Origin of the sequence: Acidobacterium sp. S8 (genome assembly GCF_009765985.1) — a bacterium.
GTDB lineage: Bacteria > Acidobacteriota > Terriglobia > Terriglobales > Acidobacteriaceae > Alloacidobacterium.
Genome location: NZ_LMUM01000016.1, coordinates 57,672 through 115,342, shown reverse-complemented (window position 1 = coordinate 115,342; position 57,671 = coordinate 57,672). Strand labels below are relative to the sequence as shown.

The following is a 57,671-nucleotide window of genomic DNA, read 5'->3' as shown; positions in this document are numbered from 1 at the left end:
GGCCAAGCGCTCCACCGATGAGGCAGATCAGCAGGCTTTCCGTTACCTGTTCTCGGCACAAGCGCAGACGGCTGCTGCCTAGCGCTGCACGAATTGCCATTTCCTTACGGCGTACGGCGGCTCGCGCCACCATCAGGTTTGAAATATTGAGACATGCAATCAGCAACAGGCAGCCGACGGCAGCAAGCAGAATATATAGAGGTGTCCTGACATCTCCCACCATGTCATCGAGCAGAGAACGCGAACTCACTCCGTCGTGAACGACACCGGTCGCATATAAATTCTGATGAATCTGATATTGAACCGCATTTAGCTCTTCAGTAGCACGCTCCGCGCTGGCGCCTGGTTTCAGGAGTGCAATGACATTGCTCGTATGGTTGAAATGGCTCTGCAAGCTGTCGGCAGGATTATCGAGATGGTATGGCACCCATAGCTGAATCAACGGGTCAGGATAGCTGAATGACCTAGGAAGCACGCCGATCACGGTGTAGAGTTGCTCGTTGAGCCGGATGCTTTTCCCCACGATCGATGGGTCGCCATGAAAACGGCGATGAAAAAAATTCCAGGCAATGATCGCGGTCTTAGGCGCTCCGATGCGGTCATCATCCGGTGAAAAATCTCTGCCAAGCACCGGCTGGACGCCGAATGCAGAAAAGATATTCCATGAGCCGGTCGCGGTATTTAGAAATTCGGGAAGTTCGCCCTTATTTCCGGTCATGTTAAATCCGGACCAGCGCCAGATCGCCATCTGCTCAAAACTATGGGATTGACGCTGCCAGTCATAGAAATCGCCCGCTGCAACCGGCTCAAATTTAAACCTGCCGTTGACCCCGTGGAGCATCAGCAAACGATCAGGATGATTGAAGGGCAGCGGCTTGAGCAGAACGGACTGGACCATGGTAAACAGCGCCACGTTCGCGCCGATGCCAATTGCAATCACCAATATAGAGACAATCGCAAAGCCCGGCGTTCTGGCCAGGGTGCGCATGCCGATACGCACGTCGCGCATCATCTGTTCAAGCGAGTTCCAGCTCCAGGTCGCGCGTGCCTGATCGCGCAGCGCGGCTGGATTTCCGAAACTTCTCATCGCTGCGTGCTTCGCTTCTTCCGCGCTCATGCCGCGCGCGATGTTCTCGTCGATTAGTTGCTCAAGATGAAACTGCAACTCATCATCAAGGCGTTCTGCCGCGGTGCGGCGGAGAATGAGCATGCGAAGTTGCATGACGAGTTTATGAAACGCGCGCATATGTTATTCAGCTCTCAATGCTTCAATAGGATCGAGCTGTGAGGCTCTCCACGCAGGCACCGCACAGGCAATGGAAGCCACCACAAGCAACAGGCAGCAGACCACAAGAAGCACCAGTGGATCGAAAGGGTGAACGCCATAAAGCAGCGATTCGATATAGCGTGCGAGACCAAAGCTGGCAGCCACACCGAAGATAAGCCCGAAGAGTGCGGGCTTGAGACCGCGGACGAGCATGAGCTTCATCACCTGTTCGCGCGGCGCGCCAAGCGCTATGCGAATGCCGATTTCCGTCGTGCGCTGCGCGACAATGTATGACAGTACGCCGAAGAGTCCTACACCGGCGAGGACAAGTGAGAGAACCGCGAAAGCCAGCAGCAGAGTCGCATCGAAGCTCTGGTTCTGAGTCGATTGGCCGAGGATTTGATCCATGGTGAGAATGTTGGCTACAGGCAGATCGCGGTCGAGATCAGCAACGATCTTCTGGATAGGTATTGCGACCGCATCGGGATTGGATGCGGTGCGCACGGCGAGCACCGTGGAGCGTTCAGACCCCGCGTAGAGCGGGTAGTAGATCATGGCAACCGCGGCATGGTCGAGGTCTTCCAGTGAATCGCCGGCCACGCCGACAATTTCGTAACTCTCATCATTGCCTATGACGGATGCGACGATGTGCTTCCCAATCGGATTTTCCGCCGGAAAATACTGGCGGACAAAAGCCTGATTCACAACGACGGATTGTGCTCTTTCCATGCGCTCGTCAGGCTGCAGGAATCTTCCCTGAAGAAGTGGGATCTGCATAGCGTGAAAGTATTCAGGATCGACAAAGCTGGTAGAGGCAACCAGAACCTGTCCCTGCGGCAAAGGAGGACGCTCCGGAATGTTGAAGGTATCGTTTCTCCTCATTCCCTGCCCGGGCAACACCGTGGACACGCCCACGCCGCGCACGCCTGGAAGCTGCCGCACACGCTCTACCAGCTGCTCATAGAACAAAACGCGTTTCTCCGCCGTGTTGTAGTTGATCTTCGGCAGATTGATATCCACAGAGAGCACGTTACGCGTGGCGCAGCCGAGATTGACAGAGCGAAGCTGGCGATAGCTCTTGATGAGCAGACCCGCGCCAACCAGTAGCACAACGGTGAGGCCGACTTCCAAAGCGAGCAGCACCTGGCGAAGGCGGGCGCTCTTCTGTCCTCCGCTGTGAGAACGCGAAGATTCATTCAGCGACGTGAGGATCTTCCTGTGACCGGAGGAGATCGCCGGCACGATGCCGGAGAAGAGGCCGCATACGAGCACGACTCCGAGCGCCGCAAGCAGAACCATCCAATCCATGTGGATGGCATCGGCGCGCGGAATATCATCTCTCGCTGAAACAAGCCACTGGAGGATGAACTCTGCGAAAAGCAGGCCGACGCCGCCACCGGCGATAGAAAGCAGCAGGCTCTCAATCACTTGTTCGCGTACCAGGCGAGCCATGCTTCCACCAAGTGCCGCCCGTATGGCAGTCTCTCTGCGTCGCGCCGCCGCGCGCGCCACCAGTAAATTCGTAATGTTGAGGCATGCAATCAGCAACAGGCATCCGGTAGCGGCAAACACTACATAGAGTCCAGTTTTTACGTCGCGGACCTCGGCATCGAGCATGGGGCGAATGTTGACCGCGTCATTCACCGCGCCTTCCGGATTCTGCACGCGAATCTGCCGTTGAACCGAATTCAAATCCGCCGTTGCCTGTGCAATAGAAATGCCGGGCTTCAGCCGCGCCACTACATCGAAGTTGTGGGCGGCGAACATCTGCATCATTTCGGGAGATTTTTCGTGATAGAGCGCCGTCCACAACTGCACCTTGGGGTCAGGATAAGAGAACCAGGCAGGGAGCACGCCGATCACGGTGTATGGTTTGGAGTCGAGCAGGATGGTCTTGCCGAGAATGCCCGGGCTTCCGCCGAAGCGACGCTTCCACAAACCCCATGCCAACACCACGGTCGCAGAGCCTTCCGGACGGTCCTCGGCGCGGGTAAACGACCGCCCGATAACGGGCTGCACGCCGAGCATCGCGAAGAAACTCGACGAGGTAAAGTATGCATCCATCAATTCAGGGAGCTGGCCGCTCGTTCCCGAAAGGTTATAAACAGTGCGCTTCACCACTGCCATGTCTTCGAAGCTGTGCGAATCCTGCTTCCAGCGCCCAAAGGTGCCACCGGCGACGATATTGTCTTGGAATCGCCCTTTTGAATCAGCTTCAAAGAGCCGTACCAGTCGATCGGCATCTTTGAATGGCAGCGGCTTCATCAGGACCGAGCGGATGACTGTAAGCAGTGCAACGTTCGCGCCAATTCCCAGCGCCATGACAAGAACTGCGAGAGCTGCGAAACCCGGAGTTCGCGTCAAAGTTCTTATACCCTGGCGAAGATCGTGAGCCAGGCGGTCGAGCCAGTTCCAGCTCCATGTTTCGCGCGCCTGCTCGCGCAGCAACGTAGGATTGCCGAAGATACGCAGGGCTGCGTGGCGCGCCTCTTCGGCGCTCATTCCCGCGGCCACGTTCTCGGCGATTTGCTGCTCGATGTGGAACTCAAGCTCATCTGCGAGGCGTGTGTCTTCCTGGGTCCGGCCAAACAGCATTTTTATCTGCATGGACAACTTGCTTAGCCAGCGCATGATCGCTCTCCTCAGGCTTCCTGAACGACGATATTGATGGCTTCCGAGAGGCGGTTCCAGTTTGCCGTCTCGGATTCGAGCTGCTTACGGCCTGCGGCTGTAAGCGAATAAAACTTCGCCTGACGGCCCGTCTCGCTCTCTGCCCATTTCGCCTTGATCCAGCCTTGCTGCTCCAGCCGGTGAAGCGCCGGGTACAGCGATCCCTGCTGGACCTGCAAGACCTCACCGGAGACCTGTTGAATGCGCTTGGCGATGGCCCATCCATGCTTGGCCTCAAGCGAAAGAGTTTTCAGAATTAGAAGGTCGAGAGTTCCCTGGACGAGATCGCTTGGTTTTCCCATACCATGATTATCTACACATACCATTGTAGATCGTCAAGGTATTATTTAGATTTGTTTGATATGTCACTCCTTGACGTTCTAGGAGAGTTTCTGTATTCTCCTAGTTAATCTAGGAGGAAGACTTGGCTCCAAAGCAGAACGATCTTTTGCAAGGCACGCTGGACATCATGGTGCTGAAGGCTGTCTCTCTTGGTCCCCTCCATGGGTATGGAGTGCTGTTGCGCATCCAGCAGATCTCCGGCAATCGGCTTGAGATCCAGCAGGGGTCACTGTACCCGGCGCTCTATCGCCTGGAACATGAAGGCTCGATCGATAGCGAATGGGGGCAGAGCGAGAACAATCGCAAGGCCAAGTATTATCGCCTCACCGCTGCAGGCCGCAAGCGTTTGCGCACCGAAACAGAAAAGTGGCATGACATGGCGGATGCCATTGGCGCGATCCTGAGCGCCACTCCGGAGGAAGTATGAGCCTCGCAAGCCGCGTCCGCACATGGTGGAAGGCTGTTACCCGCTCAGAGCAGCTCAATGGCGAGATTGAAGACGAGCTTGCCTTCCACATCGAGAGCTATGCCAACGACTTGATGCGCAGCGGCCTTCCACATGATGAGGCTTTTCGGCGCGCGCGCATCGAACTGGGTGGAGTTACTGCGCAGAAAGAAAATATGCGCGCAGCATGGGGAACGCGTGCGTGGGACGAACTTCGCGGCGATCTTCGTTATGCCATGCGCATGCTGGCAAAGAGTCCTGGCTTCGCGGCTATTGCCATTGGATCATTAGCCCTGGGTATCGGCGCTAATACGGTCATCTTTACGGTTACGAAGGCGATCCTGCTCGACAAGCTCGCCGTTTCACATCCAGACGAATTGCGGTTGTTCGCGATGACGCAAGGCGGTAAAGGAGTTGTCCATGGCATGTGGGGCTACTTCGATAACACGCCGTCCGGAAAGACGTTGAGCACGTCCTTTTCCTATCCGGTTTATCAGCTGCTTCGTCAGCAGAATCGCGTTTTTCAAGATGTCTTCGGATTCAAGGATTACGGACGGATGACCGCGACCATCGACAACAAGGCAGAAGTTGTCACATCCGAAATGGTTTCGGGGAATTACTATCGCGTTCTTGGTGTTCATCCGGCCCTTGGCCGCGTGATTACAGATTCGGATGATGCGGCGGTGGGTAGTGGGCCGGTGATGCTGATCAGCGATGGTTTCTGGGCGCGACGCTTTGGGCGAACGCCAGATGTGATCGGCAAGAAGATTGAAATCAATGGGACACCGATGACCATTATCGGGGTCAATCCGCCGGACTTTACCGGTGCCTATGGCGCACAAAGTTCGCCTGATATTTTTCTTCCCTTCAGCATGCAGCCGATCGCTGCGCCCAAATTCAAATCTTCGCTGCTTACGGACAAAGATCTCTGGTGGGTCATGATCATGGGACGCATGAAGCCTGGCATCTCTACCGAGACCGCCCGGGCAGCCGTCGATCTTGATCTGAACGCTGCGGTGCGGGCAACGATGATTGTCGGCAAAGATGACGAGGTGCCACGCCTGGACCTGGAAGACGGCAGCCGGGGACAGAATGCGGCTGCCGGCGACTTTGCCAAACCTATCTACGTGCTGATGTCGTTGGCAGGTTTTGTGCTGATGCTGGCGTGCGCAAATCTCGCCAACCTGCTGCTGGCCCGCGCCAGCAGCCGCCAGCGGGAGATGAGCGTGCGTCTTGCGCTGGGCGCCGGACGCGCACGCATCCTGCGCCAGATGTTTACCGAGAGCCTACTGCTTTCCATTGCAGGCGGCGCAGCTGGGCTGCTGCTTGGATATCTGGGACGCAATGCCATTCCGCATCTGCTTTCGTCTTCGTGGGAGCCGACGGTGATGAGCAGCAAATTCGACTGGATGATCTTCGGATTTACTGCTGCGATTTCCATCTTTACCGGATTGCTCTTCGGACTTGCGCCGGCATGGCAGGCGACTCGTACCCAGGTCAGCTCCGGATTAAAAGATAATGCGCAAACTGCGACGCAGCGGAGGCATAACTTCGCGGGAAAAACTCTTGTCGTAATTCAGGTAGTGCTTTCGATGCTGCTGCTGGTGGGCGCTGGATTGTTTGTACGCACGCTGATGAATCTTAATCATGAGCACCTCGGCTTCGATCCAAACAACATTCTGCTCTTCGAGCTGAATCCACCGGGAACGCAATACTCGCCGGCAAAAAGTACGCAGCTCTACCATCAGCTTGAAGAGAAGTTCAGCGCGATACCCGGAGTCGATTCGGTTACGCCTATAGAAATTCCATTAATCTCCGGCAATGTATCGAATACTGGTGTAATTCTTCCGGGTGAACAGCAATCATCCAAGAAGAGTCGTAACACAGCTTTCATGGACCTTGTCGGAGAGCATTTCTTCGACACCTTCAGCATCCCAGTGATTGCAGGCCGTGGCTTCCGGCCAACAGATACGGAAACATCGCGCATGGTGGCCGTCATAAGTCAGGAGATGGCTAAACAGTTTTTCCCAGACACCAACCCCATCGGTAAAACATTCAAAGCGAGCGAACAGAGCACCGATTCGATCGAGATCGTTGGTATATCGAAAGACGCCAAATATTACACTCTGCGAAAGGATCCGAGCCCGACGTACTATATGCCCTACCGGCAGAACGCGGACGGCGAAGAGAGCATGACGTTCGCAGTCCATACCCGCATGAAGCCGGAGGCGATCGTGCCTGTTCTGCGCGATGCTGTAGCTTCGATAGACAAAAACCTCCCTCTGCTCGATATTCGCACTCAGAATGAACAGATCGAGGATAGGACGAAACAGGAGCGTATCTTCGCTTCTCTTACCGGCGGATTCGGTCTGCTGGCGCTCGTACTTGCCTGTATCGGCATTTACGGCATCATGGCCTACACTGTTTCCCGCCGCACCAATGAGATCGGCATCCGCATGGCGCTGGGGGCGCAGTCCGGGCGCGTGCTGCGCATGGTCCTGCGCGAAGCGTCGTGGCTGGCGGCGATTGGCGTCGTCGTCGGGCTGGGCGCGGCGGCAGCAATGGCCCGGCTGATCGACAGCATGCTGTATGGGCTAAAACCGTATGATCCGCTTACGCTGGGTGGCGCGGCGTTGTTGCTATTTTTTGTTGCTTTGGCTGCGAGCTGGATTCCGGCGCGGCGCGCCGCCAGCGTCGACCCGATCAAGGCGCTTCGCCACGAGTGAACGTGACATACTGTTCAGGGACCTGAACAGTATGTCAGTACATGAAGAGTTCATGCGGCGGGCGATTGCGCTGGCCACGGAAAATGTTCGCAGCAATGCAGGCGGTCCGTTCGGCGCCGTCATCGTAAAAGATGAAAAAGTCGTCGGCGAAGGCGCAAACACCGTTACCGCAACGAACGACTCAACCGCGCATGCGGAGGTCACTGCGATTCGCGATGCCTGCCGCAACCTGAATACCTTCGACCTGAGCGGCTGCGTGCTCTACACCAGCTGCGAGCCTTGCCCGATGTGCTGGGCTGCAAGTTACTGGGCTCATATCGGCACTATCTACTATGGCAACCGCGCGGAAGATGCTGCGCGTATCAATTTTGCTGATGCGTTTTTGTATGAGCAGCTTGCTCTACCGCGGGAGAAACGCGTGATCCCCGAGCGTGAGCTACTGCGCACGGAAGCATGGGAGAGCTTTCAGGCTTGGCAGGAGAGCACGACTAAGATGGAGTATTAGCCACCTGCCGATTCGCGCCAGATCAGTCGCTAGTTCTGTACCAACGCGTCGGCAATCGCCAGGGCTTCGTCCATGGCAGCGATTCCGATGTCGATCTCTTCTTTTTCGATGATCAGCGGCGGGGCGATGACGAAGTGGCTTACCCAAGCCTGTTGCGTGACGCCGTTCTTCATCATGTGCGCCGCGACCTGATCAACGACCAGAGGCTTGCCGCTTACCTTATCCTGCATGGTGTTGAAGGGCTGCTTTGTGGCGCGGTCCTTTACCAGCTCCACGCCCCAAAAAAGGCCCATGCCTCGCACATCGCCGATGGAAGGATGCTTCTCTTTCAGAGCTTCGAGTTTGGAACGCATGTATGGCTCAAGCTGCGCTGCGCGATCGATGAGATTCAGACGCTTCATCTCCGCAATGGTAGCGACGGCCGGCTTGAGCGTCATGGGATGAGCTTCGTAGGTGTGTCCATGCGCGAAGTAGTGATCGTCAAAAAACGCGGCGATTTTTTCGGTCGTGGCGCAGAGGCCGAGCGGCACATAGGCCGAGGTGATTCCCTTTGCCGTCGTGAGCATGTCGGGCAGAGCGCCCCAATGATCCATGGCAAACCATTTGCCGGTGCGGCCCCAGCCAGTCATCACTTCGTCGGCGATCAGCAGCACGTTGTGGCGGTCACAGATGGCACGCAGCCGCGGCATGTATTCCGGTGGCGGAACGAGGACACCATTTGTGCCTACGATGGGCTCGACGATGACGGCGGCGACGTTCTGTTCATTCTCGATCATGTGTTCGAGATAATCGACGCAGGCCACGCCGCATTGCGGATAGGTGTGTTTGATGGGACAGTCGTAGCAATTGACTTCAGGAGCGAAGACAAAATCACGGCCTTTGCTCGAAGGTTCGGCGGCCCAGCGGCGCGGGTCGCCGGTTGCTGAAATGGAGCCTGCGGTAGAACCGTGATACGAACGATAGCGAGAGATAATTTTTGGCTTGCCCGTGTACATACGCGCGATTTTGAAGGCGGCTTCGTTGGCTTCAGTACCGGAGGTGGTGAAAAAATATTTTGTCAGCCCCTGCGGAAGAACTTCCTTGAGCGCTTCGCTCAGCTCAGCGCGAGCGGTCGTGGCATAGCCTGGCATGACATAGGGCAGCGTGTGCGCCTGCTCCGCGATAGCATCCATAACGGCGCGGTTCTTATGGCCGAGGTTGACGCACATGAGCTGCGAGGAGAAATCGAGGTAGCGCTTCCCTGCCGCGTCGATGATGTAACAACCTTCCGCGTCGACAATATGCAGTGGCGTCCAGTTCTTCTGGAAGCGCCAGGTGCCGTAGTTGAACTCCTTTGTCGCCTGAACAACGTCGGTGGTTGTGAGTGGGTTGGCCATGGCTATACCTCGGTTCCGGTTTTGTTTCATCCCTATTGGGAATTCTTAAAATTCAACTATCTCAGCGGCTAAAGCATTTCTCTTATGATGTATCGCAAAAGAGCGGGGAGCGTCATTCTGAACGTCTCGAAGAATCCCCCCATCCTGGTTTGAGATTCTTCCTCCCGTTGGTCGTCAGAATGACGAGTCTTCTATTCGCGTTATTCCTGATTCTGTTTTTCCCCTGCCTTGAATGTCGTCCACGGACCCGACTTCATATCGCGCAGGATGGGCTTCATCCAGAGATATTCCGGGTGCGCGGTGAGAAAAGGAGCGGCGAGAAAATCTTCACCGCAGGGATGGCCTGCGTGCGCGATGAGGCTCATCTGCTCGGCCATGTCGCTGGTAGTGACTTTGCCCTGCACTGCGCCGCCGGGATAGTACGGAGCCCAGTCCCATTGCGGAATGCCTTCCTTCACGGTATCGACGTGGCCGCAGAGGCTGTGCTGGTCGGCCTGTTGTTTTTTCAGGAAGCTGTCTTCGTGGTCGGCGAGGAACTGCTCGGCTGTTGTGGCGTCGATGTTCCCCTTATGTGAGGCCATTTCCTGCTCCCAGCGCACGCGCCTTGCGTTTGGCGATGTAGAGAGGTCGTCGTATTTGAAGCCGTCCGTCTCTTCTTTAATCAACTTGGGATCGCGGGCGAAGTTGGAGCTCACGAAGTAGCCGTCTTTCGTGCGCCAGAGCGGGGTGTTTTTGAGGCCGAGCTCAAGGTAGGCGACTTCGCCGGTTTTGCGGTCGCCGATGAGCCAGTCGTTGGCATAGCCGCCGTTGTTACCCGTGCGCATCGTCGCTACTACGTCGTCAATCGAATCGGCATACTGCAACGCCTTGCGCGAACGCATAAAGGTAGGTGAGCCGTCGGAGTTCCATCCTTCAAACTGGCTGATGGTGGTTTCGCTAAGCATGATGCCGGCGTCACTGACGCCGAAGTCGTCGTTACTGGTGATCATGCCGGGAACGCCATCCATGATGATGCGGTGGCCCTTTGCAGGCTGGATGTCGAACATAATGGTCCAGCGCGAGCCTTCGGCATAGGAGGTCCAGTTATTGTGGGCGATGACGATTTTGCCGTCTTTGGTGTAGCTTCCGGTGGCGACGAAGGCGCTGCAATTGCCGGGCGCGTTGAGTTTGGGAGGATTCTGCGCGTGTTGCTGCTTGTTGAGCCAGGGAACGTAGTAATCCGATAACTCCATCGTTCCGTTGACAGCGACTATGTCCCACACGTCAAGATGAATGCCTTTGGCCTGCACGCCTTCGGCTATACCCGAGAGCTCCTGCTGATATTCAGGATCGATGTGAGGCCAGAGAATGGTTTTGGCAGCGTTGCGGTAGAAAGCCCAGTCGCGCTGCGTGCTGTGCTCGTCCTGCAATTTGAAGACATGGTAGGCGTCTTCAATCTGTGAGGCCAATAAATAACCGTGCTGGTAGCCGATCTGGTCGGGAGTGCCTTGGAGGTGGACGTAGGTCCAGCCATTGCGCTCGAAGGTGTACGCTCCTTCGAGGCGGTCGTCCTGATGAATCGATGGTTGCGCGAAAGCGCAGATTGCGCTGAAGGTCAAACAGAGTACTGCTACACGTATCCAGGTGCCGCCTGCCATGCGTCGTGCTCCAAGTAGGAAGTTGGATACGACGATAGCACGGCGGCAAGGCAGGATGAGATTCGTTTAGCGCTTCTTTTTTGCTGCTGACTTTGCGGATTTCGCGGGTTTGGCAACGGCTTTTTTTGCGGCCGGTTTGACGGTCTTCTTGGCGGGTGCCCTCTTTGCAGGCTTCGGCGCGGGCTTCTTTGCTGCCTTCTTCGGCGGAGCAGCCTTCTTTGCCGGAGCCGCATGGGTAGCCTTCGCAGCCGTCTTCTTGGCCGGAACAGCTTTTACGGGTGCGGCCTTCGCTGCAGGCTTTGGTGCTTCCTTCTTTACGGCTTTGACTGGCTTCTCTGGCTGTTTAGGCGGAGCCGCAGGTTTAGTCTGCGCTGGCTGTACCTTGGCGGCAGCAGCACTTTTGGCAGCCGGCGCGGAAACGGACTTCGCAGGTTTCAGTCTTTCTTCGTGTGAATCTTCGTCGTCTGTGTCGTCGAGATCGTCTGAATCGAGATCCAGATCATGAGCATGGGGATGCTCGTCATCGATCTCGTCATCCGTAATCTTTTCTGTCTTGATCTTTGGCTCGGCCGCTTTCTTTCGCGAGCGACGGATCGTGACCGGCGGCGGCGGCGCGGGCGGAGAATAGGGTTCAAGGAACGCACGCATCTCCTCGTCAGTCTGGAGCTTTCCATCCATGAGCTGAAAGAACAACTCGTTCAGCAGCTCGTCGTAACGCTCGAGTTCCGGCGTAATGCGCATCTCGAGCATGAGCGCGAGAGGAATTTTCTGCTTCGCTGCCGGCCAGACAGTGAAGAAATTCTTGAACTTACCCTGGATGGCTGCACCCTTACCGGTATGTGCCAGCCATAAAACTGACTCCGGCTGATAGGAGGCGAAGAGCTTCCAGGCCGCAGAAGGCGTGTTGGCTTCTTTGCCCGTGAGGACCTTTGCGAACTCTTTGGCTCCCGCTTCGAGATGATTCCACTGGTCGACAAACCCGGGGCGGATAAAGGTCTTCTTGAGCGATGCGATATCTTTGGGCTGCATTTTCGCGGTGAGCAGCTCCATCTGGCCAGCAGAGAGATCGGGATGCACACCCTGCATGATTAACTGGTAATAGTTTTCCTGAAGATTCTCGAGCCCATGGACATCGACTTTGGATGCCGTCCAAGCCGGACAGATATGCTTCATCCAGCCTTCGGCTTCGAGCGCCTTCAGGGCGCGCAGGCCGTCTTCTTCATGGCCGATCTCTTCCAGCTCATATCCTTTAAGGTGGACTGGAATTGAATCGATCATGTTTTCGTTCTTGGCGTTTTCGTAGCGCGTCTGGGTTCGCTCGTCGAGCTCCCAGCTCAGGCGGCTTTTCAGGCGCGTGGCGCGGAGCAGACGGGAGGGATCTTCAATAAAGCCATAAGGACTGACCAGCCGCAGATGACGGGTCTCCAGATCGGCCATGCCGTTCAGAGGATCCAATAGAAGGCCAAACGATCCCTCGTTGAGGGAGATGGCCATGGCGTTCGCAGTGAAATCGCGGCGACGGAGATCTTCCTGAATGGTGGCCCAGTGGTATACAGGCTTGCCGGGCTTAGGAAATTCCTCGCGGCGGGCGCTTGAGATTTCGACCCTTACGCTGCCTGGAAACCAGAAGAAAAGCGTGCGCGAGGGCTCATATTCGCCCCACAGCGTGGCACCGCTTTTCTCTAATGGTTTCTTCAGTTTAGTAACATTTCCTTGAACCGTGAAATCAAGGTCGCGGACGGATGATCCGGTGGATAAATCACGGATCGCGCCGCCGGTCAGAAATACCGTCATCCCTGCAGCCTTGGCGGCTTGACGAACCTGTTCGATTGCATTCTGTTGGGCGGGTGAAAGACGATTTTCTAAGAGATAAATGTAGTCAGGCATGCCTTAACAATCTATGCGGATTCTGAAAACTCAGCGGCCCCGACAGCAATCATTCCCATGTCACATTAAGATACTCATTTACAATAACTTATGGGCAAATTGCAGCGGGATACAAAGGAACACTGTAACATATGGGAATCCGCTTGGCTACCAGTTTGCACAATTTTCGCTGCGCTTCGCTTTTAACATGCGACAATGACGAGCGTCTGAAGAAACTATGGGTTCGAGCCGGAAAAAAGTCATTCTTCGTCGATTTTCACGGGATTGGGTAGCGGGATATCTGCCTGCAAGCGACTTCGCACACGACGGGTCGCTCGAAGTACTCGACCTAGCGGGGAAAGTATTGCCCTTTTCCATTCAGGAGCTTAAATGGGCCTGCTTTGTTCGCGACTTTAATTCCGGAGAAATCGATAACCCAGAGCGGCTGATTCGCAAGAACTTTGCCGGGCGGCCACGCGGCGAAGGCTTATGGCTCCGGGCCCAACTACGGGATGGGGATGTTCTGGAAGGCCTGGCGGAGAATAATTTGGGGCTGCTGGATGAGGCCGGATTTTTTCTTACTCCACCTGACACGCGGAGCAATACCCAGCGCATCTGGCTGCCCCGAACAGCACTCACAGGGTTGGAAATTGTGGCAGTAATCGGGAGCACGGCCAAGAAGAAGCCGTCGGCAGCGGCCAAACCGGATGCCGAACAGCAGGAGACGCTCTTCCCTCTCACGCGACAATGAACTTCCCCATAAAGGTACAATCTGCGCATGAAGTTAGCAGAGCTTGCCCGGCTTTTAGGTGCGGAATATCGCGGGAATCCAGACACGGAAATTACCGGCGTGGCCGGAATTGAAGAAGCTGGCGCGGAGCACGCCACTTTTGTGGCGAATCCGAAATATGCTCCGCTGGCCAAGAAGACGAAAGCTGGCGCGGTGCTGGTGGCTCCGGATTTTCCGGAGATCGAAGCGGCTACGCTGCGCATTTCGAACCCGTACCTGGCTTTTGCACGCGCGATCGAGATCTTCCATCCGGCGCCGGTTTACGCACCGGAGATACATCCTACGGCCGTCATTCATCCTTCTGCGAAAGTCGGTAAGGGCGCTTCGATTGGAGCCTACGCGGTGATCGGCGAACACTGCGTAATCGGCGATCATGCAACGATCCTCCCGCATGTGGTGATTTATCCGAATGTAGAGATCGGGAATTATTTTTTTGCCCACGCCCATGCCGTGGTGCGGGAAAATTGCCGGCTCGGCAATGGGGTCATTCTGCAGAATGGCGTGATCGTCGGTTCGGATGGCTACGGATTCGCCAAGGATAATGCAGGAAAATGGCGCAAAATTGTGCAATCCGGGCCCACAATTGTGGAGGATGAGGTCGAAATTCAGGCAAATTCGTGCATCGATCGGGCCAGTGTAGGCGAGACGCGCATCGGCCGCGGGGCGAAGATCGATAACCTTGTGCAGGTAGGGCATGGGTCTTCGATTGGCGAAAATACTCTGCTCTGTGCGCAGGTCGGACTGGCTGGCTCGACGCATGTCGGCAACGATGCGATCCTGGCCGGACAGGTCGGCGTGGCGGGACACTGCCATATCGGAGACCGAGTGATTGTAACGGCACAATCCGGCGTGGGTCATGACATAGAACCAGGCAAAATTATCAGCGGATCGCCCTCGTATGATAATCGGCAGTGGCTGCGGGTTTGCGCGATTATGCCGAGATTGCCCGAGATGTTACGTCAGCTACAGAGAAAATCGAAAGAAACCGCAGAATAGCAGCATTATGGCTTAAAACTGCATCCCAGAGAGAACATGCAAAACGAGACTGACCGGGAATCCGCGGGTTTGCAGGTTGTTACAGCGCCTGTAAAAGTACTGCTGCTTGATGATCATCCAGAGAACCTGCTGCTCCGCTCTACCATCCTTAGAAAATACGGTTATTTGACTGAAACGGCGGCGACGATCGGCGAGGCAGAGAAACTGCTCGACGAAATCGATATTGCCGTACTCGATTATCATCTGGGCGCGGGTAAGTTTGGCACGGAAGTAGCATCGAAGCTGCGGCAGCAGCGCCCCCAGGTTCCCATCATCATTCTTTCGGCGACGCTCGAACGCAGGTTTGGCGGCCCGGAGGATATGCACCTGTTGAAGGGCTACAGCTCGATCGATGACCTGGTGACCGCCCTACGCTCGTTTGAGGCGAAGAAACGGGGCAGACCCGTGGTCGTGGATGCGCGGGACTTTTTTTATTCCCGCATCAACATGGCGATGGGCGACGATGTGGTGCTCGAAGTTCTGGATGCGCAGGGCAATTGGCATTATGTGAACGAAACATGCGCGCGTTTGCTGGAGCGGTCGCGTGACTGGTTTCCTGGCCGCAACATGTTCGACGAGATGTCTGACCTCGCCTGGGACTGGCGGGACATTATTCGCACCGTGGCTGCCACGCGAGAAACATATATCGATCGTACGTACCGGGGACTGCTGAACCTGCCGCGCAAGGGGGAGGAGTGGGTGTGGAATGTCCTTGTGTTCCCTATTACTCTCCATACCAACGAGACCGGGGTTGTTTTGACTGCGCGTATTCTTGAACGTAAGACTACGCTCTGAGCGCAAAAACAACCGTATGAAAAAAGCTTTTCTTCTTGGCTCCGCTATTTCCCTGTCGGCGCTGCTTCTTGGCGGCTGCCGTTCTGCTTTTGTGTCCACCACCATTACAAATCACGGCCAGGGGCAAGTCAGCCTCATCGAAGTGGATTATCCCAGCGCCAGCTTTGGAACAGGATCCCTGCCGCCTGCAACAGCCTTCCATTACCGGTTCAAAATTCAAGGATCGGGCCCAGTGACGATGCAATTTACCGACGCACAGGGCAAGACCCATAGCGTCACCGGGCCGGAACTGCAGGAGGGCGAGCAGGGAACGCTCGAAATCGGCATCGATGGATCCGGCAATATTTCCTGGATACCCAACCTCAAAAAAATCAGGTAGCCTGAAAATACCTTTTCTCCGGGGCTGGCTCGCATGCGCTCTTTGCCACCGGTTTCTCCTGAAGCGAGATCGATTGTCGCTAAAGACGGGATATGGATCGTTTGCGTGCCGATGACCGTTTTATATTGAATCCCAGGTTTGTATCTGCGATGGCCGCTCTGGCTGTTCTTATTTTCCTGGGTGCGTGCGGCTCGCTGTGGCTCGATGCAAAGGATGGCGGTGACGCCGCGTTCTGGTGGCCCAACGGCCTGATACTTTCAGCCCTGCTGCTGAATCGGCGGAACAAATGGCCGGTTATTTTCGGAATCGGATATGTGACAAATGTGCTGGCGCATTTGTACATGCACGATACGGTGTTCCTCAGCCTGACGCTCACCGCCTGCGACATGTTGGAAGTAGCCATCGCATCGTATCCATTTGCTCATATCACCCGAGACGCGGTTCGGTTCTCACGGCCCCGCGAACTGGCCCGGTTGTGCCTGGTAGGCGGCATCCTTGGGCCTGCCATTTCAGCGGTTTTCGCTGTTGCCATTTTTCAGATGCAATCTCCAGCGCCGCGGAATTTCGGCTTGCACTGGTTCTTCTCGAACACCCTGGGAACGATCATCGTCACTCCTATCGTCCTGTCATTGCTGGATGGTGAAGTCGCTGCATTATTTCGAAGAAATCGGCTTCTGGAGCTGACCGGCCTCCTGGTCCTCTTGTACTTGCTGCCGCTTGCGATATTCCGCTACACCCACCTGCCCATATTTTTCACTGTCTTTCCACCCCTGTTGCTGCTGGTGGTGCGACTTGGCATGGGCGGCGGAGTGGTAGGCGTATGCGGTATCGCGGCCTTTTGCATCATGGTGGTGGCAAAAGGGGGCGGGGCCGTTGTACATGGCTTTGAGTTGAGCTGGCAGAAACAGGTCTTTCTTGTTCAGGTCCTTCTGGCAAGCGCCGTGTTGTGCGTGGCCCTGGTGGCCGTGGTGCTGAACGAACGGCGTCTGCTGGAGCAGGCAGCGCGCAAGAGCGAGCAGCTATACCGGCTTCTGGCGGAAAACTCGCGGGACATTATTGTGCTTACGGACCTTGAACACCGCCGCGAATATCTATCGCCTGCGGTGCAATGGATGATGGGATGGGACCCCAAAGAGCTGCTCGGCGGGACTTACCAGAAGAACATTGTGCATCCGGATGATATTCCGGCGATGACGGCGACGCTGGAGGCACTGAAGGCAGGCGAGCCGTCAAAAACGCTAAGCTATCGCTGCCGTAAGAAAGACGGTGAGTACATATGGATGGAAGCCAACATCAGCCTGTACTGCGATCGCATCACTGGCGAACCGATCGGCTACGTGAATGTGGTACGCAATATTTCCGAACGGAAGGCGGCTGAGGAGAAACTGCAGGACGCTTATCTTGCGCTGGAAGCGCTTGCGTCCGTCGATGCATTGACCGGAACGGCCAACCGTAGACAGTTTGATGAATCGCTTTCACAAGAGTGGCGGAGGGCTGCCCGGACTGGCTCTCCCCTCTCGCTACTGCTGCTCGATGTGGATCACTTCAAGCTGTATAACGATTTCTATGGGCACCTGCAGGGTGACAACTGTCTGCGACAGATTGCCCGGGTTGCCCTGGATCTGATTCAGCGGCCTGGAGACCTGGTGGGACGCTTCGGCGGTGAAGAGTTTGCGATTATCCTGCCGGAAACGAGTTGCGAGGCGGCGGTGGGGCTGGCAGAGCGGATCCGCTCACTGGTGGCGGAGCAGGGCGTCGTGCATGCCGGGAGCCAACACGGGCTGGTAACAGTCAGCATCGGCTGTTCCACGATAAATCCTGAGCCGTATACAAATCAAAATCTTCTTATCGAAGCTGCCGATCAGGCGCTCTACGAGGCCAAACGCAACGGGCGTAATCGGGTGGTAAACGCTGTCGAATCTTCCGGGCAGACTCTCAACGCGGAATAAGCTAGATCGACTGCACCGGAATACGCAGCACGTCATCCACTAATCCAATTTCCTTCTGCACAAATGGCTCCGCGTAACGCACGCCGCCGAGCAGGCCGTAATGACGTGCCTCGGCAAAAGTGCGCTCACGAATCTCTTCTTCTGGTACGAAGAGTCCGCTGCCCGTCAATTGATTCTGATATTGCGATGCGTAGGCCATTAGAGACTGGTGGCGCTCCTCGATGTAAGGCGTGATATCGACGACGAAACTGGGGCGCACGTCAGCATATAGGCTGGCGTAAATAATCTTGAAAGGACGATGCGGGGGTGCGCCAGTGTCGAGCCGGGCAAGACCGGAGAGAAAGCAGGCCTCGTAGCCGAGCGTAGAGGATGTGTAGTGGTCGGGGTGGCGGCCTGTCCAATACGGCAGGATGACGACGCGAGGACGGACCTGGCGCAGGGCGCGGACGATTTTGACGCGGTTTTCGTAGGTGTTTTCAACGCGTCCGTCGGAAATGTCGAGCGCCTGACGCCAGCTGACGCCGAGAATTTTTGCGGCGGCGGCGGCTTCGGCTGACCGTTCTTCGGCAGAGCCGCGGGTGCCCGCTTCTCCCTGCGTAAGATCGAGGATCGCAGTGCGCCAACCGAGCGATTTCATCTTGAGCAATGTGCCGCCGCAGGTCTGCTCGATGTCGTCGCGATGGGCAGCGATGGCAAGAATGTCGGCGATTGAAGTATCGGTCATCGCGGATGTTGGACTCCCACAGATTTTGTATCACTAATGCAACCGCAGGGTGTGTACATAGAAAGTTATCGTTGTTTATGGAGACGCGATGGCAACGGCACGGCGCGCGGTGGCATGCTGGGAGGTATGCTCTCTCGCATCTTTGCATTGATTATTTTCTTTGCGGGCTCTCTTTTGCAGCCTGCCAATCTTTTTTCGCAAACTAATCCTGAATGGACGGCTCCTTTCCCGGCGCATCGCGTGATTGGGAACGTATATTACGTTGGCAGCAAAGACCTGGCCGCTTTTCTGATTACCACGCCGCAGGGTCACATTCTGATCAACAGCAATCTGGAAACTTCGCCGGCGCAGATCAAGAAGAGTGTCGAGCAGCTCGGGTTTCGCTTCAGCGATATCAAGATTTTGCTTATCAGCCACGCGCACATGGACCACTGTGCCGGCAGCGCGCGCATCAAGCAGATGACAGGCGCGAAATATATGGTGATGGATGCCGATGTCGCGAGCGTGGAAAGCGGCGGCAAGAGCGATTTTCAGTATGGAAAATCGAAGGACATGTGGTTTCCGGCGGCAAAGGTCGATCGCGTTCTGCATGACGGCGACGAGGTGCGGCTGGGCGATACGGTGCTTGTGGCCCATCTGACGCCGGGACACACTAAAGGCTGCACTACGTGGACGCTGAAGGTGAAGGACGGCGGCCACATCTATAACGTGGTGATTGTGGGCAGCCCGAATGTCAATCCGGGATACAAACTGGTGAATAACAAAGCGTATCCGCAAATTGCGCAGGATTACGAGAAGACGTTTCGTGTGCTGAAATCATTGCCCTGCGATGTGTTTCTTGGGGCGCATGGAATCTATTACGGGATGACGGAGAAGTTTGCGCAGATCAAGAATCGAGGGGCAAATCCCTTCGCGGATCCGGCGGGCTATCAGCGGTATGTTGGCGAACGTGACCAGGCTTTTCTTGCGGAATTGAAGAGGCAACAAGCAAAAGGCGCGATGTAATATCGCGCCTTTTCTTTCTGTAAAGTCTTGGACGGATTCCCCACCCTTCGCTTCGCTAAGAATGGGGCACCCACGACCCAAAGAATAACTCGTTTATCAGCTGCAGGATCTAGTAGGTCGTATTGTCGCCGTCGCTGGCTGCGTCCATGTAGGCCACGTCGTAGGCGGTTCCGTTGACGGTGACGTTGGTATTGTCACGCGCGGAGCCGTCGGCGGTGTTGTAAATGTAGACCTGACCGCCTTCTGCCGTGTAGACCTTGTTCAGGCCGGTGACAGCGGCGACGCCGGTGCCATCTCCTTTGAAGGATTCGACGAGCGCAGTATTATTGGCGGTGTTGAACATGGTGATGCAGCCGAAGGGAGTGCCCGGAGCCGAGCTTTGGCTCAGCTTGTAGCGCTCGCCTGACTGGCACTGATAGGAACCGATCCAGAGGGTATTGTCATCGGCGAGGATCATTTTGTTATGAGTGCCGTCGCTGATCGAATACTGGCCGGTCACTTGGCCAGTGGCCGGATTCAGGATGGACAGGTTGCCGGCGAGCAAGCCGTCCGGCTGTATCTGCTGCCCTGACAAATAGAAGGTACTCCCGTTAAACAGGCCATTTGTCACTCCACCCGGCACAGCCATCGTCTGTGTCGCCAGAAGCGCGATGCCGCTCGCGCCCACGCCCGAGGGATTGAGTGAGGATGCGGTGATCGGTATGGCGGTGACGCCGGATGTGGTCCCGCCACATTCCGGGCCACAGTTGAGCACATAGGCAGTCGAACCATCGGGCGAGAAAACGGCCTTGGTCGGATGATCAAACGATACATTGCTGCCAGTGCTTACGGGGAAGACGCAATAGACAGGAAGGTTCTGCGGATAGCAGTCCTGCGCAGGCTGGGAGTTCGGAAGGCCGGGATTCCAGTGCGGGTTGTTGATTGCTGCCTGCTGCTGGTCTGCGTTCAGGTGAACAACGCTGTATACGTCGTTCGTATTCTGGACAAACGCGAGAGCGACAGTATTGCCGGGGTTAATCGAAACGCGATAGACGCCGGGAAGATTCAGAGTATAGGTCGTGCCATGATCGACTACCGTCAACGAATGGAGCGACTGCGAGGCCGCATAGATATAGCTTAGATCGCGAGAGGTGAAAATGCTCTGGGAGATTCCGTTCAGACTGCTGCTTGCGGTGGTGGTCGAAACCTTTTCTCCGGCATAGCTCACGATGGTCAGGCTGCCATCGCCGATGGAATAGACGGCCCCCACCTGCTGCTCGGGCATGTTCTGGATGGTTACGGGCAGGGCGCCGGAATATCCACCGATGCTGAAGAGCGGCGTTTTGTTGTTATAGCTGTGGCGAATGTCGTACAGCGCATCGTCGAACTGCAGCGTTCCCTTCGATAGCGCGCTGGGATTCTGAATCGCCACCATTACCCGGTTAAGCACTCCGCTGGGCGGGAGAGTACGGCCTGCAAAATAAAAGTTTTTGCCGCAGGCGGTCAAAAACGAGACGGCGCAAATGAATGCAACCACTGAAAGGAGACTTCTTTTCTTCAAAACCTTAAGACCTCTACCGTTCCTGTTACGGAGTTCGTGGGAAAGCCAAGTATAACAAAGCAGAAGCCCCCAAGTCTGGTCCTGATTAGTCTGGCGGTTCCGCTGGCGCTCATGCCGCAAGTGACTTAGCATGACTAGAGCCCTTTGTGATGACAAACAGAATCCAAAACCTGCTTGGTACCCGCACCATTCTCTTTGACGGAGCAATGGGCACAATGCTTTATGGTCGCGGCGTATTTATTAATCGCTGCTATGACGAGCTTAACCTGTCGCAGCCGGAATTGGTGCGCTCCATTCACGAGGAATATCTGCAGGCAGGGGCCGAGGTCGTTGAAACCAATACTTTTGGCGCGAATCGTTACCGGCTTGGACGCTATGGATTGCAGGACAATGTCGCGGCGATCAACCAGGCCGGGGTAAAAATTGCCCGACAGGCAGTTGAGCAATTGAAGGACAAGCAGGCTGGTACGGCATGGGTCGCCGGCTCCGTGGGACCACTAGGAATTCTTCTTGAGCCGCTAGGCAAAACGTCTCTGGAAGAAGCTTATGAAGCTTTTGCCGAGCAGATTCGCGGTCTGACCGATGGTGGTCCCGGAGTCGGCGCCGATTTGCTGGTGATTGAAACCATGTCGGCGCTGAATGAGGCGGAGCAGGCTCTCCGGGCGGCGCGTGCCGTTGCGCCTGATATCCCGGTGATTGCGCTGGTTACGGTGGACGAGGAAGCGCACTGTTTGGATGGCGCGACTCCGGAAGTAGCGGCTGCGAAACTGACCACCTGGGGTGCGGATGCGATCGGCGTGAACTGCAGCACCGGACCGGCGACTGTCTTGACGGCCATCGAATGCATGGCCGCGGAGAGCAGCCTTCCTTTGGTAGTGATGCCGAATGCCGGCATGCCTCGTGCTGTTGACGGACGCAATATTTATCTATGCTCACCGGAATACCTGGCGAGCTTTGCCAAGAAGTTCATAAAGGCAGGCGTACAGTTGATCGGCGGCTGTTGCGGCACCACGCCGAATCATATTCGTGCGATGAAGTCAGCAACACGGGCCGTGGATGCGCAGAAGATCAACCACGCTCACCATACGCGCGCTCCAATTGTGACGGAAACACCGCCTCCGCCGATCGAGGAACGCTCGCGGTTGGGACGTCTTATCCATGACGGCAAGTTTGTGGCAATGGTCGAGATTGTGCCTCCGAAAGGCATCGACTGTTCCAAGGAACTCGCAGGTGCGGCGCTTCTCGCAGAGCTGGGCATCGATGTGATTAACGTTCCCGACTCGCCGCGTGCCTCGGCTCGCATGAGCGCGCAGAGCCTCTGCATCCAGATCCAGCAGAAGACGGGAATCGAAACGATACTGCACTACACCTGCCGCGATCGCAATGTCTTGAGCATTCAAAGCGATCTTCTGGGCGCATCTTCGATTGGCCTTAAAAATATCCTGTGCCTCACGGGCGACCCACCTAAGCTGGGCAACTATCCGGATGCCACGGCGGTTTTCGATGTGGATGCCATCGGCCTGGTGAATATCGTCAACCGCCTCAATCACGGGCTGGACATCGGCGGCAATCCTATCGGTGTTTCTACGGGTGTAACCATTGCCTGCGCGGCAAATCCGGGAGTGCCGGATATTGATAACGAGGTGCGCCGCTTTGCTTACAAGGTGGAAGCCGGAGCGGAGTACGCGATCACACAGCCGGTTTTCGATATGCGCGTACTGGAGAGTTTTTTGAAGCGCATCGAAGGATTTCGGATCCCGGTGATTGCGGGTATCTGGCCGCTGACCAGTGTGCGGAACGCCGAGTTTATGAAGAACGATTTGCGCGTGTCGGTACCCGATAGCGTGATGCTGCGCATGCAGCAGGCTACATTACCTGAAGGCGCGCGAGCTGAGGGCATTCGCATAGCCCAGGAGATGCTGGAAACGGCCCGCCCCATGGTGCAGGGTGTGCAGGTCAGCGCCCCCTTTGGAAGGTATACCGCCGCTGCCGAGGTGTTGGCTGGCGTGCTGCCCAGCCGGGACGCAAAACAAGAGACGATTGAAGGGACAGGCGTTGGCAAACTTTGAAGAATCTCTCAAGAGACTGGAAAAAATTGTAGAGCAAATGGAACGCGGCGACCTGCCGCTGGAAAACTCCATCAAGCTGTTTGAAGAAGGAATGCAGCTTTCCGCCGAGTGCAAGACGCAGCTCGAAGAGGCCGAGGGCAAAGTTCAGATTCTGATGAAGCAGCGTAACGGATCTATGAAAGCAGAACCGTTCCCACCGCTTAAATAATGTCGCAACGTGACTGAGCCGGATCGCGGCTTTTCATTAGGTCACGAGTTGTTGATTCCATGCACTTCGATTCGTGTTTTCCACCTTACTACTGCAACTATAAAAGCTGAGACGAGTCCGATATAGAAACAATGGCCGCCCGAAGAAATGGAGCAGCCTGGCGCGAGAGATCACCACGAGAGGCTGTCATCGGAGCCATGAATCCTGTCTGTATCAGTCGCATCGCAACAGCGACACCGCCGCATGACATGCACGCGCCCTTTCTTGCGTATGCTTCGGGCATGCTTAACGATCCTCGAGCTCGCTTGCTGCTGGAGCGAATGGCGCAGCGATCGGGCATCGATCATCGCTACTCGTATCTCTGCGCGGAGGCCGAGACACCTATCCATTCCATAGACGGAAACGCTCTTTTCCGTCGAGGCCATTTCCCGACGACTGCCAAACGCATGGAACTCTTTGAGCGACTTGCTCCCCATCTTCTGCGTTGTGCACTGGACCGGCTGTCGCTTAGCGACGAAGAACGGCATAGTATTGGCCACGTCATCGTTACCTGCTGCACCGGCCTGTACGCTCCGGGACTGGATTTTGTAGCACTGGAGCACCTGGCACTCGATCCGGGTACAGAGCGCACGATGGTGGGTTTTATGGGCTGCTATGCCGCCATCAACGGCCTCAAGCTGGCACGTCACATCGTTCGGTCGCAACCCGAGTCGAGCGTGTTGATGATTAATCTTGAGCTTTGTTCGCTGCACTTTCAGGAGACGCAGGACCTTCAGAGCATGCTGTCATTCCTGATTTTTGCGGATGGCTGCGCGGCCAGCCTGATCCGCGCGGACGATCGCGGATTGGCGATGGACAGCTTTCAGGCCATCCTGATTCCGGAGACGACTGAGCTGATCCAATGGCGCATCGGCGATGTGGGATTTGATATGGAATTGTCCGGCGAGGTGCCAACGCAATTGCGCCGCGTGCTTCGCGAATCTCCCGATATGCTGGATCCCGCGCATGACGTTGAGTTGTGGGCGGTGCATCCGGGGGGGCGTACGATTCTTGATGCGGTAGAAGATGGCTTGGGACTCGCGAGCGACAAGCTCGCAACTTCCCGCAACATTCTAAGGCGTTTTGGCAACATGAGTTCGGCTACGATTATGTTTGTTCTGGAAGAGATGATGCGGTCGGCAAGAGGCGGCCAGCGAGGTTGCGCCATGTCGTTTGGGCCGGGACTTACCGCAGAAACGATGAAATTCCATGTCCTTTGAGGCAGCATCGCGAGCACCGGAAGCAGAGCAGGATAAAGACATCATCGATTTTTCGGTCCGCGCGCATCTCTCGGAGATGATGGACGAGCCATGTTCTTATGAAGAGTTGCGTGACTGCCTTCGCGATCTATCGCAGGTCAATCGCGTTACGTTTGCGCATCGTCCAACTTTGCAATGGCTGCAGCAATTCGCAAATTCATCATCGGCTTCGCGTCCGCTTCATATTGTGGATGTGGGTTGCGGCGGCGGAGATATGCTGCGGCGTATCGAACGGTGGGCTATGCGCAGACGCATGGTCGTTCGGCTAACGGGGATAGATCTGAATCCTCATGCCATACGCGCGGCACGTGAGTTCACTCCGCAAGAAAGCCGCATACAGTGGGTCACTGGAATGGCGCAGTCCTTCGACGCTGCGAGTGATCTTGTAGATCTGGTGATCAGCTCGCTTTTTACCCACCACCTGCACGACGATGAGATTGCTGCGTTTCTCGCATGGATGGAGAGCGTGGCACGGCGCGGCTGGTTTATCAATGATCTTTACCGGAGCCGGAATGCTTATCGCGCATTCGGAATCCTCTCAGCCATAATGCGCTGGCACCCCTTCGTTCGCCACGATGGTCCGGTTTCGATTCGACGGGCATTCAGACAAAATGATTGGAAGAAATATCTGACTGCATCGGAGCTTTCGCCCGACGCGGCCAGCATTGAGACGCATTGGCCCGCGCGCCTTTGCGTTGGGCGGATAAAGTCGCAATGATTGCGCCGCTGTCAAGCGAAGCGCTGATACTCGGTGGCGGCCTCGCCGGATCGGCGCTGGCCATTGCGCTCGCAGAAGCTGGACGTTCGGTTGTCCTCGTAGAGAAAAACAAAGAGGCACAACATAAAGTTTGCGGAGAGTTTCTGAGTCCGGAAAGCTTACCGCTGCTTCACCGGCTCGGAATCTGCCCCGATTATCTTGGCGCTCAAACGATCCACTCGACGCGTCTTGTCACGCGCGAAGTGCTTGCGGAAGTTCGATTCCCTGCACCGGCGCTCTCGTTAACACGACGAGTATTAGACGAAGCGTTGCTTCAGCGAGCCCGACAGGTTGGCGTAAATGTTCATCGTGGCTGGACTGCGGAGAGGCTGGATCACTCAGAGAGTTCGAATCACTGGCGGGCGCAAGTATCTGATGGCTGCGAATTGATGTTCATTGAAGGAGAGTCTGCCTTTCTCGCTACCGGTAAACATGGACTGCGAGGCTGGGCACGTGCGACGAAGGGCACACAGAATAATCTGGTTGCCTTCAAGATGTATTTTGCGTTTTCACCGGAACAGCAGAAGCAGTTAGCTGGATATGTAGAACTGATTCTCTTTCCCGGTGGATACGCGGGCCTACAGATGGTTGAAGGCAGGTGCGCAAATTTATGCGCTGTCGTCACGAAGGAAAAGCTGCAGCAGCCTGGTGCAGGCTGGGATAGCCTGCTCGATTACATGCTGCGGCATTCCGATCATCTGGCTCGCCGTCTGAATGGCTCCGTGCCTATGCTCGAACGTCCGCTGGCTCTTTCAGCGATTCCTTACGGATATTGCATGAACGGGCCGATAGAGATACTTTCTCCGTGGCGGATTGGCGATCAGGCTGCCGTGATTCCGTCGTTCAGTGGCGACGGAATGGCAATCGCACTTTATACAGCGCGACGAGCGGCTCAACTCTACCTTAGCGGCTATTCCGCTGCTGACTTCCATCGAGAGATCCGAAAGCAATTTCATAGCCGTCTCTACTTCGGGTCTCTGCTTTCGCGATTAGTTACTGCCATGCCTTCGCTGGGATACGTGGCCAGGATATGGCCTTCGGTACTGTTGGGAATTTTCAGCGCTACGAGAGTACCTGACACTGCACCCGTTTCATAAGAGCGAATCCGTTAATTCCGCACGCAACGAAAGCCAATGTTGGAAGCGGAGCTATCGGGAGTATTCGATGTTCGGGCCGCGACGCGATAGCGATTGCAGTATGAGGCATGACAAAGAAACGATCCGCCCTTCATGACTTTGCTTTCGCCATCGGAAGGTCCAGCTGGGTCAAGTATCTCGCCGCCCGATAGAGATGGCCGGTCGAACCAGTCGGCACACCATTCCCACACGTTTCCGGTGACGGAGTAAATTCCATAGCCGTTTGGAGAAAACGCGTCGACAGGAGACGTGCCTACATAACCATCCTCAGCTGTGTCCTGTACGGGAAATTCTCCCTGCCAGATATTGCATCGGTGCTGACCATCAGGCGTGAGGTCGTCGCCCCAGGGGTAAAGTTTCTGCTCCAGACCACCTCGTGCCGCGTATTCCCATTGTGCTTCTGTGGGCAACCTCTTCCCTGCCCATTTCACATAGGCGTTTGCGTCATTCCAAGAAACATGCACGACCGGATGCGTAAGTCTCTCGCCGATGCTGGAGCCAGGTCCTTCAGGCTGCTTCCAAAAAGAACCGGGCACTTTACACCACCACGGCGCAGCCGCCGCAGTATCTTCGACTAGCTCCTGGTAGCGCTCCCGTGGAATATGTGACCAGAAAACGAACGACCATCCGAAGTTCTGCGCCTCTGTAAGATATCCAGTCGCATCGATGAACGCCGCGAAGTCCGCATTCGTGACGGGATACGTGTCGATTTGAAATGAGGAAAGAGATACGGGACGGACTGGGCCTTCCCCATCTGCAGGAAATCCGCCAACGTAGTCCGTACCCATGAGAAACGTACCGCCGGAAAGCGAGATCATCGAGCGCGTTGCGTCTGTCGCGCTGGCTGTTTCTGGACTTATCTCGCTATGTTGAACTATGACTGGCCGGAAATTCACCGGAGGCGTGCAGCAGGAAGTTATGGGATCTTTGTCCGTTATGTTTTCGTTCAACTTGTTTTCTGACATGAGATCTTCGTAACTTCCCGCTACAGCAGTTACGCTGTTGCTGCGATTTTCTTCTTTTCCGGAATTTGAGCCTGCAACTTGTCGAGACGATTCCAGAGATCCTGCTGAATGGATTGAAATTGAGGCTTACCGTAAAGATTCTGCGTCTCTCCCGGATCGCTGACAAGATCGTACAACTCAAACTCCTGCGGCTCCAAAACATAGTGAATCAGCTTGTAGCGCTCTGTGCGAATGCCGCGATGCGGGCGCACTGCTTCGGGATTGGGCCACTCAAAATATTCGTAGTACCATTCCTGGCGGAAGGACGGATCTGCGGCTTTCGCCAGCGGAAGAACGCTCTTACCTTGCATGTGCTGCGGAATAGGCAGACCCGCCAGATCGAGAAATGTTGGGGCGAGATCTGTATCCAGAACCATCTCATCACGAACGGTACCGGCTTGAATCCTCTTTGGATATCGGATCATCAGAGGCACACGAATCGATGGCTCATGCATCAGGCGCTTATCGAAGAGCCGCCACTCTCCGAGGAAGAAGCCATGATCGGAACCTTGAACGATCGCCGTATCGTCAAGAATATTTTTCTTGTCCAGATAGTTGAAGATGCGTCCGATGTTGTCATCGACGGCAACGAGCCCGGCGTAGTAATCCTTGACGATTCCTTCGTGCGATCCGCAGGCGACGTGCGTTGGAGTGGTGCCGATTTTATTTTCGGCGTCGACAAAACCTTTTGGCTTCCCGGGATAGCCTTTCAGGTCATCGTCAAAAGTTGGCGGTTTCGGAATCACCGCGTCGCGATAAAGATCGAAGTGTCGGCGCGCCCGGAAGAAAGGCTCATGAGGCGCGACAAACCAGACGAGCAGGCAGAAAGGCTTGTCTCCACGATCTTCTTCGAGCCATGCGAGAGCGCGGTCCACCGTAAGGTCATCGGGATAGACGTTGTGATACTGCTTCTCGGGTCCGATCTTGCCCTTGCGTCCTTCCTTGAAAAATGGATTGGCGTAGTTATTTCCAGGATTGTTGTGGCCGAAATAATAGTCCCAATAGCGATCTTCCACGCCGTTATGAATATGCACTTTCCCTAGAATGGCGACCTCGTAGCCAGCATCGTGGAGAAGATCGGTGAAGATAGGAATATCGCTTGGTAGCGGAACGTTGAGGTGCTCGTTCGAGAGCGCTCCGGTGGAACGCGAGTACATGCCTGTAAGCGTCGTAGCGCGCGCCGGAGCGCAGAGCGCGTTGGTGCAAAATGCGTTGCGGAAGCGGATTCCCTCTTGTCCAATACGGTCATGATTGGGAGTCTTGAGGATCGGGTTTCCCGCAATGGATAGGGCATCGGCGCGCTGCCCTTCACCGAAGAAAAAGACGAGATTCGGCCGCTTTGGTTTTGCTTCCGCCGATGCCTTCGCACCCGTCACCTGCGAAGCCAGCAAAGTGCCTGCCACGGCGAGCGAGCCCTGTAGGAACTCGCGTCGCGTTTGCTCTGGCTTTTGATTGTCTAATGGATCGAGCCCGGTTTCATACGACATCATTTTTCTCCTGTTTGTCGTTCACAGTTTGAGTTAGAAAGAAAACTTCAATTTGAAATTGATATTCCGTGGATCGAGCGCTGAGGTGATCGTTCCAAATGCGGCGCTGCCGTAGGTGGTGCCGATTCCGTTATATGCCGGGTGGTTGAAAAGATTGAAGAACTCAGCCTCGAATTTCGCTGTCACCGGCGTTTCCGAGAAGACATGAAATGTCTGCTTCTTTGAAAGATTGAATTGCGTGCTGTTCAGTCCCGGCATGCGAACCACATTCAATCCTTCATTTCCAAATGTTCCAAGCGCGGGCAGAGCAAATGCCGTGGTGTCGAAATAGCCGTTGATGTTTCCGGGGTGGGTTTTGTAGGAGCCGACGACGTTGGGCCGCTGTCCGGTATTGCCAACACCGGCGCGATCGGTCGAGGTTGTAATCGTGGTCGGCAAGCCGGATTGGAACGTCGTCACTCCGCTCGCCTCCCATCCTCCGAGAAGAACAGCAGCCGGAGAATGTTCACCGCGGAAAAATGGGAGATCGTAAATGTAATTCAGAGTCAGGACCTGCGGACGGTCGTAAGCCGTAGGTCCATTTTCATTCACAAACTGGCTTTGTCCGACCTGTGCGCCTAATGCTTTTGAGTAAGTGTATGCGACCTCAAACAAAAGTCCATTTTTGAATTGGCGACGCGCATCGGCCTGCAGCGCGTTGTAATTCGCCGAAGCTGAACGGACGTCATAGTTGATTGCCGCATAGCCAAGATATGGGCGCACAGTATTTACATTCGTCGTTCCTTTCGCGACGCCGATGTTGGGTTGCACCTGATTGATGTTCGGAGCTTGATCGAGATGCTTTGCCTGATTGCCAACATAGCTGACAGCGAGGACGGTCGAAAATGGCAACTGTCTCTCTACAGTAAGGCTCCATTGCTGAACTGCCGGATATAGCTTCCTAGTATCGAAGGCTGCAACTGTTGGCGGGAAAGCAGTCTGAGTCCCCGAGACAAATCCACTCAACGTGGTGTTGTAAATCGTGGCCGATTGAGAGAACGGCGGATTGCTGCTGAGGCTTTCGTGGTTGTCATTATCCCAGTGATAGAAGATGCCGTAGCCGCCGCGTATGGCGGTAGTCGTTGATCCGAACGGCGCCCATGCAAAACCTACCCTCGGACCGATGTTGTTGCGGGCTGGAGTGAGGCTGCGCGGCAGATCAAGTCCTTTCTGATTGCTGGGAGTAATAATTCCGTTCTCGGGATCGCCTGTACCAGCGACCAGCGCGCCGGAAGCCGTGACCTGCGGAGCCTTGGTGGGATCATAAAGCGATGGAACAAAGTCGCTGATGTTGTCGTATTTCTCATAGCCGTTGGGAGCGCCCTGAAAGACGGTGTCACGCACGCCCAGGTTCAACGTTAGATCGTGCAGAATCTTCCAGTCGTCCTGAACATAAAATTCGAATGCGTTGGCGAAGAGGTAGTCCTGCGGTACCGCGCTCTGCTCGGTATAGCTATAAGCATTGCCAAGCAGGAAGTCGGCGACGGCATTTCCGGTCGCGCTGCCGGTGAAACTAAATGAGCCGGCCTGGCCGGAGTATGGATAGCGATCGAATTTCTGAATGCGAAGAATATTCAAGCCAGCCTTCAATGAGTGGGACTCCAACTGCTTGGTGAAATCATCGCGCCATGTGTAAACGTTGTTCGTGTTGTTGGTAAGGCCCTGTGCGCCAATTGACGAATATCCGCTGAGGCTGACGGTCGGAACCAGGTTGTAGCCGTTCGCGTTGTAGAGCGACGGTATCGTCAATGAGGACGGGCGCTGTCCGGCGGCGTCAGGCGTCTGGGTAATGGCGTTTCGCGAATAACCTATCGTGGCCTGGTTGAGGGTCGTGGGCGTAAAAATGTGCGTCCACTGCAGCACCAGGTTTTGTCCGGGCTTGCCAAAGAAACCGCCGATGGTAGGAAAAGACTGATTTGAAGGCTTGAGAATCGCCTGGTCCTGGCTCCAGCTATCGTGCGCATAACGCGCCATTAGGTTGTCATGTTCCCCAATCGCCGAGTCGATACGGATCAGCTCTTCGCGCCAATTGGTACTGCTCTTCGGGCTCACCGCATAGTTGGTTGAGCCGGCGCGGTTCGGGAGCGGGAAATATGTACTGAGAAGAATGCTGGCGTTCGGATCGATGCGAGATGAGGGAATGACATTTCCGGGAAAAGGCAAGCCGGTGGCTGGATCAATAATCGGAGTCGTTAACTCCTGGAAATTACCGGTGCGCAGCGCCGCATCGGGTGTAGTCGCGGTGAAGGTGCTTTGCGGCGGCGAGGTGAAGCTGACAAGTTCCGGACCGATTCTCTTATCCCATGCCTCAGACCAGAAGAAGAACAATCCTTTCTTGAAATTGCTGTCGGCTCGCGGGAAAACACGGCCGCCAAAGTCGTAGCCAAAGCTGTTATCGCGCAACGGCGGCTTCACGGTGTTGAAGTAGTTGCGCGCGTTCAGAGCATCGTTCGAGAAGATTTCATAAACATCTCCATGATAGTGATCGCCGCCTGAGCGGGTTACGACATTGACCAGCGAATAGCCGTAACTGGCAATGTCCGCGGTGAAATTGCTCTTGTGAATCTGTACTTCCTGAATGGCCTCAGTCGGAGGGAACAAATTCAATCCGCGGTTGCCGCCCGTGTCCATCGCGAGAATTCCGTCATAGGTGAAGGCGTTGGAATTGATCCTGCCGCCATTGACCGACATCAGAGGGTTTCCCTCCTGGCCGAGGCCCATGCGCTGTCCTGTCTGGCTCGAACTCACTCCGGCGCCCAGGGAAAGAAACTGGGTGAAGTTGCGGCCATTCAAGGCGAGTTCGGTTAACTGTGTTCCGGAAACGAGCGTACTTACGCCGCCATTTGATGTTTCGATCGATGGGGCGGCTGTCGTTACGACAGCGGTTTCAGAAACTTTTCCCACATTCAAATGAATGTCGATTGAGCGCGTTGAATCAGCTTCCAGCGTGATGCCGTTCTGCTCAAACGGCTGAAAGCCCGGAGCCGCGACGCGAAGTTGGTATTCACTGGCGCGCAGAGCAGATGCCGTGTACACGCCCTTGTCATTTGTTGTGAGAGAGCGGCTTAAACCGGTTGCGAGTTGCAGGAGAACGATGCTTGCATTTGCAACCGTAGCTCCTGACGCATCAGTAATGGTGCCGGTGATCGTTCCAGTTCCGGTTGTCTGAGCAATGAGACCAGCAGATAGTAGAGGGAAAAATGCAATCGCGAAAAAAACACGCAAGAGTAAACGGGAATACATGCAGACCTCTCCTGAAAGCGTTTTTGAGACGTAGGAATTGCCGAGTCTCTGTAGTGCTCGGCAAAGGAAAAGTCTTATCGGACGAAGAAAGACGTCAGGGCAAAGTCAGCTGCGAACCGGCAAAATGCGCCAAGGTCTAAGCTCAATCGCTCTGCCTTTAAGCAGAACGTCGATTTGCCATCTCAAAATTTGCGAAGAGGAGCCATCCCCCGATAAGTCTGGACCACGATAAGGGTCAACAGCCGCGGGGACAACAGGAGCACACAAGTGAACGAGAAACTCGCATATGACTGTTACAACGTTATAGCACAATCGCAAAATCATGAGAATGTAATGGCATTTTTAATCCAGATGGCTCATCCTAGCCTTGCTTCTTCAAGCTTTCCCAGTGGTGTCGTGAGGGGTCGAATCCGAGAATTCGGAATGGCCCAATTCCCGCTGGCACAACACATAAGCAGTCAACATCGTTAGAGGAGAAATCCATGCAACTTGGAATGATAGGACTCGGAAGAATGGGCGCGAACATGGTGAAGCGGCTGGCTGCGCGAGGCCACGAATGTGTCGTCTACGATCGGTCACAGGCAGTTATCGAAGAAATGGGAAGAGAAAAAGGCATCACCGGCTCCACTTCCGTAGAAGATTTGATAAGCAAGCTTACGAAGCCGCGTGCCCTCTGGTTGATGATCCCTGCTGCCGCTGTCGATGAGACGATTGCTTCGATTGTTCCGCACCTCAGTCCTGGCGATATCTTGATCGACGGCGGAAATTCCTACTATATCGATGACATTCGGCGATCCGGCGAGCTTGCGCCCAAAGGCATTGAATATATCGATGTGGGCACAAGCGGCGGTGTCTGGGGCCTGGAGCGCGGATACTGCCTGATGATCGGTGGCCATGAAGACCAGGTCAAACATCTTGATCCAATTTTTCAGGCGATCGCCCCGGGCATAGGCGATATCTCAAAAACACCAGGCCGCGAGAAGATAGCCGGCACAGCAGAGCAGGGATATCTGCACTGTGGACCCAGCGGTGCAGGACATTTCGTCAAAATGGTGCACAACGGCATTGAATACGGAATGATGGCCGCTTATGCCGAAGGCCTCGGTGTATTAGAGGCTGCGAACATAGGAAAACACACCGCTGAAATCGACGCCGAAACCACTCCCCTGCGTGACCCAGAACATTACAAGTACGATTTTGTTCTACCTGACATCGCAGAAGTATGGCGGCGCGGCAGCGTGATTGCCTCATGGCTTCTTGATCTCACATCGTCCGCATTAGCTGGAGACCCAAAGTTGGCAAAGTTTGGAGGACGAGTGTCGGATTCCGGAGAGGGACGCTGGACTATAAAAGCAGGCATCGACGAAGGCGTGCCAACACCCGTGTTGACAGCGGCACTTTATGAACGGTTCAGTTCGCGAGGTTTGGCTGATTTCTCGAATAAACTTCTTTCCGCCATGCGCTATGAGTTTGGCGGTCATCTCGAAAAACCTGCTACGAAATGAATCTCAAATTCTTTTCAGGAATCAGTTAGGTTGAGCTGGTTTTTTAGACCCATGGAACTAACAATGGGAATTCTTCATGCTTCATCTACTGTTTTTTCTGTGAAGGGAATAACCGTCATGTCCGAAAAAATTGCATTAGTAACTGGCGCCAATCGAGGACTCGGCTTTGAAACAGCGCGTCAGTTGGCCCAGAAGGATGTAACTGTTCTCGTAGCATGTCGCAAGCTTGGCTCTGCCGAAGAGGCTGTGGCTAAGCTCAAGTCCGAGGGATTAACGAACCTGTATCCAATCCAGTTAGATGTAACCAGCGCGAGCGATCGTACTGCTGCAGCAAAGCAGATTGAAAAGCAGTTTGGACGACTCGACATTCTTATTAATAATGCAGGTATCGGATCAGCGGATGGGAAGGGCGAAGATCTTTTCGCAAAGCAGACTATCGAAACGCCGGAAGCTGAACTGGAACAGGTCTTCAGCACGAATGTCTTTTCGGTGATTTTTGTAACCCGCGAGCTCCTGCCGTTGCTCAAGAAAAGCCCTGCTGGCCGAATCGTGAATCTCTCAAGCATTCTCGGCTCCTTGACCCTGCATGCCGATCCCAAAAGCCCGATTGCGAGCATAAAGCGCTTCGCCTACGACACCTCGAAGACCGCAATCAACTCCTTTACCATTCATCTTGCCGATGAACTTAAAGATACAAATATCAAAGTCAACTCAGCGCATCCAGGCTGGGTTAAGACCGATATGGGCACAAGCGCAGCGCCCATGGAAATTCCTGAAGGAGCGAAGACCTCGGTCGACCTGGCTCTTATCGGCCCTGACGGCCCGAATGGCCGCTTTATTCACCTCGGCGAAGAGCTGCCCTGGTAAATACTTTATGGCTATTGGCGTTCAACGACAATCAAGTCAACTATGCTTTCAAGTCCATTTGAAATGCAAGTCGGTCAAGAGTTGTCGATTAACATAACTCTGATCTTTGCCTACACCTTCGATTACCACTTCGCGGGATTCGGATTTCTCAGACAAAACTCTGAAGCGAAATACGTTTCTCTTTTACATCTCGACGATATCAATCGTTATATTCACTTACGCCCATATAAGCATGTATCAATTGTTTTTGGACATGATTACACGCATAAAACTGCCGAACTGCCGAATCCAGGCGACTCGAGACACCTCCCTGAAGTTAATGATGTTAGCATTTGCCCATTTGGAATTGCCGCAGTATCTATGCCCCAAGCAAATCAGTGTTAGTGGCATTTCAGCCCGAAGATAGTAATTCCCGCTCGGCCGCCAGCTTCTTCAATCTCGAGTTTCGTCCCGCAAGTGCTTGCCATCTTCGACTTCGCTGACCTCGATGTCGCCATACTTTGACTTCAGGCATAGATCGTGTGCTTGCCCACGCTATGTCCGCGGGACACATCCTCTGCCGTCCTACTAGCCTCCACCTGCTTCAGCGCAGTGATCATTTCGCCTCCGCGTGCATGCTTCGAGCCGTGTCCTCTCCCTTGCCTTCGAGCAAATCGTATTCGAAGTCGAACTAATTAGCGGTTGTAGCTCAAGCCAATCCCCTTTTCATTCCTGAAGATTGTCGACCGGATGCCGATAGAAGCAGGTGAGGACGCAATCATGAGGTATCCGTCTAATCTAGCGCGTTTAACTATTGGTCTGCTCGCTATCGCAGTCGTGATTTTCATAGGCGGTTGCGGGGCTACCTCAGGAACAGGAGATATGTCGGCTAAATCGACTGGAAGCGAAACCACATCCGCAAGTTCAGAAGGATTTGCCGATGTCAGTATTGGAACTACACCGCTACGCGCAATCTCGCCTACTTTCATGGGACTCTCGAATGAATGGGGTACATCTCAAGCTATGATGGGTGATTCTGTATCTGGAGTGAACGAAGCATATAGACAGCTTATTCGAAATCTTATGACTTATGGATCGGGACCAATCATCTTGAGAATCGGAGGGAACAGCACAGATGAGAGCGGGGAGCCAACTTCAACTACGATTCGTCCATTTGTCGAATTGGCAAATGCTCTGGATGTTCATTTCTACTTAGGAGTGAATCTCGCGGCCGGAAATGTCAATCTAGCAATGGATCAGGCGAAAGATTACATTAATCAAATGCCGAAAGGCTCAATCGATGCAATCGAAATAGGAAACGAACCGGATCAATATCCGCAAAAAGGCTATAGGAAGGCCCCTTATACGTTCGAGAACTATCTTGCGGAATTTAACATCTGGAAGGAAAATATTTTTCCCCTGCTCTCGGGCTCTACTAAGCTTATGGGCGCCTCATGGGCGTCTCCAACCATGTTGTCAAATATCGGGCCTTATGATGCTGCCGAAGCGTCTGCGCTTGCCACCTTCAGCGCTCACTATTATGTTGCGAATGGCTTGCTGAACAATCCGCCTGACACGTTACTGACTCCGATTGCTGCCACAGCTGGACCGAAGGCTGTAGAGGCAGCGGTTGCGACCAGTCAACAATATCATCTTCCATTTCGAATGGGCGAGATGAATTCACTTTATAACGGGGGCGGCGAAGGCATTAGCGATGCGTTCGGATCAGCGCTTTGGGCTATTGATTCAATGTTTGAATATGTCAACATTGGCGTGGCTGGGGTAAATTGGCAGGTAGGATCAGATCCATCCAATCCATATAATCCATTTAGTATAACGGCAAAGCAAACAGCTGACGTTGCAAGCTATACGACTACAGTCAATCCTCTCTACTATGGCTTGTTATTCTTCCAGGCGGCGACAGGCAATAAATGCCATCTTCTCCCTGTAACGTTAAATACTCATGCCAATCTAAAGGCATGGGCAACAATTGATAACTCGGGCGTAATCCGTCTAGTGTTGATTAATAAAGATGAAAATGAATCCGGAAGCGTCAATATCGCTCTTGGAGCATACGGTCATGCCAGGATTTTCCGTTTGACTGCTCCTAACTATCAATCCAAAACAGGGATAAGTTTTGCGGGGCAGACCTTCGATGACAGCAACGATGGATTCATTCATGGAAATCAGGCAGTGGAAGATATAGATACCACAGGTGGGTCTTTCAGCATTTCCATGCCAGTAATTAGTGCTGCACTTATGATTTTTACAAAATAATGCTTCCAAATTGAGAAGTAAGTTACTAAATTGTTGCTGGGCTGAGATTGCTCTCCGATGATAGGTTTTGGATATAAAGCATTACAGGTCTAATACTTTTTATAATTGCGGAAGTTCTCACTGTCGCTATCTCGAGCCATCTTCGAACGACGCTCATCTGGAATAGGCGGAATTTGAAGCAGCATGCGCGGGATGAGACGGCGTGACCGACATGCGCCGCGGCTTTGATCGCCTGAGCGCGCAGGTGCAGACGCTTCTACAGCAGCAACCGTTCTCCGGGCGAGTGCTCGTGTTCCGCGGGCGCAGAGGCGACATCGTGAAGCTTCTATGGGGGACGGCGATGGTTTATGCCTGTTCGCGAAGTGACTTGAGCGCGGGCGCTTCATATGGCCGAAGGCTGAGAGCGAACTGTGCAACTCGGTCGCGCACCCCAGACAGCCATATCGATTGATAACGGATTTTATTGTCTGCGAGTTCGTCCCCGAATTTACAATGAATAAGGGACTCGTAGTCGTTCCTCCCATCGCGATCTGGTTGATTCACTCCGGCAGCGCAAAACTGAATAGATCAGAGCCTGACGCGATAGCGACGTACTGTTTGCCCCATACCGCATAGCTCATCGGAGATGCGTGAAGAGTTTGCCCGGTGTTAAAGTGCCACAGCGATTTGCCGGTCTTGGCATCCGCTGCTTCAAAAAAATCTGCATCATCGGCAAAAAAGACAAGGCCAGTTGCGGTTGTCATGACGCCACCCCAGGAATGAGAATTCCCTGCTTGCGGGTACCGCCATGCAATGGTCTTAGTTTGGGGATCGAAGGAAAAAAGAACCCGTTCCGTTTTGCCGTTTGGATCGTGCTTGGTTCCTGTTGAGTAATACTCTTTGCCCTCTTCAAATGGGGCTGGTTTTACAAAATAGACCGAGCAGCCCTCAAAAGCCAAAAAGTAGAACAGGTGCGTCACTTCGCTATAAGAAGGCGAGAACCAGTTGGTAGCACCTTCAACGCCGGGACAGATTAGGGTTCCATCCGGGGTCGGCTTTAAGTCCGTAATCATCGGACGACCATTGGCATCCACGCCTGTCGCCCAATTGATCTTCTTTGCAAATGGCGTAGCCGATAGGAATTTTCCATTGGTTCGATCAAGGAGATAGATAAACCCATTTCGGTTTGCCTCGATTAGAAGCTTCCTCGGTTTTCCCTCATATTGCATGTCTACAAGGACAGGTGTCTCCACACCATCGTAGTCATATAAATCATGCGGTGTGAATTGGAAGTACCATTTCAATTTTCCGCTATCCGGATCGATCGCCAGCAGACTCGCGGTGTAAAGGTCATCCCCGGGCCGGATGCTGTCATCGTAATCCGGCGCTGCGTTGCTGGTGCCCCAGTATAGGATATTCAGCTCTGGATCATAGGTTCCCGGCATCCAGGTTGTCCCACCACCGTGCAGATAACTATCTCCAGGCCAGCTTGAAGAGCCGGGTTCTCCCGGGCCGGGAATCGTCCACAGACGCCATGCCAACTTGCCAGTTATAGAGTCGAAGGCAGCAAGAAAGCCGCGAACTCCGTCGTCGCCGCCTGAGGTTCCTACCAGTACTTTGTCTTTTACGATCAGTGGAGCACTCGTGCCTCCATAGTTCTTGTTCCAGTCGGCGTATGCCACATCCCAGATCAGGTTTCCCGATCGTGCGTCCAGGCACAAGAGGTGAGCATTGTCGGTTTCCATGTAAAGCCGCGTACCCAGGAGAGCAACACCGCGGCTGATATGGCCGGAGGCGTCATCGATCAAGCCCCGGGAAACCGGCCGAGAGTAGTGCCACAGGATCTGTCCGGTTTGCGCATTGAGGGCATATGCATCATTGGAAGCCGTGACGTACATGATTCCATCGACAACGACGGGGGTAACTTCAAGAATGCCAGCGTTTCTGCTGTGGAAGACCCATTGAGCCTGAAGATGTTGGACATTTTGCGGTGTGATTTGCGTAAGGCTGCTAAAGCGCCTTCCTGTGTAATCACCGTTGTAAGAAGGCCAGTCGTCTTTAATCGTTCGAGAGAGCAGCTGTGAGGCTTGTACGCCTGGAGCACGTGCGAGGGATGGATCACTATCCTGCCCGCTCAAGGGAATAGACAACATATACGCGTACACAGCGATTAGCCATCTCCTCCGTAGACTCATGGGTCAGCGTCCTTCTTCCCTTCCGGTTACAAATACTTCCCCTAGAGCTCCGCGATCGAGCCCGCTGCTATCGATCAAGTGAACGGAGACTCGCGCCACGCTCTTCGTCGTGGTTATCGTTTGTGAGAGCTGAACCGGGTCTTGCGGTTGAACCGATTGGAGGTAGACCTCCCCTGTTTCTGCGCCGCCTCCATCATAAAGATATGCCTTCAGCATGCCGGGAAAGAAGACGCCAAAACTGCCCGAAAGTTCGAGCTTTCCGGCGCTGTTCTTTGCGACGAGAGGTCGACCCACCATGCCTGCCTCGGTAACAGTTTTCAAGTCGGGACTCATACGTGACGGAAACCAGTAGGTATCCATTGCGTATGTTTCGCCGGACGCCAAGACTGCCATAGGGCTGTTCAGTTCTGCCTCCATATAGTAGGGAGTCTCTTTAAGATTTTTCGAGGTCAGGTAGGGCATACCCTGAGCATTCAGTTGCAAAGTGGGTCCGTTCTTGTAGAAGATAACCGAAGCCTTATCGGGATAATCTGCACCCTCAATGTACCTGGTCTTTTCGACCATCGCATAGTGAGTTGCGCCATCGACTAATGCAATCCAACCGGCGGTGGAGTCGAGCCACACCTCGTTTTCAAGGTATTTCCAATTTAGCCGAAATAATCCGTCCTTTACGCTAAAAGAGGGATCATTCGCCAGCCCATCGCGGACATGATAGCCGTTCAAATATGAGGAGCGGGGATTGAGCGGCGCAAAGGCCCAAAAGTCATGATTGTACTGACTGGGATCGCCGGCGTCGGACAGGTCATACTGAGAGACGGACTGCACAGACCAGGCGATCGAATGACCCGTGATGTTCCTGGTAATCGCATGAAAAAAGATTTCAGGGGAGTCGCTGCCGATACTTATCTCACGCGTGTATTGAAGGCCCGTGGGCGGGTCCGGGGGACCCTCCAACCGCACTGTGCAGCGATTGTTTTGTGACAGAATCGAGAAGGCATATGCGCCGTCGTCAAGAGGAGTGGAAGCTCCTGTCCAGTGCTGCTCGTCATCATTGCCTTCCGGTAAAGGCCAGATCTTGTCGCCACCATAGTTGATCCAACGTCCCGCAGCCTCGGCCGGGGAAATGTACTTGCCTTTGTAAACCTGGTTGACGAATAAATAAGGGTGTCCATTGAAACTGACCTGCATCAGCCGACCGCCCAACTGAGGAACAAAGGTCAACTTCACCCATTCGTTCGCTACCTCCTGGGCTTGCCAACCGTCGAAGACTACTGCATGAATTTGACATGCAGACGATGGAGCGGGAGTTGACTGCTGAGCACTCGCCAAGGAGAGCACTAGAGCAAAGGCCAGGAAGCAGCTGACGGCAGTTAATTTCATCTACGTGCGCCTTTGTCCGCAGGACCGGCGGATGAGTGTTTTACCGCGATGAAGGAGATTTGCTCGGCAGCCTCATCGTGCACTTCGAAGTTCTGCTGCAGCGCCGATCTGGCAGGATAACGGCTCTTAAAAAACTTGCCATATAACGCGTTCACTCGATCAGCGTCCTGTATCTGGCGCAAATAGACAGTACTGAAAACAACATCAGAGAAATCCATGTCAGCTTCCTGCAATCCATCCAAAAGATTGCGCATGGATTGCCGCAGCTGCAGCTCAAGGTCAGGCGTGACGATTCCTTGATCCGGAATGAAGCCATCTTTAGCAGAGAGATACAGAGTGTCGCCATAGAGAATGCCCGGGCTGGCGGTGTGGCTGGGAGGCATATTTTTTGGCCGGATTGCTTTGCGTTTGCTGAGGTCTACTCCGGCGATGCAACTAAATGCGATGTGATCCCCTTTAGGAAGATCGACGACCTGGATGGTCCCGCGGCCCGGTGTATTGCCGAATTCGAAATAACTCGCATAAATCTTGCCCATAACGTCGTATTGCCCACCGACGCTCATGTAGGGGTTCACCCATAGAACATTCTTCATGCTTAGCTGGGCAGCTTTGAGCACTGCACTTACATTGTCGAGAGCTTGCCTGACTTCTCCGGGAAAGTCAGACGCTTGTTTCCCGGTAAGCGGATCCCGGCCTCCCTGCGCTGACAGGTACAAGATTTCACCTGCCCGGATTGCAGGAGGATCCACCTGCGGCCCGCGCGCCCAGCCTGGTGGCCAAATCGCTTTCCTGTGAATCGTGTCTGCTACGGCAATGCAGTTGATTTCCACCTTTTCCCCATCTGGAAGAGCAGCAACCGTGAGAACAGTTCGCGCTGGAGGGCTTTGGCCGATTGTCTGCCAATAAACCTCATTCATGTCTGCCACATCGTGCTCATCCGCGAGATAGATGTTCATCCAAACAACATTCCCAAAATCCATGCCTGCACCCTTCAGCACAGCATGAACGTTGCTGAAGGCTTGCGCGACTTGTTCGGCTAACCCCGGTGGACGTGTGCCGTCGGGCTTACGGCTTCCTTGACCAGATATGTAGAGCGTGCCCCCGGCCAGAATCCCAGGACTATAGAACGAATCGGCAGCCACATAGCCCTGCGGTTGAATGACTTTGAATCCGACGTCTTGGCCAACGAGATTGAGCCCGAACGCGCAGAAAAAAAGGCAGGCAAAGAATGGAAGGCTGCGCTTGAACCGATCGATCATTTCTCCTCCGAAAGATTAGTGCGCCTGCAGGTAGGGGACGAATCCGTGTGCTCGGGTCCCTATTTTGTACACGGATGTCGTTGCAGTTATGTACAGGGTTGAGTAGTCGGGGTCTCCCCATGCGAGATTTGCCGGCTGCTCGGGAACTACGATGGTCCCCAGATGAACGCCATGCGGGGACCATACCCATATACCCCTTGGACCTACCACATACAGATTGCCATTTCGATCAACCTTCATGCCGTCTGGTACACCATCCTTTGGACCACCTGGCTCTGTGCCGAAGATCCGTCCATTGCTCAACCCACCGTCTGCGTGAAAGTCGTATACGTGGATATTTCTCTGGGTGGAGTCATCAACATACAACTTGGTGCCGTCTGGAGAAAACGCAAGTCCATTCGGATCTTCCACGTCCTTTGTCAACAGTTGAAGTTGACCGTCCGGAGCGATGCGGTAGACGCCTTTAAAGGGGAGTTCCTGCTTTTGTCCGCGAGGCAAGTCAGACGTTGGATCCGTAAAGTAAATAGCGCCATCCGGACCGAGCACTACGTCGTTGGGACTGTTCAAACGCTTGCCTTGGTAATGATCCACGACTATTTTGTAGCTTTTGCCATCGGGCGATAGACGGATGATCGCCCGCAGAACGCTGGCACAGTCTAAAAGGCGATGTTGTGGATCATAGGTATTGCCATCGGGGTCGCCCAGAGAGATGATTTCCTGTTTTTGCCCAGTGGAAGTGTTTACCTTGAAAATTTTGTTGAGAGTTTCATCGCTCACCCAGAGATAACCGGAGCTATCCCAAACAGGCCCCTCCGTAAAACCGAAGCCCGAAGCCAGCTTGGTAAGCTGTGCTTTCCGATCAAAGAGAGTCCAGAACTCCGGTGTGAGCACCTGAAGTTCGAACGCACCGTTGCTCGTTTCTCCATGACTTAGACGGTGGGCCGACCCGGCAATCATGAGCAAGGTCAAAGCGGCTATCGCAACCTTGAGGGTGACGATGTTGAACCACGAGTCCCTGGAGCAAAAAGATAAGCGATTATTCATCATCATCGTCAGATTTTGAAGATTGTTTTGGAGAGTGCCTGGAATTTTCACTTCCCACATGAAGGAGATAACTGACCAGGTCATTTATCTGTTCGTCATTCAACATCGATCCGTAGTCGACCGGCATCAACGAGTAAGACCCAAGATCTATTTGGGCGAGTTGTGACTTCTGAAAAAAATGAAAGTCTCCATCCATTGTCTGGATCGAAACGGAAAAATTATCGTCCACCTTGAGCAATCCAGTGAACTTCTGTCCTGTGTTCGTCACGACGGTTGTAGCTTTCTTCTGGGGAGGCAAAAAATTTCCGGGATCCAAAATCACGCTTCGAATCTGGCCTGCGCTTTCGTTCGCGCCGTAAAGCGAAAGATCACTGCCAATAAAGCCGCCTTTCCCATTGACCATATGGCATTCTGAGCATCGTGCCTCACCAAAGAAAAGAGCTTCTCCACTCCTCGGGTTTCCCGGGAGCTTGATGTCGGTTCGTCGCCCTTGCAGAGTTCGTAAATATTGAATAATAGCGGTCACTTTCTCTTGGCCGAGCCAGCCAAAGGCAGGCATACCAGTCCCGGAGACTCCATTTTTTGCGATCGCAATCAGGTCTGAATCGGCAAGTCGCTGCACGTCTGGAGCAGATGCGATGTCCGGACCGTGTTCGCCCCCGCGGCCATCGGATCCGTGGCAGCTCCCGCAGTTGGAGGTAAAGAGCATCGATCCTTGAACATCCGCTGCAGTAGTAGTGCTTGCCGGTTGTTGTGCGCGCAGATTCGTGATCGATACCAATCCAAGCAGCAAACATGGGATGGAGATCGTGTGCCACCAACTCATCATTCGCCAAAGACCTCTTTCAACCTTCGATACCCACTGGGCCAGCACCAAGCTTGCGCAGTTGGCCTTAGTGTTCTGCGCCTATTTGCACCATACCCGGATACCACGAGCGCACGGCGAGAATACGCGACTTGACGTTGGCAGCACTGTAATATCCGACGGTGCAGTTGAGCCGAAAGAAATAGGCATCCCCCGCTTTGGCGGGATGCCGCCCCGCGATTCCATCCATTCCGCTCCCTGCCACCATCACGCCGTGGCCGCTCAAGACCAGGTAAATTTCCTCTTCGCGCTCATGGTGATGAGGAAAGTTAGTACCGCCTGGTGCGATCTCCATTAGGAAGAGGCTGGTCAAAACGCGGCCGGCTGCAATGCGGTCGCGCTTGCTGTCGACGTCACCCATCAGCAGACGGTAACGAGTCGAATCGGGATGGCCGCTCACCATAGTTGTCGGCACATCCTCGATATTGGCCTTTAGAGGCTGCGGCGGTGGCTGAGTTTTCTCAAAGCCTTTCGTACGAAAACCCATAATGATCGCGGTTAGTGGCATGTCTGACTTATTGCTCAGAACATGCGGAATCGTTGATGGAATATATAAGTAGTCTTCTTTCTTCAGCGGGACGATTGCATCTCCGTACTTCACGGAGCCCGCGCCTTCGAGCACCACGTACACCTGGTCTTCGTCTGAATATTGAACCAAACGGCAGACGCCATTCGGATCAATCACCACTTCTCCATAACGTGCTACTCCGACGACTACGGATGTATCCGAGTCTCCCTTCCCGAACAACGCCCGGTAGTGGCACGTCTTCGTCGTCATATCTGACTGCTTCTCCCCAACCGCAGAAGTGTCACGATATAGAAAGGTTGGATCGATCTTGCGATCGTTCGCGTGGAGCAGAGGTGCGCAGAAAATTCCTATGACCAGAGCGACGAGCACGACGGCATGGCGTCGGCTGTCTGCCCCATGGCATATTGCGATCGAAGAAAGTCTCTCGGGATCTAGATATCTGTTCACTGCGATTGTTTGCGGGCTTTGTCAAGAATCTGACGTAGGCGATTCCCTACCGTCAGATCTTCTCCCTGCTGTAAGGTCATTGAGATAATTTGCAACACGTTCGGAGGCGCCTCCTCTTTTGCCTTGGGGTCATCGCCTTCGCGGACTGCGGGTACTCCACTTGGATTATTGTTCGTGAGCACCTCGATACGGGGTTCGCCCTCCCGCAGCTGTTGAGCGCATTGGTCCACCGTCAAACCGAACCGCTGCACGTCCCACTTTACCGTCAGGGTCGGATAGCTGTTCTCGTCTTGAGGGGTCATGATGGATGTAGTGACTCCTGGTACGGTTTGAACTAGCTTCTGGATGCGTTCGACCCTGCTCTGCCACTCTTTGGTTAGGTCCGCAAGATCAGCTTGAGACCAATATTCGACTGCTGCAAGAATCCCTATAATCTCTTCTTTGCCGACCTTCATGGGCCGACATACGGCGCCCTCCCATGGATTGTTATTCGCCATTGCGGCATCGATCAGGTCCTTCCGGCCTAGCAGCACCCCGGAACACTGCGGACCACCCAAACCCTTTCCACCGCTAAAGCAATAAAGATCGACGCCGATCTTTGCGTAGCGTCTGAAATTCTCAAACGGGGGAATGCCGGCCGCATCGTCCAATAGCAAGGGGACGCCGGCTGCCCGCGTGATCTTCAGCGTATTCTGCAAGCGGTCGTCCCGCCACGTTGTATAGACCATGGCCGTTTGCGGGGTAATGGCCGACTGCAGATTGTCCACTCCATGCGCAAGCACCAACTTTCCTCCGGCGAGGCGTATCGCACTGTCGAATGCGCTCCGCCCTCCCAGCATCACAACTTCATGTTTCAAACCGGTTGTGTCGGGCAGTTGCCACACATTTTTTGGATCGGTCCCGGCGATGCAGCCCGCAGTCGCCAGAGCCATCGCACCAGCCGAGCCAGACGTGACCATTCCGGATTCGGCACCAGAAAGCTCCGCAAGCTTTTTGCCCGCTGCGCGCTGTAGTTCAAACAAGTCAACAAATTGTCGCGATGCAGCCTCGACCGCTTCCCGCACGCCCGGTAATTCCAATGACCCGCTCAGATACGTCCACGTCCCCCGCGCATTGATCAATGGCCGGACCCCAAGACGGGTATAAACATCGGCGGAGGAAGATTTTCCCGTAGTAGCCGCCACGGTGCTCGCAAAACTTCGCGAGGCAATGGTGGCGAAGAGAGGAGCAGCGGCCAGCAATTTAAGAAAAGATCGCCGATCATTCAGATTATTTTTGAGCTCACGCTCGGGCAGCATAATGTTCCTTTCCTATTGCAGCTGCCCCTAGGGCCCGCTGGTTGTTGTCCGCGTGGAGTCGTGATCGATACCAGTCCAAAGGCGCAAAGTTGGTCGAAATCACTTGCCGTCGATTCAGCATTCGCCCATTGTGCCGCCATCAAACTGGCAACAATTGCAGATCTGAACACAAATTTTTCCTAGAACAGGAACTTCAAGGCAACCTGCATGATACGAGGATCGTTGGCACCAGTTACATAACCGAAACCACCCTGGCCGGTGTTGTTGACGAGCCCATTCGGATTCGTAAACTGCGTATGGTTGAAGACATTGAATGCTTCTGCCCGAAACTGCAGCTTAGTGTTCTCGGTAATATCAGTGGTCTTTAGCAGAGCCATGTCAAAATTATTGATGCCAGGACCGGAGAAGGATCGCCGCATTGCGTTGCCTACCTGCCCGATTGTTTCCGGGACGAAGTAGTTCGGATTGAAATATGGCAGCCCCTTTCGCGGGTTTCGATTTATATAAAGAGGGCTGCCGTTGTTCGCGTAGTTTGGCACATCTACGTTTGCATTGAAGGCACCAAGCAGTGAATTATCGTCATTCTCATTGAGAGTAACCGGCTCTCCCTTGGCAAACGTAGCTACGCCGGAAAGCTCCCATCCAGCGGTGAACAGCTTCGCAATATCCCCTCCGCCGATAAAGTGATCGAAGGGCAATTGTATGGTGTAGCTGGCGACCAGGTTATGCGGAACGTTAAAGCTCGATAATGCGTAGGTTTGGGCCGGATTCAACGGATTGGTCGCATCAAAGGAGTCCGAACCGTTATCCAGCGACTTCTCAAAGGTATATCCAATGAGGAAGTTCAGGTATTTTTCGTTGTGCTCCAGAGTCACCTGCAGCGAGTTGAAGCTGGAGCCGACTGCGGTCTTCATGTAGGGATTGCTGTTGAAGTTAATCCCGAAGGTCGTCCTGGTTCCGTTCACTGTCTGGCCACTCGCCGTGGTATAAACTGTGTCTTCCCCGAACGGCCCGCAAGTCGTCGTACCAGGCGCTACATTGGCTGGGTTACTCAATTGCAGGCAGAGGGACTGGTCTCCTGGATTTGATTCCTCAAACGTCAGCAGCTGCCGCCCGATGGTCCCGACGTAATTCACGCTGAGTACGGTTGCAGTCCCCAATTGCCGCTGAAGAGAGAGTTCCCATTCCTGGACATAGGGCACCTTGTTTTTGTAGTAGTAATAGTCGGATCCGCCGATGGGTGTCGCTCCCGCCCAATTAAAGGTTGTATCGGGATTCTGAGGAGACACGTTGGTTGGAGGAAAGACGAAGGGAAACTTCTGTCCGGCCGGAGTTCCCGATGGCCGATCGACAAACGGTGTGGCCAGCTCAGTCGATGACACAGAATAGTAGTTGCCATAAGGAGCATCGCCTACCTCGACGAATCCGGTGGCGTCCTCAATAGAGCTATAGAAGATACCGTAACCCGCACGTATGCTGCTTTTTCCGGCAGCGCCCAACACCTTGCCGAGGAAACCGTCGCTCACGTCTGGCGCCCAGGCAAAGCCGATCCTGGGACCAAAGTTGGTGTACTTGGTTGGCCCGAGCGTGCGCGGGATGCCCGGGTCTCCGGGCACCACCAGACCGAGGGGAGCACCGGGAAATGATAGCGATTGTTCACCGGGAACGACCGTTTCCAGCTTGTTCTGGGTGTCGTACCAGGGAGTAGCGGCTTCCCATCGCAGGCCGTAGTTGAGGGTGAAATTGCGGTTCACACGCCAGCTATCCTGACCATAAAATCCATAATATTTGCTTCGCGAATCGAGAAGCTGCTGGCTGGCCTGCACAAAACTGGTGGGCGCCCCAATCAGGAAATCGGCGAAGTCCAGGCCAGTCTCTGCGCCATCAAAACCAAAACACCCGTTGTAGCAGTCATAGTTACGCTCGTTGATCTGGTTGTAGTGGAGGTTGGTGCCAAACTGCAGAGTGTGCGTTCCAAAGACCTTGGTGACGTTATCGATGATCTGGAAGGTGTTGTTATATTGCCTCAATGCGTCAGGCGGGACACCAAGGCTGAAGTTGTTGAACATAAAGTTTGAAACACCCTCGTACGCAGGGTTGATAGGGGAGATACCGCCCTCGGGGCCCCACGGAGTAACAAAACCCTGCGAGGCAAGCGAGACACCCAAACCCTGGCCTGAGGTTGGTTGGCCGGTCAGGTTTACGTCGCGCAGATATGCGAGACGAAGATCGTTGACGGTCGATGAGTTAAACGTGGTCGTCAACCCTAAATTGATCATTTGCGTTTGACCCTGATTGGTTGCAGAAAAGCCCGGGACGTTTACCTGGCTATACGGATTCTCGGTGTGGAATCGGTCAATGAAGTAATAGCCGAACACAGCGCCGATTCGTGTAGGAATGTCGATCCGGCCGCTTCCCTTATCGTCGCTCAATGTCCCGTTGTAGGCAGAGGTGGAGTAGTTAGGGGTATTGTTGACAACTCCATTGGCCGTAGGGAGGAACTTCAGCGAGTTCACCGCAACCGGCGACCACGCGCTTTGAGGAATGACAGCATTGGGAAAGACGCAAGTTCCGGGATCCGCGCAGCCAGGAGTGTAATAATTTTCTCCCTGCGTTACCGGATATCCCAATGTCTGAGAGAGAGTGTTAGCCCAGCCGGCACCGACTACTGTGCCAGTGAGCGCGTCCGCCTGGTCCGTCAGGTCACCCGTGCGATCGGCATCTGAAGGCACGGGATAGCTCTGAGTCTGGCCCAAAATCTGCCGGGTTCCCTGGTAATCGCCAAACCAGAAGATCTTGTTCTTGCGGATCGGACCGCCCACCGTACCGCCGAATTGATTCTGGATGAAAACGCCGCGTGTCGGAGCGTAGTAGTTTCTGGCATCCAGATCGGTGTTGCGCAGGAAATCGAACGCCGTGCCGTGATACTGATTGGTTCCGGACTTGGTGACAACATTGACCTGGCCACCGCTGTAGTTTCCATACTCCGCATCGAAGTTGTTGGTGATGATACGGAACTGGGCGATGGAGTCGAGATTGGGGATCATTGCGGCGCCGTTGTGGACGCCTTCTTCCGCATTTGCCCCATTCACCATGAATGCGTTGGATCCGGTGCGGCCCCCGTTGACGGATTGTTGGCCGTTGTCCAGGTCACCCGAGACCTGAGTCGCTCCGACTCCCGATGTGCTGCTGTCCTGGCTATGGGAATAAGGCGATACGCCTGGTTGCAACTTCAACAGGTCGATGTAGGAACGTCCGTTCAACGGCACAGAAGTAATCTTTTGGCCGTCAATGACTACGCCATTCTGCGTGCTCTGTGTCTCCACTTGCAGAGTGTCGCTTTTTACACTGACAGTATTGGTAACCGTGCCGAGCTGCATGATGATGTCGATGCGGAGCGCGGAGTTCGCATCTATCTTCACGCCGGTTTGGATATAGTCGCGGTAACCCTGCTGGCTGACCGTCACGTTATAAATGTCAACGCTCAAAGTCGGGAAGCTGTAAAAACCCTTCGAATCGCTGACTGCGGTGGTCTTCACGTTCGTCGACAAACTCGTAGCTACTACGGTCAATCCTGGCATGACGGCTCCGCTGGGGTCAGTAACCACTCCAGAAATCGAGCCGGTAATGGCCGCCCACATGGCAGCTGTTCCCAGAAGCGCGGCTAATAAGAAGATAGCTAACCTGATAAATCGAGCCATGGCGGTCCGACCTTTCAAATCAAGACTAGTGAGCAATTGGAGTCAGGGTAATACGAAAGCGATCGATGGAAAGCGATAGTAATAGTAAGACCCCAAGGAGTCAACACAGAAAATATTGGCGTATCGGCATAGGCGGACCGAGAGTGGCCTGAAGGTCCGGTTTGCCGACGACCGAGCGGTCGTGTTGCACCATACCTCTCACAATCAAGGAAGCAGATCGTTCAGCTCCGCAGCTGAAGCTTCATCCAGGTAGATTGTGGCGTTGGGATGTGTACGCAGAATGGTAGCAGGGCAATCGGTAGAAATCGATTCAGTCAGGCTACGGCGAACGATCGTTGCCTTACGGATTCCTGGAACCGACACGATGAGTCGCGGGACGCGCAGAAGTGCCGGGATTGTAATGGTGATCGCAGATTCGGGAACCTCGTCGGTGCTGGCAAACCATCCCTCGGCAGCTTGCTGCTCTCTGCACACACGGTCAAGATGAACGACCTTCACATCCAAGGGGTCATTAAAATCGGCTACTCCCGGATCGTTGAACGCGAGATGCCCATTTTCTCCAATACCCATGAGACAAAGCTGAGGCTCAGCGATGCATAGCTTCGCGGCATAGTCACGGCTGAATGCCTCGGCATCAGGCGCAGTGCCATCCACTTCATTGAATTCTCTCAGGCTCACCTTCTCTGTCAGTTTCTCTCGCAGGTATCCGCGAAACGACGCCGGATGGCTGATCGGAAGGCCGATATATTCATCCATGTGAAAACCACGCACTCTGGTCCATGGAAGATTGTCCATCTTCGTAAGCGCATCAAGCGTAACAAGCTGCGAAGCACCAGTAGCGAAAATCACATTGATTGTTTCTTCACGTTTTTCAATTTCCTTGATGGCCTCGGCTGCCGCCTGTGCCGCTGCTTTTCCCATTGAAACCGCATCTGGATAAATCTCGACTCTTGCGGTTTCAACCTGGAAGCTTCGCATCCTACATGACTCCTGGGATCCAGTGCAGAGCGTTGTCATGGTAAAGCTTGTGCAGTACTGCGGTGGGAAGAGCTAACCCCTGCACCTGATGATCCCTGTATTGAAGTGAATCGGATGTCGCGAGGAAGCGCCAATCGAAGGCGTAGGAGCTCTCCCACTGCTTCACTGCATCTTGAGCTTTTGCTTCTGGGGCAAGGCTGTGATCGGTCGCGTAAATTAACCGGTCCTGATACTTCTCGATGAAGGCAATCGCATCTGTCCGCGGCAGCATAACAATGTAAGGCATGCGAGCTGCAATATCCACTGCGAAGTTCGGATAACGGTCAAGGCGATCCGCCAATAGTTTGAAATCGGCTTCCATACTGCCCAGGTGCGCGCCCACAACACGAAGCTTCGGATTCCTCTCGAGGACATGATCGCGAGCTACCAGAATCGCCGCCTTCGATGGCGCATTCGGCTTTTTATACATGTACCACTCTGGGTGCTGCATGTAATACCCATAGTCTGGTGATTTAGGCGTTGGCGGCTCCCAGATAGAATCTGGATCAGCCAGGTGAGCGATGAGTGTTTTATCGCGATCTGAAATTTCCTTATAAATCGGTTCAAACACAGGATCGTCCGGCATCAGGTAGCGTCCCTTGGGATCTTTGACCTGTTCGCCAATGTTCTTCCATATCTTCACGGCTGCTGCTCCATGATCGAAATCGTTATCGATCTCCGCGATAGCAGCATTCCTGAAAGAAGGTTCACGGTAAAGAAATGGATCGAATGTCGTGCACATAGTTGCATATCCGTGGCTGACATTCACAAAGCCCCAAACCTGCCGCCGCTCTTCATCCAGCGACTTCTGATCGGGATCGCGCGCCACGACGATGTCGAGAATATGGAGATTCAGCCGCTCAAGCAATGCGACCAATTCAGGTGAGCTCTGATAAACGTGAGTATGTGTATCGATGGGATCGAGTGCGGCGAATTGCTGGAGCTCCTGGGTGGAAAACGGCCCGGTCACCGGAGCCTCTGTGGCTAAAGAGGATGTAGCTGGCGCTGCAGGCCGTGCTTTACATCCGCATACCGCCGCTGCGGCATATACGAGCAAGAATGTCCATGCTAACTGCCACTTCACTTCGAGATGTACTCGCCGCATATCGTGCCTCGCTTTGAATCGGTCAGGAGAGCAGGTTTGTTCCCCAGCTGGCAGAGTCAGAATCCTGCCGCCAATGAAGCATGATCACTGAAGCGTCTCGTTTGTTACTGCCTATCTGCCGCCATTTCCCTTGCCTGCTGTTGAAGAATGTTCCACATCGTTCCAGAGAAAATCTCCTCCTGTGACTTCTGCGGAACCTCACACGCATCCAGCATGGCGTGATAACGCGACAACGCACCATCGAACTCATCAAGTTCTCCATTGAAGACATCCGAACCGAAGACGAGCTTCTCAAAGGCGTTCGCCCCGTTCTTCGGTGTATGAGGACTGACGAGACCGCTCCACCAGAAAATCGACTGGAAGAAACGGTAGTCGTTCTTCTTCTTGAGAAGAGTCGTTCCCGAAACATCAAAATATAGATTTGGATCCCATCTACCAATTTCGGCTGCTTCGGCATAATCAGGATTTCCAAGATGAGCGCCGATAATCGTCAGCTTCGGCCAGTGCCGCGCGATCAGATCAAGACGAGTCACGCGACTTCGGTCGAAACTGATGTCAGCTGGCTGTTCTGGGTGTAGTCGGTTGACAATACCTGTATGGAAGAGAAGAAGCATGTGGTATCTGTCGGCACGATCATAGATAGGCCAGTAGGAACGGTCATCGTAGTTCTTCAGTGTAGAGGTAATTTCGCCTAAGCCACGAAAGCCTGCCTGATGAAATCTGTCGATCTCATCCAGGACGTTCACGTCGTCTAATTTCACATCTCCAAACCCGACGAAACGATCCGGGTGCTCTCGGATAAATCTAGTTGCCTCAGGCAATCCTTGAGGCGTTGTCAGCAATATTGCCATTCCATCGACGGCGTTCAACTTAACGAGAAGCTTCTCCAAAACACCTGGCTCGCCGTTGTAATGTATATGAACGTCGATCAGCCTTGGAGTGCCGGCTTGCGCTAACGCTGAAATTACGACCGAAAATGTAAAGAGCAATGCCCCCAATCGGTGAAACGGCTTCATTGATTTCTCATTTCGTCCTTCAGATTTGCTGCAGTGAAGTACGTCCGACAGGCTCGCTTCGTAACTGCTGCCTGATTCATTTCAGATCGGTGATAACAGCCTCGTCATAAGTCAATGATTATTCACAATAATCGTGAGAATTTTCCCAAACCAGCGATCCCTTTTTTCGGAATCGTTGTTTACCTTGCGGTGAGCGTCAAGATTCGGCGTAAATGCATGCTCCGCCACGCGACTGCAAAGGTAGCTAAGACGAGCGTCTCTTGGATCAGAGCAATCGTAGCCTAGACCTGCCGACGGAGGTTGGGACGCAGTGTGAGCGAGCCATCATCGTTCAGCTTCTGGTGACAAGCCCACCGCACGGGATAGCGCATTCCCTTTACCTCAATCTCAGCTCTAAGTTTCAATCCTTTCCAATCTACGACGTTCGGAAGCACGAACTGTGCCTGCCGAATCTTGCCCGGCAACGGATAACCGGCGTCCAGACAACCGCTCTTGAGTACCTTTCCGTCCTGGCTCTCCACAGTTACTCTCAATACACCTGGTACACCCGCGATGCCGTCATTTGCGAAACCGATAATCAACCCTTGATAACTGTCGTCCCTATAGCTCCAGATAAAAGACGGCCTCACCCGATACCCAATCCGGCGACTAATTCGGTCGAACGCTGCCGGATAAGCCTGGTAGTAGCTCATCAGATTCTTTGCATTGATCTGGTGAAAGTTCCAGAGCGAAAAGTAATTCGCCCCGACATCGATCACATGAGCAATCATGTTTTCTGCCGGAGATATCCCTTCATATGCCGCGCCCGGATCAGGAGGTTTCCCGGGAAGCCCTTGCTCGAGTAATGCGGCAATCCAGGGCGGCCGATTGCTGAGCGCTTCAATCTGCTCGTTCTCGATAAAGATTGTGTCACTTCGAATCCAATTGTTGCTGCGGACCGTGCGGTCCAGCAGTTCTGAATTACCAACCCGGCTGAAGTCCGGTTGCGTATTGGTGAGCAAAGGAGTCTTCGAAAAGTGCTCGAGTTGGACTTCGAGCATATTCATCCAGGTCCGCTCTGCTGTCTGGTAGTTTGGGAAAGGATTGTTGGCGAATGGCCACGTGTGCCCCTCGCCCCAGAAGCCGTACATAAAGGTGTCGATAAATTCGATGAGCGGGTTGCCATTGAATTCCGCTGCCAATTGTTCAACCAGTTCTTTGAATGCCTGCTGGAAAAAAGGATGGTCAAACCGGGGTTGATAACGCGAGTGCGGATTCTCCAAAAACCTTTTCCCGTCCGCGCTGCTTTCTTGATCGCTAACAACGAGATTTACTTTCGGCACTTTATCGAGAACAAAATCTGGCAGGGCTGCTTCGTGCGTGTAGTCAGGAGCGGACATCTGAATCCGCAATCCGACACGCTTGTTGTTTTTCTTCGCCGCTTCAAAAACCAGCTTCACATAATCGGGCAACTCCAGGCGCCCGGGCCTCGGCTGCACTTCCCTCCACGTCGGACGGATGTAAAGCTGCTGGCCTAATGGAAAACGAGCTAAATCCTCAATTGCTTGCGGAATATTGTCTGATTTGATTTCCTCGGTGCCACTGTCTGCTGTGATATAGGTGACGAGTCCCATGCCATAGTTCGGCACGGCGCCTTCCGATGGAGTAGTAGTCATCACCACATCGTCAGTGGGGATAACCGCATCCGGTGGATATTGAGGGAACGGGCCTTGATTGAGCCGATCCGTCACCTGAGGCCCGGAGCCATAGTCGAACTTTCCCCAATTGTGAGCGGGCACTTTGGCCTGCGCTTTACCCATTCCAAGTTCTGCAGCTACCGCAGCAGCGACAGTGCTCTTTAGAAAGTCTCTACGTTGCATTTGGAGTGATTTCCTCACCTATGGTTCGAATACATTCGACCGAATGTCCTGGAACTCCAATTTCAATAGGAAATTTACATCTTTCAGCAAACTGTCGAAATATTACTGTTTATAGGGTTTTACTTTCGTTTTCCAGCACAGGCGTTAAATCCTTCAATGACCTCTTGATAAAAGCTGTTTAAAAGGTTATCAGCGGGTTCCGAAAGATGGCGAGAATACAATCCACATCCACGCATACAAGATGCATACCTGCCCATCTCTGTCGATCCAAAATCCATTGACTATGCGTGTCTTTCCTTGTATTACAAGCTCTTACGCTTTATTTCGTTACATCTTTCTTTACATTGTTGGCTGTAGTCAAGGACAATCCTGTGCGTTCACCGAAAATTGTGATTTTGCAATCTGACAATGACCTGTTCCGAAGATTGAAATCAGTGGCGGCAGCCAGGCTTTGGATTGTTTTCGTCAGTGTGTTTGCAGTTTCTTCATTCGCAGCAGCGACGGATGTACCCGGCGGTAATCCTCGAATTCAAGGCGGCAAGGTCCGCATTGAGTTCGACAACCACCTGCGCAGCCGGGTGGTTGCCTGTTTCGATAAGAAGGAAACCGTGTTGGGGCCATTCACGGCTTCTGAGACTGTGACAACCGCCGATAAGCTCTGGACCGGATTCCTTCTGACCTCGCAAACACACGAGCACACAAAAGACGCTTTCGGTGAAGGCGAGCGGCTCACCGTGGAGGGAAAGGCAGGCGCCCTCACAAAGAGGGTCTCCGTCACGATATACAACGACTTTCCCGCGATGGCGTTCTTTGATGTCCAGTACACCAATACCGGAACCTCGAAGCTCGTGATCAAAAGTTGGACCAACAACTCATACACGGTGAGCGCCCAATCCGGTGTGGGCGGGCAAGCTTTCTGGTCTTACCAGAGTGGCTCCTACGAGAAACGTCCCAACTGGGTCGTACCGCTTCACACCAATTTTCGACAGGAAAATTATCAAGGCATGAATGCCAGCGACTATGGGGGCGGCACGCCGATAGTCGATGTCTGGCGGCGGGACGTTGGAATAGCTGTGGGACACGTCGAGCCGCGGCCGAAGCTCGTTTCCTTGCCTGTATCGATGCCCGATGCTCTACACGCTGAAATCGCCGTACGTTTCGCCAAAGCCATCTCATTAAGCCCCGGCGAAAGTTTTCATACTTTTCGCACCTTCGTCGCCGTCCACCAGGGAGACTACTTCCGCGCGCTCGTCGACTATCGGCGCTTCATGACGAAAGAAGGTTTCCAAATGGCGACAGCTCCCGATGCCGCTTTCGGCGCCATTTGGTGCGCATGGGGATATGGCCGATCCGTTCAGCCTAAGCAGGTGTACGACACACTTCCGACGGCGAAGCGACTGGGATTTAAGTGGGTCACTCTTGACGACGGTTGGCAGAACAATGTGGGCGATTGGGCGCTTGATCCCAAGAAATTCCCACATGGAGACGCAGACATGAAGGCCCTGGTTGACCGTATTCACCAGGAAGGATTCAAGGCCCAGCTCTGGTGGTCACCGCTCAGCGCGGTGCCAGGCTCGCAATTGCTGCGGGATCATCCCGACTACGAGTTGTTGAATCGCGACGGATCCAGGAGAAAAGTTTCCTGGTGGAACTCCTACTATTTGTGTCCAGCGGATCACCGCGTCGTGGAGTACCACAAGGCATTGGTCAAAAAGATATTGGTCGATTGGGGATTTGACGGACTGAAGCTAGATGGTCAGGACATGAACGGAGTTCCGGCCTGCTATAACCATGCTCACCATCATGCGCAACCGGAGGATTCGGTCGAAGCTCTGCCGGATTTCTTTCGCGCAATCTACGATACCGCACAGTCTGTAAAACCTGGGGCGCTAGTGGAATTCTGCCCCTGCGGCACGGCGTACTCTTTTTTCACCATGCCGCACTTCAATATGTCGGTGGCTTCCGACCCGGAAAGTTCCTTTCAGGTTCGCTCCAAGGCTAAAACGTTAAAGGCCCTGATGGGAGACAACGTTCCATTCTTCGGCGATCACGTCGAACTCAGCGATGGCGGCAATGACTTTGCGTCCACTGTGGGAGTAGGAGGCGTCGTGGGAACGCAGTTTGTTCTTCCGTCTTTAGTCACAAAGCACGGCAAATCCGATCTGACTCCTGAGCGCGAGAAGGAATTTGAAAAATGGCTTCGCATCTATCGGGAAAAGATGTTGTCCAAAGGACAATATCTGGGGCAGCTCTATGACATCGGCTTCGATCTGCCGGAGACGCATGTCATCCGCAAAGACCGGACCATGTATTACGCCTTTTTTGCAAAACAGTGGAAAGGGGCAGTCGAACTGCGCGGCCTCGAAGACCGGAACTACAGTGTCGTGGACTACCTTACAGGAAAAAGCCTGGGGATAGTGTCAGGACACAACGCGCATCTGCCGATCGAATTCACCGGCAATTTGCTTATAGAGGCGCAGCCGCAATGAACAGTCTTACAAACTGGCGTTGTGTGTTCTTGAGAGGACGAGCGTGAAATTTCTGTCCCTTATTATGTTATCGGTGTGCGTATCCGGAGCCTTTGGCCAATCCAGCTCCTCCTTCTACGTATCGAATACCGGGAATGATTTGAATCCCGGCACACAAACGTCACCTTGGCGCACCATTCAACATGCCGCAGATACTGTGCGCGCGGGTAGTACCGTCAATGTGCGAGGTGGAATTTACGAAGAGCGCGTAACCATCAGCGCATCAGGCAACCCCACGGATGGATACATTACTTTTCGAAGCTATCCCGGAGAGAGGGCTGTCCTCGACGCAGAGGGTCTTACTCCCAATGGCAGAAGCGCGATATTGACTATTCACAACAAGAGTTACGTCAGGGTTGAAGGCTTTGAAATTCGCAACTACCGCACCGCCGAACATCAGCTCACTCCATTGGGCATCAGTGTTATGGGTGCCGGATCCCATATAGAACTGCTAAAGAATAACGTCCATCATATTGAGCAGACGTTTGACGGGCGCGATGGTCCGGGGCACGGAGCCAACGCGTTTGGC

The 57,671-nt window shown here is 54.0% G+C and carries 43 protein-coding genes (2 of these 43 cut by a window edge); 20 read left to right on the top strand and 23 right to left on the bottom strand.

What is annotated here, in order from left to right; translation table 11 throughout:
* The 3 genes in view from GSQ86_RS05970 to GSQ86_RS05960 are tightly spaced (at most 11 nt apart) and all read right to left on the bottom strand, a layout consistent with a single transcriptional unit that may run on beyond the window.
* On the bottom strand, positions 1-1,246 hold the start of the coding sequence (locus GSQ86_RS05970; RefSeq protein WP_254062177.1) for an ABC transporter permease. 1,412 nt of this gene lie to the left of the window's left edge; 1,246 of the gene's 2,658 nt are visible here — the first part of the coding sequence; its start codon is at positions 1,244-1,246; its stop codon lies off the left edge, out of view.
* 3 nt (positions 1,247-1,249) lie between these two features.
* The gene (locus GSQ86_RS05965) at positions 1,250-3,898 is read right to left on the bottom strand and encodes an ABC transporter permease (RefSeq protein ID WP_254062176.1); all 2,649 of its coding nucleotides are present in this window, start codon (positions 3,896-3,898) and stop codon (positions 1,250-1,252) included.
* A gap of 11 nt (positions 3,899-3,909) precedes the next feature.
* Positions 3,910-4,239 carry a PadR family transcriptional regulator gene (locus GSQ86_RS05960; RefSeq protein WP_158749041.1) on the bottom strand — a complete coding sequence of 110 codons (330 nt, stop codon included), beginning with the start codon at positions 4,237-4,239 and terminating at the stop codon, positions 3,910-3,912.
* Between the two features lie 122 nt (positions 4,240-4,361).
* Here GSQ86_RS05960 and GSQ86_RS05955 point away from each other — a divergent pair, with 122 nt between their 5' ends.
* Genes GSQ86_RS05955 through GSQ86_RS05945 form a run of 3 tightly spaced genes read left to right on the top strand, consistent with a single transcriptional unit; the run spans position 4,362 to position 7,955 of the window.
* Positions 4,362-4,706 (top strand): PadR family transcriptional regulator, encoded by a 345-nt coding sequence (locus GSQ86_RS05955; protein ID WP_216841030.1) that lies wholly within the window; start codon positions 4,362-4,364, stop codon positions 4,704-4,706.
* Positions 4,703-7,450 (top strand): ABC transporter permease, encoded by a 2,748-nt coding sequence (locus GSQ86_RS05950; protein ID WP_158749040.1) that lies wholly within the window; start codon positions 4,703-4,705, stop codon positions 7,448-7,450. Before GSQ86_RS05955 ends, GSQ86_RS05950 begins: the two co-directional genes overlap by 4 nt.
* 31 nt (positions 7,451-7,481) lie before the next feature.
* A complete protein-coding gene (locus GSQ86_RS05945; RefSeq protein WP_158749039.1) occupies positions 7,482-7,955 on the top strand; it encodes a nucleoside deaminase in 474 nt (157 codons plus the stop codon).
* Between the two features lie 29 nt (positions 7,956-7,984).
* Here GSQ86_RS05945 and GSQ86_RS05940 read toward each other — a convergent pair whose 3' ends face one another.
* From GSQ86_RS05940 to GSQ86_RS05930, 3 genes are all read right to left on the bottom strand, one after another.
* Positions 7,985-9,331: an aspartate aminotransferase family protein gene (locus GSQ86_RS05940; RefSeq protein WP_158749038.1), complete on the bottom strand. Its 1,347-nt coding sequence runs from the start codon at positions 9,329-9,331 to the stop codon at positions 7,985-7,987.
* Between the two features lie 200 nt (positions 9,332-9,531).
* On the bottom strand, positions 9,532-10,968 hold the full coding sequence (locus tag GSQ86_RS05935; protein ID WP_158749037.1) for a C45 family peptidase: 1,437 nt from the start codon (positions 10,966-10,968) through the stop codon (positions 9,532-9,534).
* A gap of 66 nt (positions 10,969-11,034) precedes the next feature.
* On the bottom strand, positions 11,035-12,855 hold the full coding sequence (locus GSQ86_RS05930; RefSeq protein ID WP_158749036.1) for a CCA tRNA nucleotidyltransferase: 1,821 nt from the start codon (positions 12,853-12,855) through the stop codon (positions 11,035-11,037).
* Between the two features lie 217 nt (positions 12,856-13,072).
* Here GSQ86_RS05930 and GSQ86_RS05925 point away from each other — a divergent pair, with 217 nt between their 5' ends.
* The 5 genes from GSQ86_RS05925 (at position 13,073) to GSQ86_RS05905 (ending at position 17,782) form a co-directional block, all read left to right on the top strand.
* Complete coding sequence (locus GSQ86_RS05925; RefSeq protein WP_158749035.1) at positions 13,073-13,585, top strand: hypothetical protein; 513 nt, start codon at positions 13,073-13,075, stop codon at positions 13,583-13,585.
* Positions 13,586-13,612: 27 nt separating this feature from the next.
* Positions 13,613-14,620 (top strand): UDP-3-O-(3-hydroxymyristoyl)glucosamine N-acyltransferase, encoded by a 1,008-nt coding sequence (gene lpxD, locus GSQ86_RS05920; protein ID WP_158749034.1) that lies wholly within the window; start codon positions 13,613-13,615, stop codon positions 14,618-14,620.
* Between the two features lie 36 nt (positions 14,621-14,656).
* On the top strand, positions 14,657-15,454 hold the full coding sequence (locus GSQ86_RS05915; RefSeq protein WP_158749033.1) for a response regulator: 798 nt from the start codon (positions 14,657-14,659) through the stop codon (positions 15,452-15,454).
* A gap of 16 nt (positions 15,455-15,470) precedes the next feature.
* Positions 15,471-15,833, top strand: a complete 363-nt coding sequence (locus tag GSQ86_RS05910; protein ID WP_158749032.1) for a hypothetical protein — start codon at positions 15,471-15,473, stop codon at positions 15,831-15,833.
* Between the two features lie 92 nt (positions 15,834-15,925).
* Positions 15,926-17,782: a GGDEF domain-containing protein gene (locus tag GSQ86_RS05905; RefSeq protein WP_158749031.1), complete on the top strand. Its 1,857-nt coding sequence runs from the start codon at positions 15,926-15,928 to the stop codon at positions 17,780-17,782.
* 1 nt (position 17,783) lies between these two features.
* Here GSQ86_RS05905 and bshB1 read toward each other — a convergent pair whose 3' ends face one another.
* On the bottom strand, positions 17,784-18,506 hold the full coding sequence (gene bshB1, locus GSQ86_RS05900) for a bacillithiol biosynthesis deacetylase BshB1 (protein WP_158749030.1): 723 nt from the start codon (positions 18,504-18,506) through the stop codon (positions 17,784-17,786).
* A 51-nt stretch (positions 18,507-18,557) separates the two neighbouring features.
* On the opposite strand from bshB1, the gene bla reads away from it, so the two are divergent.
* Positions 18,558-19,511: a subclass B3 metallo-beta-lactamase gene (gene bla, locus GSQ86_RS05895; protein WP_254062175.1), complete on the top strand. Its 954-nt coding sequence runs from the start codon at positions 18,558-18,560 to the stop codon at positions 19,509-19,511.
* A gap of 109 nt (positions 19,512-19,620) precedes the next feature.
* On the opposite strand, the gene GSQ86_RS05890 is transcribed toward bla, so the two are convergent.
* Positions 19,621-21,027 carry a hypothetical protein gene (locus GSQ86_RS05890; protein ID WP_158749028.1) on the bottom strand — a complete coding sequence of 469 codons (1,407 nt, stop codon included), beginning with the start codon at positions 21,025-21,027 and terminating at the stop codon, positions 19,621-19,623.
* A 173-nt stretch (positions 21,028-21,200) separates the two neighbouring features.
* On the opposite strand from GSQ86_RS05890, the gene GSQ86_RS05885 reads away from it, so the two are divergent.
* The 5 genes from GSQ86_RS05885 (at position 21,201) to GSQ86_RS05865 (ending at position 26,480) form a co-directional block, all read left to right on the top strand.
* Positions 21,201-23,120 (top strand): bifunctional homocysteine S-methyltransferase/methylenetetrahydrofolate reductase, encoded by a 1,920-nt coding sequence (locus GSQ86_RS05885; RefSeq protein WP_158749027.1) that lies wholly within the window; start codon positions 21,201-21,203, stop codon positions 23,118-23,120.
* Positions 23,107-23,328, top strand: a complete 222-nt coding sequence (xseB, locus tag GSQ86_RS05880) for an exodeoxyribonuclease VII small subunit (RefSeq protein ID WP_158749063.1) — start codon at positions 23,107-23,109, stop codon at positions 23,326-23,328. The genes GSQ86_RS05885 and xseB overlap by 14 nt, the downstream gene beginning before the upstream one ends.
* 197 nt (positions 23,329-23,525) lie before the next feature.
* Positions 23,526-24,587: a type III polyketide synthase gene (locus tag GSQ86_RS05875; RefSeq protein ID WP_158749026.1), complete on the top strand. Its 1,062-nt coding sequence runs from the start codon at positions 23,526-23,528 to the stop codon at positions 24,585-24,587.
* The gene (locus GSQ86_RS05870) at positions 24,577-25,344 is read left to right on the top strand and encodes a methyltransferase domain-containing protein (protein ID WP_254062174.1); all 768 of its coding nucleotides are present in this window, start codon (positions 24,577-24,579) and stop codon (positions 25,342-25,344) included. Before GSQ86_RS05875 ends, GSQ86_RS05870 begins: the two co-directional genes overlap by 11 nt.
* Entirely contained in the window at positions 25,341-26,480 is a 1,140-nt protein-coding gene (locus GSQ86_RS05865; RefSeq protein ID WP_158749025.1) for an NAD(P)/FAD-dependent oxidoreductase, read from the top strand. Before GSQ86_RS05870 ends, GSQ86_RS05865 begins: the two co-directional genes overlap by 4 nt.
* Positions 26,481-26,491: 11 nt before the next feature.
* Here GSQ86_RS05865 and GSQ86_RS05860 read toward each other — a convergent pair whose 3' ends face one another.
* Genes GSQ86_RS05860 through GSQ86_RS05850 form a run of 3 tightly spaced genes read right to left on the bottom strand, consistent with a single transcriptional unit; the run spans position 26,492 to position 32,292 of the window.
* Entirely contained in the window at positions 26,492-27,484 is a 993-nt protein-coding gene (locus GSQ86_RS05860) for a formylglycine-generating enzyme family protein (RefSeq protein WP_158749024.1), read from the bottom strand.
* A gap of 29 nt (positions 27,485-27,513) precedes the next feature.
* Positions 27,514-29,013 (bottom strand): sulfatase, encoded by a 1,500-nt coding sequence (locus GSQ86_RS05855; RefSeq protein ID WP_158749023.1) that lies wholly within the window; start codon positions 29,011-29,013, stop codon positions 27,514-27,516.
* 30 nt (positions 29,014-29,043) lie between these two features.
* Positions 29,044-32,292, bottom strand: coding sequence for a TonB-dependent receptor (locus GSQ86_RS05850; RefSeq protein ID WP_158749022.1), 3,249 nt, complete (start codon positions 32,290-32,292; stop codon positions 29,044-29,046).
* A gap of 482 nt (positions 32,293-32,774) precedes the next feature.
* On the opposite strand from GSQ86_RS05850, the gene gnd reads away from it, so the two are divergent.
* The 4 genes from gnd to tnpB all read left to right on the top strand — a co-directional run bounded on the left by gnd (position 32,775) and on the right by tnpB (position 37,371).
* Positions 32,775-33,797, top strand: a complete 1,023-nt coding sequence (gene gnd / locus GSQ86_RS05845) for a phosphogluconate dehydrogenase (NAD(+)-dependent, decarboxylating) (RefSeq protein ID WP_158749021.1) — start codon at positions 32,775-32,777, stop codon at positions 33,795-33,797.
* A 117-nt stretch (positions 33,798-33,914) separates the two neighbouring features.
* Entirely contained in the window at positions 33,915-34,664 is a 750-nt protein-coding gene (locus GSQ86_RS05840) for an SDR family oxidoreductase (RefSeq protein ID WP_158749020.1), read from the top strand.
* Between the two features lie 729 nt (positions 34,665-35,393).
* Complete coding sequence (locus GSQ86_RS05835) at positions 35,394-36,920, top strand: glycosyl hydrolase family 79 C-terminal domain-containing protein (protein WP_158749019.1); 1,527 nt, start codon at positions 35,394-35,396, stop codon at positions 36,918-36,920.
* A 211-nt stretch (positions 36,921-37,131) separates the two neighbouring features.
* Positions 37,132-37,371 carry an IS66 family insertion sequence element accessory protein TnpB gene (gene tnpB / locus GSQ86_RS23805; RefSeq protein WP_371720277.1) on the top strand — a complete coding sequence of 80 codons (240 nt, stop codon included), beginning with the start codon at positions 37,132-37,134 and terminating at the stop codon, positions 37,369-37,371.
* 88 nt (positions 37,372-37,459) lie between these two features.
* Here the strand turns inward: tnpB and GSQ86_RS05825 are convergent, their stop codons facing one another.
* The 12 genes from GSQ86_RS05825 to GSQ86_RS05770 form a co-directional block, all read right to left on the bottom strand.
* The gene (locus tag GSQ86_RS05825; RefSeq protein WP_254062173.1) at positions 37,460-39,064 is read right to left on the bottom strand and encodes a PQQ-dependent dehydrogenase, methanol/ethanol family; all 1,605 of its coding nucleotides are present in this window, start codon (positions 39,062-39,064) and stop codon (positions 37,460-37,462) included.
* Positions 39,065-39,097: 33 nt separating this feature from the next.
* The gene (locus GSQ86_RS05820; RefSeq protein ID WP_254062172.1) at positions 39,098-40,474 is read right to left on the bottom strand and encodes a DUF4380 domain-containing protein; all 1,377 of its coding nucleotides are present in this window, start codon (positions 40,472-40,474) and stop codon (positions 39,098-39,100) included.
* Positions 40,471-41,733, bottom strand: coding sequence for a RidA family protein (locus tag GSQ86_RS05815; protein ID WP_158749018.1), 1,263 nt, complete (start codon positions 41,731-41,733; stop codon positions 40,471-40,473). Before GSQ86_RS05815 ends, GSQ86_RS05820 begins: the two co-directional genes overlap by 4 nt.
* A gap of 15 nt (positions 41,734-41,748) precedes the next feature.
* Positions 41,749-42,783, bottom strand: coding sequence for an SMP-30/gluconolactonase/LRE family protein (locus GSQ86_RS05810; RefSeq protein WP_254062171.1), 1,035 nt, complete (start codon positions 42,781-42,783; stop codon positions 41,749-41,751).
* Entirely contained in the window at positions 42,770-43,651 is an 882-nt protein-coding gene (locus tag GSQ86_RS05805; protein WP_254062179.1) for a c-type cytochrome, read from the bottom strand. Before GSQ86_RS05805 ends, GSQ86_RS05810 begins: the two co-directional genes overlap by 14 nt.
* Positions 43,652-43,670: 19 nt before the next feature.
* Positions 43,671-44,420: a cupin domain-containing protein gene (locus tag GSQ86_RS05800; protein WP_254062170.1), complete on the bottom strand. Its 750-nt coding sequence runs from the start codon at positions 44,418-44,420 to the stop codon at positions 43,671-43,673.
* A gap of 194 nt (positions 44,421-44,614) precedes the next feature.
* Positions 44,615-45,916 (bottom strand): aminotransferase class V-fold PLP-dependent enzyme, encoded by a 1,302-nt coding sequence (locus GSQ86_RS05795; protein WP_158749016.1) that lies wholly within the window; start codon positions 45,914-45,916, stop codon positions 44,615-44,617.
* 179 nt (positions 45,917-46,095) lie between these two features.
* Positions 46,096-49,617 carry a carboxypeptidase regulatory-like domain-containing protein gene (locus GSQ86_RS05790; protein WP_158749015.1) on the bottom strand — a complete coding sequence of 1,174 codons (3,522 nt, stop codon included), beginning with the start codon at positions 49,615-49,617 and terminating at the stop codon, positions 46,096-46,098.
* A gap of 204 nt (positions 49,618-49,821) precedes the next feature.
* Positions 49,822-50,595, bottom strand: coding sequence for a glucosamine-6-phosphate deaminase (locus GSQ86_RS05785; RefSeq protein ID WP_158749014.1), 774 nt, complete (start codon positions 50,593-50,595; stop codon positions 49,822-49,824).
* A 1-nt stretch (position 50,596) separates the two neighbouring features.
* Complete coding sequence (locus tag GSQ86_RS05780; protein ID WP_158749013.1) at positions 50,597-51,739, bottom strand: amidohydrolase family protein; 1,143 nt, start codon at positions 51,737-51,739, stop codon at positions 50,597-50,599.
* Between the two features lie 104 nt (positions 51,740-51,843).
* The gene (locus GSQ86_RS05775) at positions 51,844-52,755 is read right to left on the bottom strand and encodes an amidohydrolase family protein (RefSeq protein WP_158749012.1); all 912 of its coding nucleotides are present in this window, start codon (positions 52,753-52,755) and stop codon (positions 51,844-51,846) included.
* Between the two features lie 281 nt (positions 52,756-53,036).
* On the bottom strand, positions 53,037-54,614 hold the full coding sequence (locus GSQ86_RS05770) for a twin-arginine translocation signal domain-containing protein (protein WP_158749011.1): 1,578 nt from the start codon (positions 54,612-54,614) through the stop codon (positions 53,037-53,039).
* 434 nt (positions 54,615-55,048) lie between these two features.
* Between GSQ86_RS05770 and GSQ86_RS05765 the strand changes: the two genes are divergently transcribed.
* Entirely contained in the window at positions 55,049-57,103 is a 2,055-nt protein-coding gene (locus GSQ86_RS05765; protein ID WP_254062169.1) for a glycoside hydrolase family 36 protein, read from the top strand.
* 43 nt (positions 57,104-57,146) lie between these two features.
* Positions 57,147-57,671, top strand: the 5' end (the start) of a protein-coding gene (locus GSQ86_RS05760) for a right-handed parallel beta-helix repeat-containing protein (protein WP_254062168.1). It continues 981 nt past the right edge of the window; the window shows 525 of its 1,506 coding nt (coding positions 1-525); it begins with the start codon at positions 57,147-57,149; its stop codon lies off the right edge, out of view.

Excerpts from the sequence above, each read along its gene's own strand:
- GSQ86_RS05945 (WP_158749039.1), top strand. The coding sequence starts at position 7,482 with ATGTCAGTACATGAAGAGTTCATGCGGCGGGCGATTGCGCTGGCCACG.
- GSQ86_RS05960 (WP_158749041.1), bottom strand. The coding sequence starts at position 4,239 with ATGGGAAAACCAAGCGATCTCGTCCAGGGAACTCTCGACCTTCTAATT.
- GSQ86_RS05850 (WP_158749022.1), bottom strand. The coding sequence starts at position 32,292 with ATGTATTCCCGTTTACTCTTGCGTGTTTTTTTCGCGATTGCATTTTTC.
- GSQ86_RS05815 (WP_158749018.1), bottom strand. The coding sequence starts at position 41,733 with ATGATCGATCGGTTCAAGCGCAGCCTTCCATTCTTTGCCTGCCTTTTT.
- GSQ86_RS05915 (WP_158749033.1), top strand. The coding sequence starts at position 14,657 with ATGCAAAACGAGACTGACCGGGAATCCGCGGGTTTGCAGGTTGTTACA.
- GSQ86_RS05950 (WP_158749040.1), top strand. The coding sequence starts at position 4,703 with ATGAGCCTCGCAAGCCGCGTCCGCACATGGTGGAAGGCTGTTACCCGC.
- GSQ86_RS05820 (WP_254062172.1), bottom strand. The coding sequence starts at position 40,474 with ATGAAATTAACTGCCGTCAGCTGCTTCCTGGCCTTTGCTCTAGTGCTC.
- bshB1 (WP_158749030.1), bottom strand. The coding sequence starts at position 18,506 with ATGACCGATACTTCAATCGCCGACATTCTTGCCATCGCTGCCCATCGC.
- lpxD (WP_158749034.1), top strand. The coding sequence starts at position 13,613 with ATGAAGTTAGCAGAGCTTGCCCGGCTTTTAGGTGCGGAATATCGCGGG.
- GSQ86_RS05905 (WP_158749031.1), top strand. The coding sequence starts at position 15,926 with ATGGATCGTTTGCGTGCCGATGACCGTTTTATATTGAATCCCAGGTTT.
- GSQ86_RS05860 (WP_158749024.1), bottom strand. The coding sequence starts at position 27,484 with ATGTCAGAAAACAAGTTGAACGAAAACATAACGGACAAAGATCCCATA.
- GSQ86_RS05770 (WP_158749011.1), bottom strand. The coding sequence starts at position 54,614 with ATGCAACGTAGAGACTTTCTAAAGAGCACTGTCGCTGCTGCGGTAGCT.
- GSQ86_RS05835 (WP_158749019.1), top strand. The coding sequence starts at position 35,394 with ATGCCGATAGAAGCAGGTGAGGACGCAATCATGAGGTATCCGTCTAAT.
- GSQ86_RS05780 (WP_158749013.1), bottom strand. The coding sequence starts at position 51,739 with ATGCGGCGAGTACATCTCGAAGTGAAGTGGCAGTTAGCATGGACATTC.
- GSQ86_RS05855 (WP_158749023.1), bottom strand. The coding sequence starts at position 29,013 with ATGATGTCGTATGAAACCGGGCTCGATCCATTAGACAATCAAAAGCCA.
- GSQ86_RS05875 (WP_158749026.1), top strand. The coding sequence starts at position 23,526 with ATGAATCCTGTCTGTATCAGTCGCATCGCAACAGCGACACCGCCGCAT.
- tnpB (WP_371720277.1), top strand. The coding sequence starts at position 37,132 with ATGCGCCGCGGCTTTGATCGCCTGAGCGCGCAGGTGCAGACGCTTCTA.
- GSQ86_RS05885 (WP_158749027.1), top strand. The coding sequence starts at position 21,201 with ATGACAAACAGAATCCAAAACCTGCTTGGTACCCGCACCATTCTCTTT.
- GSQ86_RS05925 (WP_158749035.1), top strand. The coding sequence starts at position 13,073 with ATGGGTTCGAGCCGGAAAAAAGTCATTCTTCGTCGATTTTCACGGGAT.
- GSQ86_RS05785 (WP_158749014.1), bottom strand. The coding sequence starts at position 50,595 with ATGCGAAGCTTCCAGGTTGAAACCGCAAGAGTCGAGATTTATCCAGAT.
- GSQ86_RS05800 (WP_254062170.1), bottom strand. The coding sequence starts at position 44,420 with ATGACGACGAAGACGTGCCACTACCGGGCGTTGTTCGGGAAGGGAGAC.
- GSQ86_RS05795 (WP_158749016.1), bottom strand. The coding sequence starts at position 45,916 with ATGCTGCCCGAGCGTGAGCTCAAAAATAATCTGAATGATCGGCGATCT.
- gnd (WP_158749021.1), top strand. The coding sequence starts at position 32,775 with ATGCAACTTGGAATGATAGGACTCGGAAGAATGGGCGCGAACATGGTG.
- GSQ86_RS05810 (WP_254062171.1), bottom strand. The coding sequence starts at position 42,783 with ATGATGATGAATAATCGCTTATCTTTTTGCTCCAGGGACTCGTGGTTC.
- GSQ86_RS05775 (WP_158749012.1), bottom strand. The coding sequence starts at position 52,755 with ATGAAGCCGTTTCACCGATTGGGGGCATTGCTCTTTACATTTTCGGTC.
- GSQ86_RS05840 (WP_158749020.1), top strand. The coding sequence starts at position 33,915 with ATGTCCGAAAAAATTGCATTAGTAACTGGCGCCAATCGAGGACTCGGC.
- GSQ86_RS05940 (WP_158749038.1), bottom strand. The coding sequence starts at position 9,331 with ATGGCCAACCCACTCACAACCACCGACGTTGTTCAGGCGACAAAGGAG.
- GSQ86_RS05930 (WP_158749036.1), bottom strand. The coding sequence starts at position 12,855 with ATGCCTGACTACATTTATCTCTTAGAAAATCGTCTTTCACCCGCCCAA.
- GSQ86_RS05865 (WP_158749025.1), top strand. The coding sequence starts at position 25,341 with ATGATTGCGCCGCTGTCAAGCGAAGCGCTGATACTCGGTGGCGGCCTC.
- GSQ86_RS05965 (WP_254062176.1), bottom strand. The coding sequence starts at position 3,898 with ATGCGCTGGCTAAGCAAGTTGTCCATGCAGATAAAAATGCTGTTTGGC.
- GSQ86_RS05935 (WP_158749037.1), bottom strand. The coding sequence starts at position 10,968 with ATGGCAGGCGGCACCTGGATACGTGTAGCAGTACTCTGTTTGACCTTC.
- GSQ86_RS05870 (WP_254062174.1), top strand. The coding sequence starts at position 24,577 with ATGTCCTTTGAGGCAGCATCGCGAGCACCGGAAGCAGAGCAGGATAAA.
- GSQ86_RS05910 (WP_158749032.1), top strand. The coding sequence starts at position 15,471 with ATGAAAAAAGCTTTTCTTCTTGGCTCCGCTATTTCCCTGTCGGCGCTG.
- GSQ86_RS05790 (WP_158749015.1), bottom strand. The coding sequence starts at position 49,617 with ATGGCTCGATTTATCAGGTTAGCTATCTTCTTATTAGCCGCGCTTCTG.